The organism is Streptomyces sp. RGM 3693, from assembly GCF_050471125.1.
Lineage (GTDB): Bacteria > Actinomycetota > Actinomycetes > Streptomycetales > Streptomycetaceae > Streptomyces.
This window is the reverse complement of record NZ_JBMPPQ010000001.1, coordinates 852,293-908,614: the sequence shown is the minus strand read 5'-3', so window position 1 is coordinate 908,614 and position 56,322 is coordinate 852,293. Positions and strand designations below refer to the sequence as shown.

The following is a 56,322-nucleotide window of genomic DNA, read 5'->3' as shown; positions in this document are numbered from 1 at the left end:
GCCGCCCATCGCGGCAGCCGCGGTGATGAAGATGACATGGCCGAGGTGGTCCGGATGGGCCTTGCGGCCTTCCGGGACCGTCGGCTGCGCGGTGCTGGTCAACGTGAACTCCAGTGGCCCGGCTGCGCTGCCGGGCGTAGGGGGCTGGCCCTACAAGTGGTGCACACGTTGGGGGTACCCACCACTTGAAGGTAAAAGCAACGTTGCAGAGACTATGCCTTTAAGTTTCGAAGTCAATACCCCAAAGCTGACGTCTTCCTCACCCGACCGCGGCAGACTTCATTCAAGTTCTGAATTGATCTTCAGGGAGTGAAGAGGAGCGATCACGAGCCTCCGGCGCGACGGGCCCGCTCGCCCGGCTCAGCGCAGCCGCTGGCTGATCACCTTCGAGACGCCGTCCCCTTGCATCGACACGCCGTAGAGCGCGTCGGCGACCTCCATCGTCCGCTTCTGGTGCGTGATCACGATCAGCTGCGAACTCTCCTGGAGCTCCTCCATGATCCGGATCAGCCGTTGCAGATTGGTGTCGTCCAGCGCCGCCTCGACCTCGTCCATCACGTAGAACGGACTGGGCCGCGCCTTGAAGATCGACACCAGCAGCGCCACCGCCGTCAGCGACCGCTCGCCGCCCGACAACAGCGAGAGCCGCTTGACCTTCTTCCCCGGCGGGCGCGCCTCCACGTCCACCCCGGTCGCCAGCATGTCGTCCGGGTTCGTCAGCACCAGCCGCCCCTCGCCGCCCGGGAAGAGGCGCGCGAAGACGCCCTCGAACTCCCGCGCGGTGTCGTGGTACGCCTCGGTGAAGACCTGCTCGACGCGCTCGTCGACCTCCTTGACCACCCGCAGCAGATCCGCCCGGGTCTTCTTCAAGTCTTCAAGTTGTTCGCTGAGGAACTGGTGCCGCTCCTCCAGCGCCGCGAACTCCTCCAGCGCGAGCGGGTTCACCTTGCCGAGCTGCTGATACGCCCGCTCAGCGGCCTTCAACCGCTTCTCCTGCTCGGCCCGGACATAGCGCACCGGCTGGTTCCGCGGGTGCTCGCCCGCGGCGGAGCCGCTGTCGGACGCGGTGTCGGGCAGCGCCTCGCCCTCGGCCGGCGGGGACGGCGGGACCAGCTGGTCGGGGCCGTACTCCGCGACCAGCGCGGCCGGCTCCACCCCCAGCTCCTCCAGCGCCCGCCCCTCCAACTGCTCGATCCGCAGCCGCTTCTCCGCGCCCAGCACCTCACCGCGGTGCACCGAATCGGTCAGCTTGTCCAGCTCGGTCGCCAGCTCCCGGCCCTGCTCGCGCTCGGTGGCCAGCGCCCGTTCCCGCTCGTCCTTGCCCCGTTCCGCCGCGGCCCGCTCCTCCTCGGCCCGGACCACCGACACCTCGATGTGCGCCAACAGCTGCCGCGCGCCCGAGGCCACCGCCCCGGCCACCGCCGCCTCGTGCCGCAGCCGGGCCCGCCGCCGCTCGGCCCGCGCCCGCGCCTCGCGCTCGGCCCGCGCCGCCCGGTCCAGCCCGTCCGCCCGCCCGGCGAGCGCCTTGACCCGCTCCTCGTGCGTCCGCGCCTGGAGCCGGGCCTCCATCTCCGTCTGCCGGGCGTTGGCCCCGTCGGCCGCCAGCCGGTCGCGGACCGAGGTGTCGGGCTCCTCGTCGTCCGCGCCCGGGTCCTCCTCCGCCGCCGCCAGCCGCGCGGCCAGTTCCTCCGCCTCCTCAGTGGCCCGCGCCAGCGCCTCCTCGGCCCGGGCGGCGGCCGCGGCGGACCGTTCCGCTTCCCCCGCGGCGGCCCGCGCCTGCCCGGCGAGCCGCCCCAGGTCCCCGGCGACCTTCGACTTCTCCCGATCGGCCGCGCGCCGCCGGGCGTCCAGTTCCTCGACCAGCGCGGCGCACTCGGTACGTCGCAACTCCGCGGCCCGCCGCGCCTCGGCCAGTTCGGCACAGCGGGCCGCCAGCTCCGTGAGCTCCGCCGCCGCCTCGTCGACGGACGCCTGCACCTCCAGCAGGCTGGGCGCCCCCGCCGAACCGCCCTGGGCGAAATGCGCCCCGAGCAGATCGCCCTCCGCGGTGACGGCGGTCAGCTCCGGCCGCGCCACCACCAGTTCCTCGGCCTCCTCCAACGTCCCGACCACCACCACGTCACGCAGCAGCCGGGCCACCGAGGCGGTCAACTCCCGCGGCCCGTGGACCAGTTCATGCGCGGGTACCGGCCCGCCCGCGGCCCCCGGCACTCCGGCCGCACTGCTCCCACCAGCCCCACCAGCCCCGCCGGACAACTCCCCGCCGGCCCGCTCGGCGACCTCCACCGCCGCCACGACCTCCCTCGCCCGGGCCGGCGCCGGCACCCGGGCCGGCCGGGTGCCGCCCAGCACCATCGCCGCCCGCCCGGCGTCCTCCTTGCGCAGCAGCCGCAGCGCCTCCGCGGCGGCGGCCGGGTCGGTGACCGCGACCGCGTCCGCCGCGGCGCCCAGCGCGGCCGCCACCGGGACCTCGAAGCCGGGCGCGACGGTGAGCAGTTCGGCCGCCGGTCCGAGCAGTCCGCCGATCCGGTCCGCGGCGGCCAACAGCGCACCGGTGCCGTCCTTACGACGCAGCCCGAGGGCGAGCGCATCGTGCCGGGCGGCGGTCGCGGCCCGCTCCCGCTCGGCCGCGGTCAGCGCCTCCCGCGCGGCGGTCAGCGCGGACTCGGCCTCCACCAGCTCCCGCCGCGCCGCCTCGTACCGCCCACCGACCTCCGCGTCGTCCGCGTCCAGCCCGTCGACCTCCGCCTTGAGCTGCTCGTACTCCTCCTGGGCCGCGACCGCCCGGGTCCGGGCGGCGTCCCGGGCCTCGACCAGCCGGCCGATCTCCGCCTGCGCCGAGGCGGCCCGGCCGCGGGCGGCGGTGACCTGCCCGCTGAGCCGGGCCAGACCCTCGCGCCGGTCGGCCAGGGCCCGCGCGACGTCCCGCAGCCGCCGCTCCTCGTCCGCCAACTGCCGCTCCAGCGCGGCCCGGTGCTCGACGGTGTCCTCCAATGCCCGGCTCGCCGCCTCCAGCGCGGCCGTCAACTGCGCCTCCTGCTCGCGGATCCGGGCGGCCTCCCGCTCCAGGTCCTCGGGGTCCCGGCCGCCCCGCTCCTCCGGCGGGGCCACCGCGGCGCTCCGGACCCGGGCCTCGGCCAACGAGACCGTGCCGCGCACCCGCTCGGCGAGCTGGGACAGCGCGTACCAGGTCTGTTGGGCCCGCTGCACCCGCGGCGTGAGGGCACGCACCTCCGCCTCCAGGGCCGCCTCCCGCTGTTGGGCGGTGCGCAGCCGCGCCTCCACCGCCTCCTTACGCTCCTTCAGCGCCGCCTCGTCGGCGATCTCCGCGGCCAGCGCCCGGCGCAGCGCGACGAGGTCGTCGGCGAGCAGCCGCAGTCGGGCGTCGCGCAGATCGGCCTGGATGACGGTGGCCCGCCGGGCCACCGCGGCCTGCCGTCCCAGTGGTTTGAGCTGCCGCCGCAGCTCGTCGTTCAGGTCCTGGACGCGGGCGAGATTGGCCTTCATCGCCTCCAGCTTCCGCAGCGCCTTCTCCTTGCGCTTGCGGTGCTTGAGCACGCCGGCCGCCTCCTCGATGAACGCCCGACGGCCCATCGGATCGGCATGCAGGACGGAATCGAGCTGCCCCTGGCCGACGATCACATGCATTTCGCGACCGATACCGGAATCGGAGAGGAGTTCCTGGATATCCAACAACCGACAGGTGTCACCGTTGATCTGGTACTCGCTGCCGCCGTTCCGGAACATGATCCGGGTCAGCGTGACTTCGGCGTATTCGATGGGCAGCGCACCGTCGGAATTGTCGATCGTCAACGAGACCTCGGCGCGGCCGAGCGGCGGCCGCCCGGTCGTCCCGGCGAAGATGACGTCCTCCATCTTGCCGCCGCGCAGCGACTTGGCGCCCTGCTCCCCCATGACCCACGACAGCGCGTCCACGACGTTGGACTTGCCGGAACCGTTGGGGCCCACGACACAGGTGATACCCGGTTCGAACCGCAGTGTGGTGGCGGAGGCGAAGGACTTGAAGCCTCGCAGGGTCAGACTCTTCAGATGCACGCCTTTGAACTCTACCCGCCGCTCCCCGGCACCCCTCCGCAACATTCCGTCTGCCGCCACGACCCCGTATGGCCCCCGGGTATCCACCGGCGTTGCCCGCCTGGTTCCACCGGGGAAAAGGCGGGGCCGGTTTCACCGGGTAAAGGGAAGGGCACATCATGCGGTAAGGAAGACACCGAGGGGCTGGGGAAACACCACGGGACGGAAGTGACCGGAGGACACCCAGGTGTCCGGACGGCGCGAAAAAGCACAGCGCACGGCCGGGGGAATTGCAGAAGACGGAACGGGTAAACGACGAAGGGACGCCGAAGCGTCCCTTGCAGATCTTGAAGAGCGGTGCCTCAAGCGGCTGGCGTGCAGTCCGTCCGACCTTGATCGGAATGAGGTGATCGGGGTCAGGTGAGCGCGGGCTCCGCCTGGGGTACGTCGATGTCGAGTACCGAGTCGTCGCGACGCGCGGCAGCGCAGAGCATGTCATTCTCGGCCTGCATCCGAATAAGTTCGGATTCAAGGTCCTGGACGCGCTGCTGAAGCCGTCGCATCTCGGAGAGGACTCGGGGGTCGGAGCCGCCGACGTAACCGAGAAGCGCCTTTGCCATGATGGATGGTCCTCCACAATGAGTGACCGACCGAAGCGGTGTGGGTCGTGAGGGATTCGCACCCGCGGTGCTTGTCATTCTCCAGGTGTACTCAATGCCAAACAGCTAAGGTGCGCGGGGATTCCAGAGTCTCACCAAACGGATGGGGGGTCAACACGATCACGCCCCGTATCCTCGGGCACCTGAGAGTGCGCAGCCGCCATGACATGGCGCCGACTCTCCAGAAAGGACCCGCGGGGCGTAGAGATCATCCGTACAGCGGCAGCCTTGCACGGGTCGGCCGAGTTGGCAACCACCAGGGCTTATCTCCCGCGAGCAGCTCGCGACGGCGCACCCGCGGGCGCCCTTGGCGCAGCCGTCCGGGCGGCTCTTCCGGGCCCGGTCAGCGGATCTCGAAGCCGTCGTAGCCGCCCCGCGGCGTGGCCCAAATCTCAGTGACGCCGTCGACGGCCCCGGGCGTGTCTCCGGTGCGTAGCCACTCCAGCAACTGCTCGCAGTGTTCCTTCGGCCCCTCGGCGACGATCTGGACGCGTCCGTCGCCGAGATTGACCGCGAAACCGGCGAGCCCGCCGATCCGCAAGGCGTTCGCTCGGGTGAACCAGCGGAACCCAACTTCCTGGACCAGCCCGCGTACCCACGCGGTCATCCGCACCTCGTCTTCCATGTGTGCACGTTAACCGGCCAATTGCTCAGCAAGCACATCCGCCCCTGACGTCATTCGGTACAGTCCCCCGACAGCGAGGACTCACCCTTTCGAGTGAGGCTTTCTTGACGCTGGACGGAAGGAAGTTCTGCGGATGGGCCGCCATCGACGCTCTGCTCCCCACGCCCCGGAACGCCCGCATGCGGGGCCCGTTGACGGTGCGACAGGTGCGGCCGCGCCCACCGGTCACCGCGGCCACCGGGCGGCCCGCCGGACGGCGCCGGTGCGCACGGGACTGCTCGGTGCCTCCGCCGCGGTGGCGATGGGCGCGGTGGCGGTGGCGTCCGGGCTCATCCCCGGCGGCGGCCGGTTCGAGGTGAGCGGCGTCGGCCCCACCGACCGGGTACGCGCCGATGCGCTGCCGGACGCCCAGCCGCAGGAGAGCTCCGCCGCTCCGGTGCCCGCGGCCACGGACGCGGCGGACCGCGGCGGCGGGGACACCGCGTCCCGGGGCGCCGGACGGGCTGCCACCCCGGGGTCTCCGGGGTCTCCGGGGTCTCCGGGGTCTCCGGGGTCTCCGGGGTCCCCGGGGTCCCCGGGGTCTCCGGGGTCCCCGGGCTCCGTGGTCTCGTCCACCTCCCCCAGCGCCTCCCCGTCGGCGACCCGGCCGACCGCGTCCCCGTCCCGGGAGACCGATGACCGGCCCTCCGCACGGCCCACCGACCGGCCGACCACCACGGCGCCTCAGCAGTCGGCGTCCCCGACCGCCGGGCCGACCACCGGCCCGACCGCCGGCGGCAGCACCGAGTCCGCGGCCGAGGCCGAGGTGCTCTCGTTGGTCAACCAGGAGCGCGCCCGGGTGGGCTGCTCGCCGGTCACCGCCAACAGTGACCTGGCCGGTCTGGCCCAGCGGTTCAGCGACGACATGGCGCGGCGCGGGTTCTTCGGTCACACCGATCCGGACGGCCACACGCCCTGGGACCGGGCCCGCGTCCAGGGCGTGGCGGACGTGGGTGGGGAGAACATCGCCCGGGGCCAGGCCGACGCCCGGTCCGTGATGGATTCGTGGATGAACGACCCGGGGCACCGCGCCAACATCCTCAACTGCGAGTACAAGTCCCTCGGTGTCGGCGCCCACTTCGGTCCGGGCGGCCCGTGGTGGACCCAGGACTTCGGCTTCTGAGGCGGACCCCGGCGGCCGGCCCGGTCCCGGTCAGCTCGGCCGCGGCGGACGCTGGCAGCGGGGGCAGAAGTAGCTGGACCGGTTCATCCAGGGGCGGCGGCGGATGGGCGTGCCGCAGCGGCGGCAGGGTTCGTCCTCGCGGCCGTAGGCGTCCAGCGAGCGCTCGAAGTAGCCGGACTCGCCGTTGACGTTGACGTAGAGGCTGTCGAAGCTGGTGCCGCCGACGGCCAGTGCGGCGTTCATCACGTCCCGGACGTGCCCGAGCAGCTCGGCGGTGCGGGGGCGGGTGAAGGTGGCGGTCGGCCGGTCGTAGTGCAGCCGGGAGCGCCAGAGCGCCTCGTCGGCGTAGATGTTGCCGACGCCGCTGATCAGGGTCTGGTCGAGGAGCGCACGCTTGATCGTGGTCCGGCGGCGGCGCAGCGCGTCGTGGAAGGCGGCGTCGTCGAAGGCCGGGTCGAGCGGGTCCCGGGCGATGTGCGCGATCACGTCGGGGAGCAGGTCGGGGTCGCCGGGCACGGTGTCGTGCAGCGAGAGGCCCCCGAAGGTGCGCTGGTCGACGAAGCGCAGCTCGGTGCCGGTGGCCTCGCCGCCGGCCGGGGTGTCGGTGTCGGTGAAGCGGATCCGGATCCGCAGGTGCTTCTCGTCGGGGGCGTCCTGCGGCTGGACCAGCAACTGCCCGCTCATACCGAGGTGGGCGAGGATCGCCAGGCCGTGGGTGACGGACGGGGTGAGGACCGGGGCGATGCCCTCGGCGGCGCTCTGGGTGGCCGGGCCGCCGCCGGTCACCGGGAGCCAGAGGTACTTGCCGCGGCGGCGGGCCGAGCCGACGCGCAGCCCCTTGAGCCGGGCGGCGAAATCGTCCGCACCGGCGATGTGCCGGCGGATGGCGCGCGGATGGCGCACCTCGACGGTGTCGATGGTGCGGCCGCTGACCCAGCGCGTAAGGCCACGGCGGACGACCTCGACCTCGGGCAGCTCGGGCACGGGCGCTCCTCACGCGTCTCAAGGAGAGTCACAGGACTCCGGAAAAGACTTCTGACCCCGCCCGGAGCGGCAGTGGAGCCGCCCGGGAGGGGTCAGAAGCAGGGTTTTCAGTGTGCCGGCGACGAGGTGTCGCCGGAAGCCTGAGCTGGGTCGTCGCCGTCCGGCGTCTTCCCGGCCGCCTCGTCCGCCGCGGCGCGGATCGCGCGCCATGCGGACTCGGCCGCCTGTTGCTCGGCTTCCTTCTTGCTGCGGCCGGTGCCGGTGCCGTACGAGACACCACCGACGCGGGCAGCAGCAGTAAAGGTCTTCTCGTGGTCCGGGCCGGTCTCGGTGACCAGATATTCCGGGACACCGAGTCCCTCGGTCGCGGTGAGCTCCTGGAGACTCGTCTTCCAGTCGAGGCCGGCGCCCAGGCTGGAGGACTTCTCGATGAGCGGATCGAAGAGCCGGTGCACCAGCTCGCCGGCCGCGTCGAGGCCCTGGTCGAGATAGACCGCGCCGATCACCGCTTCCAGGGTGTCGGCGAGGATGGATGCCTTGTCCCGACCGCCCGTGCCCTCTTCGCCCCGTCCGAGGCGGATGAAAGCGCCGAGGTCGAGGCCGCGGCCCACCTCGGCGAGCGCCCGCGAGTTGACCACCGCGGCCCGCAGCTTGGCCAGTTGGCCTTCCGGCAGGTCGGGGTGGATGCGGTACAGCGTGTCCGTGACCACCAGGCCGAGGACCGAATCCCCAAGGAATTCGAGCCGCTCGTTGGTGGGCAGACCGCCGTTCTCGTAGGCGTACGAGCGATGCGTCAGCGCACGCACCAGAAGGGCGGACTCAAGTGTGTACCCGAGCCGCCCTTCCAGAAGCGAGAGGGACGAGGCCGTGTCCGCCGGTTCCGTTTCGACTCCACGCTTGCGGGGTGCCGAAGGACCGTCCTCTGCCTTCTTCGGGCTAGACACAGTGCCTGTCACCAGCCGCTCAGACCGCGATGACCTGGCGCTTGTTGTAGGTGCCGCAGCTCGGGCACGCGATGTGCTGCTGCTTCGGCTCCTGGCAGCGCTCGCACGCAACCAGGGTGGGGACCGCAGCCTTCCACTGCGACCGGCGGTGGCGCGTGTTGCTGCGCGACATCTTCCGCTTCGGAACAGCCACGGCTACTTCTCCTGAGGTTCATCCCCGCCGTCGCGGGGTTCATTGTCCGTCTCTCGGTCCTGGTTGGACTCGACGAGTTCCTGCAGTGCCGCCCAGCGCATGTCGACGGCGTCGTGATGGTGGTCCGGGTCGTCCGCCAGCCGCGCCCCACAGTCGGAGCACAGGCCCGGGCAGTCCTCCCGGCACACCGGCTGCAGCGGCAGTGCCAGCACCACCGCGTCCCGCAGCACGGGTTCGAGGTCGAACAAGTCGTCCTCGATGTAGAAGGGGTCCTCCTCGTCCTCGGCGTCGTCGCCGGACTCGGTGGTCCGGACATCGGCGTCGGGGTAGGAGAACATCTCCTGGAAGTCCGCTTCGAGCACTCGCTCCAGCGGCTCCAGACACCTTACGCACTCCCCCGTCACGGTCGCACGGGCGGTGCCTGTGACAAGCACCCCGTCCATGACCGCCTCCAGGCGGAGTTCGAGCTCAACCGGACTGCCCTCGGGCGCTCCGATGACCTCGTTGCCGAGGTCCACGGGGGCCTCGACGGAGCGGGAGAGCCGCTTGAGCGTGCCGGGACGACGACCCAGCTCGCGTGTGTCGAACACGAGCGGGGCACGGTGGTCGAGGCGGGCGTTGATGGCTTTCCTGCTTTCTGTACTGCGGTATCAGCCGTCCACCGCCGGGAGTCCGGCGTGCGGGCAGCAGTGATCGCGGGCATACACACGACCGAAGAGCCAGGATACTGGACGGTCCCCGATAGGCCCAATCCGCATCCGTCGTCCACCCGGCGCGGGACCGGACGGGGCCTAGTGCCGGCCTTCTTCGTACTGCCGTAGCTGGTCGAGGTTGATCAGGCTGGTGTCGAAGAGGCTGGTCTCGTCCAGGGCGCCGGGGCGGTCGCCGTGGGTCTGGGGAACGTGCTGGGGCTGCGGGGGGACTTGGGGCGCGTGGTAGTCGACGCCCGGGTCGTAGCCGTGCTGGGGGGCCTGGGCGACCGGCTGCTGGGTCTGCTGCCAGTCGTAGCCGTAGGGGTCCTGGTGCGGGGTGTAGGTGACCTGGTCGGGCTGCTGGTAGGAGTAGCCGTCCGGCTGCTGGTAGGCGGCGACCTGGCCGTCGTAGTAGCCGGGCTGCGGGGTGTGGGGCGCCTCCTGGGGCGCCGGCTGCTCGGTGCCCTGGATCGCGGTGACGCCCGCCAGGCCGGCGAGGTAGTCCGCGTCGGCCTGTAGTGGGGCGGCGGTCTGCGGGTCGCTCTGGGCGGCGAGGTGGTCGCCGAGCTCGTCGATCGGGCGGGCGCCCTGGAGCTTGTCGCGGCCGCGGCCGACCGCCTCCAGGGTCTTGGTCAGGACGGCCTGGAAGGCGCCGAACTTGGTGTCCACGTAGGCGTCGGCGCGCTGCCTGAGGGTCTCCGGGTCGGCGCTGCGCTCGGGGGCCTCGACGTCCTCGTAGCCCTGCTCGTCCAGGCCCGGGCCGCGGCCCAACAGCTTCTCGCGGCCGCGGTCGACGGCGCCGATGGTCTTGGTGAGCACGACCTCGAAGTTGGCGAGTTTGCTATCGACGTAGTCGTCGGCCTGGACGCGGATCTCGTCGGCCTCCTGGCGGGCCTCGGCCAGGATCCGGTCGGCCTCGTCCTGGGCCTGCCGGACCACCTCGGTGTCCGAGAGCAGCGAGCCGCGCTGGCTGTGCGCGGACTCGATGATCCGCTCGGCCTCGACGCGCGCCTGCTCCACCACCTGCTCGCGCCCGCCGAGGAGTTCCTGGGCCTGCGCGAGGGAGCCGGGCAGCGCGCTGCGCACTTCCTCCAGCAGGGCGAGCAGATCGGCGCGGTTGACCACGCACGAGGCCGACATGGGCACGGACCGGGCGCTGCCGACGGCTGCGACGATGTCGTCGAGCTTCTTCTGGACGTCCACCTTGGACTCGCCACTCTCTGCAGGATCGGAAGGACGGAACGGGACGACTGTACGGCCAGGAGCCCCCGCCCCGACACCTGCTGACGACCCGTCAGCTCGGCGCCGGTCCTACCGCACCGGGCGCCGGATCACGGCTTGTTGCGGAGCCGCTCGGTCAGCGCGTCCAGGACGAACGGCGGGACCAGGTGGGAGACGTCGCCGCCCCAGGCCGCGACCTCCTTGACCAGGCTGGAGGAGAGGAAGCTGTAGGTGGGGTTGGTCGGCACGAAGAGCGTCTCCACCCCGGAGAGGCCGTTGTTCATCTGGGCCATCTGGAGTTCGTAGTCGAAGTCGCTGACCGCGCGCAGGCCCTTGACGATGGCGGGGATGTCGCGCTGCTTGCAGAAGTCGACGAGCAGGCCGTGGAAGGACTCGACCTCGACGTTGCCGTACTCGGCGGTGGCCCGCCGGATCAGGTCGATCCGCTCCTCGACCGTGAACAGGCCCTGCTTGGACTGGTTGATCATCACAGCGACGTGGACGACGTCGTACAGCTTGGAGGCCCGGGCGATGATGTCCAAGTGCCCGTTGGTGATGGGGTCGAAGGACCCCGGACAGACGGCGCGGCGCAACTTCGTCTCCTCGCTCTCCGGTCCGTTCATGACAGGGTTGCTGACGTCGGTTCGGCGGACGCCGAAGCGGCGCGACCGTACCAAAGCGTCCCCTCGCCGTAGCGACGGGCCTTGATCGCTTCGAATCCGTCCGGCCAACCGAACGCGCCACCCCGGGTGCTCCGCTCCACGGTGACGAGTGCCTCGGCGCCAAGCCACCCCTGACCACGGAGTGTGAGCAGAATCTCCCGGAGGTCGTCGTCGTCGACCGCGTACGGCGGGTCCAGGAAGACGATGTCGTACGGCGCTCCGGAGGCCGGGGTCGCGGCGATCTGCTCGGCCTTGCCGGCCCGGACCTCCACACCGGGCAGGCCGACCACCTTGACGTTCTCCCGGATGGTGCGGACCGCGCGGGAGTCGGCCTCGACCAGCAGGACGTGTGCGGCGCCGCGGGAGAGCGCTTCCAGGCCGACCGCGCCGGAGCCGCCGTAGAGGTCGAGCACCCGGGCGCCGGTCAGCGGGCCGTCGAGCGCCTCCCAGGTGGAGAACATGCCCTCGCGCGCCCGGTCGGAGGTCGGGCGGGTGCCGTTGCCCGGTGGTACGGCGAGGCGGCGGCCGCCGGCCGTACCGGCGATCACGCGGGTCATGGGCCCGTCCTTACGTTGAGCGTGGTCGAAGAGGGCGGGCGCCCCGGCGGGCTCCGCTCTCCCACGATATGTCCGTCCCCTGCGGGGCGGGTCCGCCCTCGGCACCACCCGGCCGTGATCGTTCTCACGGCTCGGGTCGCGGTCGGTCCGTGTCCGCGGCTCAGCCCTTGTCCAGATATTGCTCCCGTTCGTCGTCCAACAGGGCGGACAGCGCGGTCCGCAATTCGGGGCAGCCGGTCAGCTCGGGGTCGGCGGCGACCAGGGCGGTGGCCTCCTCGCGGGCCGCCGTGATCACTTCCTCGTCTTCGATGACCGCGAGCATCCGGAGCGAGGAGCGGGCGCCGGACTGGGCCTGGCCGAGGACGTCGCCCTCGCGCCGCTGTTCGAGGTCGATGCGGGAGAGCTCGAAGCCGTCGAGGGTGGCGGCGACCGCGGCGAGCCGGGCGCGGGCCGGGCTGGCCTCGGGCATCTCGCTGACCAGCAGACACAGGCCGGGCGCCGAGCCGCGGCCCACCCGGCCGCGGAGCTGGTGGAGCTGGGAGACGCCGAAGCGGTCCGCGTCCATGATCACCATGGCGGTGGCGTTGGGGACGTTGACCCCGACCTCGATGACGGTGGTGGCGACCAGCACGTCCAGCTCGCCGGCGGCGAACCGGCGCATCACGTCGTCCTTGTCGTCCGGGGCCATCCGGCCGTGCAACACCGCCACCCGGAGTCCGGCGAGCGGGCCCTTCCGCAACTGCTCGGCGATGTCGAGGACCGCCAACGGGGGGCGCTTCTCGGCCAGGTCCTCCGGTGAACTCGGCTCCGCCGGGGCGGCTTTGGCCTTCTTCCCCTTGGGCGCGGCCTCCTCGTCGTCGCCGATCCGCGGACAGACCACGTACGCCTGGTGGCCGGCGACCACCTCCTCCCGGACCCGCTCCCACGCGCGGGCGAGGAAGTGCGGCTTGTCCTTGGCGGGCACCACGTGGCTGGCGATCGGCGAACGACCGGCGGGGAGCTGGTCCAGGACCGAGGTCTCCAGGTCGCCGAAGACGGTCATGGCGACCGTCCGCGGGATCGGCGTCGCGGTCATCACCAGCAGGTGCGGGGGTTGTTTGCCCTTGGAGCGCAGGGCGTCGCGCTGCTCCACGCCGAAGCGGTGCTGCTCGTCGACGACGACCAGGCCCAGGTCGTGGAACTGCACCACGTCCTCGATCAGGGCGTGCGTCCCGATGACGATGCCGGCCTCGCCGGTGACCAGGTCCAGCAGCGCCTGGCGACGGGCCGCGGCCCCCATCGAACCGGTCAGCAGCACCACCTTCGTGCCCCGCTCCGCGCCGCCCAGCATCCCTGCCTCGGCGAGATCGCCCATCATCTCCGTGACGGAGCGGTGGTGCTGTTGGGCCAGCACCTCGGTCGGCGCGAGCATCGCCGCCTGGCCGCCGCTGTCGACGACGCCGAGCATGGCGCGCAGCGCGACCATGGTGTTGTGGGTGACCGTGAAGTGGTCGGTCACGTAGGCGTGGGAGGGGTGCCCGACGCTGATGCACTGGACGGGCTTGCGGCCGACGTGCTCGACGGCGCGCACGGTGCGCCGGAACGCACCGCCGCCCGCGCCGCCCTCCTCGGGGAGCGCCACCGTGACATCGTGCCCGCCGTCGCCCACCGGGGCGGTGTGGGCCGTGCCACCGAGGGAGCGCGCCAGCCAGGCGACGTCGGCGGCCAGCGGGGCCGGGGCGGCGCGGAAGACGCCGTCGGTGCCGGGGTGTTCGCCACCGGCGGCCAGCAGGCCCGCCAGCAGCGCCCGGCGGTCCTTGACGGGGGCGTTGCGGTAGGCGTCGGGGACGCTGCGGCCGGCCGGGCCGGTGCCGCCCGCGCCCAGCGTCCGCCCCAGTGCGTACGGGTCGAGCGGCCGCTCCCCGCCGTCGTCGAGGTCCACCGGGGTGGCCGGGGCGATCGACCAGCGGGGCCGGCCGTCGGCGTCCAGGAGTTCGGCCCGCAGCTCGCGGGTGGTCAGCACCTGCTCCCCGGTCGTGCGGGCGGAGACGATCCACAGGTGTTCGTCGTCGCACTCGACGGTGCTGCCGTCGGACAGCACCAGCCGCCACACCTCCCGCTCGCCCTGCGGGAACACCCCGTCCACCGGGGCGATCTCGCCGCTGGGCACCACCACTTCGGTGCCCACCGTCAGCTCTCCCATCGGGCGGAAGCCGCGCGGGGTGAGCACCAGGGCGTCCAGCGGCTGGGCCTTGCCGGAGCCGACCTCGCCCTGGAGGAGGCGGTGCATCGGGTGCTCCGTCGCCAGGTCGTCGAAGATCTCCCGGCTGACCTTCGTCTGGCCCTCGGTGAGGGTGAAGGGCAGTCGGGCGTCGAACGCGTCGAGGATGCCACCCGGCGTCAACCTCCGGGGTACGGCGGGGAGTTGGGCGTCGGTGAAGCGACGGCGGGCGAGCGCGACCTGGAGGACGAACGCCTCGTCCCACTTCAGCCGGGCCCGCGCATCGGCGACGTCGGCCTTGCTGCGGGGGCGGTGGACCTTCAGCAGCGCCTCGGTGAGCGGGACCAGCCCGCGGCCCTCGCGCAGCCCCGGGGGCAGTGGGTCGAGGGCGTCCTGGGCGCTGGGCAGGACCGCGTCGACCGCCTTGGTGATCTTCCAGGACGCCATTTGCTGGCACGCCGGGTAGATCGGCATGAGCTGATGGGCGAAGGCGTCGACGGCCTCGCTGTCGGCGTCCTGGTCGAGGAGTTCGTATTCCGGATGGGCCAGCTGGAGTTTGCGGTTGAAGACCGAGACCTTGCCGGCGAACATCGCGCGCTTCCCGGGCAGCAGGTCCTTGTGCGGTTTGTGGATGCCCTTGCCGAAGAACACCAGCTGGAGCCGGCCGCTGCCGTCCGTGAGGGTCACTTCCAGCCGCTGTCCCCGGCCGTGGTTGAACGTGAGGACGCGGGCGTCGGCGACCCGGGCGACGACCGTGACGTGTTCGTCCAACGGCAGGTCGGCCAGCCGGGTCAGCTCACCGCGCTCGGCGTAGCGCCGCGGATAGTGGTGCAGCAGGTCGCCGACCGTTTCCAGGCCGAGATGCTCGGCCAGGACCTTCGCGGTGGTGCCGCCGAGGATTTTCTTCAGGGGTTCGTCGAGCGCTGCCACGCGTTCCATTGCACACCACGGCACTGACAACGGGCCACCACCGCCGCTTTCCGCGGCCGGGAATTCCGACAGCGGACGGTATTCCGGCGGCCGGCGCGATACCCGCGGTGCGGTGCGCTATTCCACGCCGATCAGCAGCGGCGCCGCGTATTCGCCGCCTTCGTAGACGACCGTGTCCACCGCGAGATGGCGTTCCCGGACGTGCCGCTCCAGCCGTTCGGCGAGGGAATCGGGGACGTCCGCGCCGAGGACCAGGGTGACCAGTTCGCCGCCCGCGGAGAGCATCCGGTCGAGCACCGTCATCGCGGTCCGGGCGAGGTCGGGCCCGATCACCACGACATCGCCGTCGATCAGGCCGAGCACGTCCCCGGCCTGGCAGATCCCGGCCATCGTCCAGGACTGGTGCTCGGCGACGGCCAACTCGGCGTAGCGGGTGGCGCCGGCCGCCGCGGTCATCGCGACCATGTCCTGGTCGAAGCTGCGGCCCGGCTCGTGCACGGCCAGCGCCGCGAGACCCTGGACGGCGGAGCGGGTGGGGATCAGGGCGACCCGTACGCCCTCGGCCCGGGCCTGCTCGGCGGCGGCCGCCGCGGTGTGCCGCAGCTCCGGGTCGTTGGGCAGCAGCATCACCTCACGGGCGCGGGCCTGCCGGATCGCCTGGACCAGTTCGCCGCTGGCCGGCGGCTCCCCGGGGCGGACGGTCACCGGGGTCGCGCCGGCCTCCGCGCACAGTGCCGCGAGCCCGGCGCCCGGCACCACCGCGACCACGGCCCGGGCCGCCAGCGCCGGCTCCTGGGCCCGCGGGCCCGCGCCGAAGTGGGTGATCCGGATCCGGTACGGCCGGCCGGCCTCGATCCCGGCTTCCACCGCGGCCCCGGCGTCGTCGACGTGGACGTGCACGTTCCACAGGCCGTCCCCGCCGACCACCACCAGCGAGTCGCCGAGCCGGTCGAGCCGGGTCCGCAACCGGGCCACCTCGGCGTCGCCGGCCTCCAGCAGGTAGATCACCTCGAAGGCGGGCCCGCCGGCGTGCGGATCGCCGCAGCCGTCCGCCTCCTGTGCCACCGCCGCACAGCCGGCCGCCTCCGGGACCGGTCCACCGGCCCGTACGGCGACGGGGACGGCGGTGACCTCCCCGGACAGGGCGTCGGCGAGCGCGCCCAACAGGGCCACCAGCCCGCAGCCGCCGGCGTCCACCACCCCGGCCTTCCCCAGCACCGCGAGCTGTCCCGGAGTGGCCCGCAGCGCTTCCACAGCGCCCCGGTGGGCGGCCCGGGCGACCTCGGCGACCCCGCCGGTGGTCTGCTCGGCGGCACCGGCGGCGGCCGTCGCCACGGTCAGCACGGTGCCCTCCACGGGATGCGCGACCGCCTCGTAAGCGGCCGTCGCGGCCCGCCGCAGCGCCTGGCGCAGGGCGTCCGCGGCGCCCGTCCCCTCCGCCGGGGCGGCCGCCAGCACCTGCGCCATACCGCGCAGCAGCTGCGCCAGGATGGTGCCGGAGTTGCCGCGGGCCCCGATGAGGGCGCCGTGCGCCATGGCGCCGACGGCGTCGGCGAGGTCGGGTGCGGTGCCAGCGGAGCCGTGGCCGTCGAAGGCGGCCTCGACCGCGCGGGCGGCCGATTCCAACGTCAGGTAGCAGTTGGTGCCGGTGTCGCCGTCGGCGACCGGATAGACGTTGATCGCGTCGATCCGCTCGCGTTCCCGTCCGAGCGCCTCCAGGGCCAGTCCGCACCAGGTACGGACGGCAGCGGCGTCGAGCGGGTGGGGCACGTCGTCCTCCTGGGGTCGCGGGATGCACCCGCACAGTAGTCGCGGTCCGGCAGGGTGGCCGGGTCGGGTGCCGGAGGCTCCGTGGTAGTTTCGTCCTGAAGGAGCGGCCGTTGTATGCTGCTCCGGTTGCCCGATGAAAATCGGGCCATTCCTCTCCTGTCGGCGTCGGCACGGCTATGCACTCGACCCGACCGGTTTTCCGTAAGTGCATCTGAAGTCTTTGGAGTGACCCGTGGCTGCCAACTGCGACGTCTGCGGCAAGGGGCCGGGCTTCGGCAAGAGTGTCTCGCACTCGCATCGCCGCACCAACCGTCGTTGGAACCCCAACATCCAGACGGTTCGTGCAGTGATCGGGCGCACGCCGAAGAAGCTGAACGCCTGCACCTCGTGCATCAAGGCCGGCAAGGTCTCGCGCTGACGCCTTAGCCGTAGCGCAGCCCCGCCGGTTGCTAGGAAGCCGGTCCACCGTCAAGGTGGGCCGGCTTTCTGCCGTTCCTCCGGGGCCGCGCCCGCCGTGGTCGGTGCACGGGCCCCCAGTGGTCAGTGCGCGGCGCGCAGCCGCCAACCGTGGTCGACCGGTCCGATGCCCGCGCCCAGCCGGAAGCCGGCCGCGATCGCGCCGGTGACGTACTCCTTCGCCGCCGCGGCCGCCTGCGGGACGGTGTCGCCCTGGGCGAGCCTGGCGGCGAGGGCACTGGCGAGGGTGCAGCCGGTGCCGTGGGTGTGCCGGTTGTCGTGCCGGGGGGCGCGCAGCCAGTGCTCCGCCCTGCCGTCGGTGAGCAGGTCGACCGCGTCGCCGGCCGCGTCCGCCGCGTCGGACGGGAGGTGGCCGCCCTTGATGAGCACCCAGCGCGGCCCGAAGGCCAGGACGGCGTCGGCGGCCCGCCGCATCTCGTCCACGGTGTGCACCACTACGCCGGTGAGCTGCGCCACCTCGTCGAGGTTGGGGGTGGCGACCGTCGCGGTCGGCAGCAACTTGTTGCGGACCGCGTCCAGCGCGGAGGCGGCCAGCAGCGCGTCGCCGTGTTTGGAGACGCCCACGGGGTCGATGACGACCGGGACGGTGAGGCCGGCGAGCAGCTCCGCGACGGTTTCGACGAGTTCGGCCGAGGAGAGCATGCCGGTCTTGACGGCCTGGACGCCGATGTCGTCGACGACGCTGCGGAACTGGGCGCGCACCGCCTCTGCGGGCAGGTCCCAGGCGCCCTGGACGCCCAGGGAGTTCTGCGCGGTGACGGCGGTGAGCACGCTCATGCCGTGGGTACCCAGCGCGAGCATCGTCTTCAGGTCGGCCTGGATACCGGCACCGCCGCCGGAGTCGGAGCCGGCGACGGTGAGCACGCGGGGAGGTGTCTGCATGCCGCGAATCTACTCGGGGTCCCCGTTGTCGCCGAAGTGGTCCCAGCCGGCCTTGGCCCAGGGGGCGCCGTCCACCGTCACCTGGGGCAGCGCCGAGGGGTTGAGGACCTCGCCGATCACCTTCCAGCGGGCCGGCAGCTTCACGTCGGGCGGGAAGGTGGCCACGATGGCGTGGTCCTCGCCCCCGTTGAGCACCCACTGCATCGGGTCCACACCGACCGCCGTACCGATATCGGACATCTGTGAAGGGATGTCGATGTTGGCGGAGCGCAGGTCGATGCGGACCTTGCTGGCCTCGGCGATGTGCCCGAGGTCGGCGACGAGTCCGTCACTGACGTCGGTCATGGCGGTGGCGCCGAGCCCCGCGGCGGCCGGGCCGGCGTGGTAGGGCGGTTCGGGGCGGCGGTGCGCCTCCACGAAGGCGCGCGGGGAGCGGAAGCCCCGGGAGAGCACCGCGTGGCCGGCGGCCGACCAGCCGAGCCAGCCGGTCACCGCGACCACGTCGCCGGGCTGGGCGCCGGCCCGCGTCACCGGCTCCTGGTTGCGCAGGTCACCGAGGGCGGTGATGGCGACGGTGATGGTGTCGCCGCGGACCACGTCCCCGCCGACCACCGCGGCGCCGGCCACCTGGCACTCGTCGCGCAGCCCGTCCATCAGCTCGGTCGCCCAGGTCGCGGGGAGTTCCGCGGGGACCACCAGGCCGAGCAGGATCGCGGTGGGCACCGCGCCCATCGCCGCGATGTCGGCGAGATTCTGCGCGGCGGCCTTGCGGCCGACGTCGTAGGCGGTGGACCAGTCGCGGCGGAAGTGCCGTCCTTCGAGGAGAATGTCGGTACTGGCGACGACCCTGCGGTCCGGCGCGGTGACCACCGCGGCGTCGTCCCCCGGCCCGATCCGTACGGCGGGAGTGGAGGTGAGCCGGGAAGTGAGCTCTCTGATAAGCCCGAATTCCCCCAGCTCGCCCACGGTGCCCTTCATGCTGTTGCCCTTCCCATGTGTACGGACGGTCCGTACGTGGCTGACGACTGCGCCGCACCGGCCGTGTTCACCGCGCGGGTCTCCCCGCTCCGCTCGGTGACGCGGTACCGTGGCGTCCCTTCTTCCCACATGATCCTCGTAGCCGCCCTGGAGGTTCCGTGGTACAGGCTTACATCCTGATCCAGACCGAGGTCGGCAGAGCCTCGGCGGTGGCCGAGGTGATCGCGAAGATCCCCGGCGTGCTGACGGCCGAGGACGTGACCGGCCCCTATGACGTCATCGTGCGCGCCCAGGCGGACACCGTCGATGAGCTGGGCCGCATGGTGGTCGCGAAGGTCCAGCAAGTGGAAGGCATCACGCGGACGCTCACCTGCCCGGTGGTCCATCTCTAGCTCCCCCGTATGCTCGGCCGGGTGATACGCGCGAGACGCCGGTACCTGGCCGCCCTTCCCCTGCTCGCCGCGGTGTCCGCGGTGGCGGGCTGTTCGTCCGCCACGGAGGTGGCGGCGCCCTCCCCCACGGGTGAGGCCGCGCGCCACTGCCGGGCGCTCCACCGGGACCTGCCGCAGACCGTGAACGGGCTGCAACGGGGTACCGCCGAGCCGGTCTCGGACTTCACTGCCATATGGGGCGATCCTGCCGTGGAGCTGCGCTGCGGGGTACCCAAGCCGGAGGTGCTCAGGCACGGGAGTGAACATTACAACCCCAACCCCGACTCGGCGGAAGTCAACGGCGTGCAGTGGCTCTTCGAGCAGCAGGACGACGGCTACCGCTTCACGACGGTCCTGCGGAAGGTCTACGTCGAGGTGACCGTGCCGGGGAAGTACGCCCAGGAGGTCAATGTGCTGCCCGATCTCGCGGGCGCGGTGCAGAAGGCCATTCCGGCCGGGGTTTAGGGCCTGTCCGCCCCTGAGCCACCGGACCGGCCCCGGGCCCGGTCGTCGCGCTCCCGTCGTCCGCCCGGAAGGCGGGCCGCAAGGCGCGCCGGGCACCGGCCGGCAGTCGGAGCGTGACGACGGCCCCTAGGGCGGCGCCCACCGGAATACCGCCCGGCCCGGCCACGTTGGGGCCCGCAAGGGGCGCGCGCACCCCCTAGGGGATCCGTTCGCCCACCCCCGAGGCCCCCGCGCCCCGCTCGGCAAGGCCCGTCCGCTCAGCGCAGCCCGGTGGAGCGGCTCAGGGCCGCCTGCAGGAGCCGGTCGATGAGTTCCGGGTAGCTGACGCCGCTCTCCCGCCACATCCGCGGGTACATCGAGATGGGCGTGAAGCCGGGCAGCGTGTTGATCTCGTTGATCACGAACTCGCCGTTGTCCTGGAGGAAGAAGTCCGCGCGGACCAGGCCCTCGCAGGACGCCGCCTCGAAGGCCGCGATCGCCAGCTCCTGGACCCGGGCGGTCTGCTCCTCGGTCATCGGCGCCGGCACGATCCCGTCGGCCGAGTCGATGTACTTGGCCTCGAAGTCGTAGAAGTCGTGGGCGGTGACCGGCGGGATCTCGGCCGGCACGCTGGCCCGCGGGCCGTCCTCGAACTCCAGCACCCCGCACTCGATCTCGCGGCCGCGCAGCAGCGACTCCACGATGATCTTGGGGTCGTGGCGCCGCGCCTCCTCGATGGCCTCGTCCAGCCCGGTCAGGTCGTCGACCTTGGTGATGCCCATGGACGAGCCGGCGCGCGCGGGCTTCACGAACAGCGGCCAGCCGTGCTCACCGGCGAAGTCCACGATCTTCTTGCGGGCGGCCGTGGGATCCGTCTCCCACTCGCGCGGGCGGATGACCTCGTAGGGGCCGACCGGCAGCCCGAAGGAGGCGAACACCCGCTTCATGTAGTCCTTGTCCTGGCCGACGGCCGAGGCGAGCACGCCGGAGCCGACGTAAGGCACCCCGGACAGCTCCAGCAGGCCCTGGAGGGTGCCGTCCTCGCCGTACGGGCCGTGCAGCACGGGGAAGACGACGTCGACCTCGCCGAGGGCCTTGGGGACCGAGCCCGGCTCGCTGTAGACGACCTCACGGGTGGTGGGGTCCGCGGAGAGCACCACGACGCCGTCACCGCCCTCGGCGAGCTCGGCCACGCTGGGCAGCTTCCGGTCCGTGATCGCCATCCGCCCGGGGTCGTCGGCGGTCAGCGCCCAGCGGCCGTCGGTCGTGATGCCGATGGGCAGCACGTCGTACTTGTCGCGGTCGATGGCGGCCAGCACGGCTCCGGCGGTGACCACGGAGATCGCGTGCTCGGAGCTGCGGCCACCGAACACGACGGCGACGCGGGGCTTGTGGGAGGAGGTCTCGCTGCTCATATCGGCTTGAGGGTACCTGCTGGTAGGGGATGCGTCAGTGCCGCGGCGGCCATCGGTGGCGTGGCGGCACGGAAGAGGGGCCGCCGCCCAGCGGCGCCGTTGGGGGCGGTGGGCGGGTGACGGGCGGGCGGTCAGTGCCGTTCGGGCTTGGCGCTGCGGGACATCAGCTGCTTGAGGGCCACCAGGGGCGGCTTGCCCTCGTGGACGATCTCCACCACGGTCTCGGTGAGCGGCATGTCGACGCCGTGCCGGCGGGCCAGATCCAGTACGGACTCGCAGGACTTGACGCCCTCGGCGGTCTGCTTGGTGACCGCGATGGTCTCCGCCAGCGACATGCCCCGGCCGAGGTTGGTGCCGAAGGTGTTGTTGCGGGAGAGCGGCGAGGAGCAGGTGGCGACGAGGTCGCCCATGCCGGCCAGGCCCGCGAAGGTGTGCGCGTCGGCGCCCATGGCCAGGCCGAGCCGGGTGGTCTCGGCGAGTCCGCGGGTGATCAGGGACGCCTTGGCGTTGTCGCCCAGGCCCATGCCGGTGGCGATGCCGACGGCGAGCGCGATGACGTTCTTGACCGCGCCGCCCAGTTCGCAGCCCACCACGTCGGTGTTGGTGTACGGGCGGAAGTACGCGGTGTGGCAGGCGGCCTGGAGGCGCCGGGCGACGTCCTCGTCGACGCAGGCCACGACGGCCGCGGCGGGCTGTCGGGCGGCGACCTCCTTGGCGAGGTTGGGGCCGGTCAGCACCGCGACGCGTTCCGCGGGGACCTTGGCGACCTCTTCGATGACCTCGCTCATGCGCTTGGCGGTGCCCAGTTCAACGCCCTTCATCAGGGAGACCAGGACCGTGTCGGAGGGCAGGAGGGGCGCCCACTCGGCGAGGTTGGCGCGCAGTGTCTGGGAGGGCACGGTGAGCACGGTGAAGTCCGCGCCGCGGGCGGCCTCGGCCGGGTCGGTGGTGGCCCGTACGCCTTCGGGCAGTTCAACGCCCGGCAGGTAGTCCGGGTTGGTGCGGCCGGTGTTGATGGCGTCGACGAGGGCCGCTCTGCGCGCCCACAGGGTCACCTCGCAGCCCGCGTCGGCGAGCACCATCGCGAATGCGGTGCCCCAGGACCCCGTGCCGAAGACGGCGCAGCGCGTCACTTGCCTTCATCCTCCTGTGCCTGTCGGTTGCTTCGGGCCGGCTGCGTGGGGGCGGCCGGTGCGGTGGACTCGGCCGGTTCCAGGACGGCGTCGCCGGTGCCGGCCGCCGCGGCGATCCGGGCGGCCTCGCGGGCGGCCCGCCGCTCCCGGGCGATCTGCTTGCGGTAGTCGAACGGTTCGGCCGGTGCGGTCTCGCCGCGGATGCCGGCCAGCTCGGCGGTGATGGCGGCCATGATCTTGTCGGTGACGGCGCGCAGCACCTCGGCGGTGGGCTCCTGGCCGTAGAACTCGCTGAGGTCGACCGGCGGTCCGGCCTGGACCCGCAGCGTCTTGCGCGGCAGGAGCTGGAGCTTCTTCTCCTTGGCGTACGGCGGCATCGCCTCGTTGGCGCCCCACTGGGCGACGGGAATGACCGGCGCCTTCGTCAGTAGTGCGACCCGGGCGGCGCCGGTCTTGCCCTGCATGGGCCACATCTTCGGGTCGCGGGTGAGGGTGCCCTCGGGGTAGAAGGCGACGCATTCGCCCTTCTCGATGGCGTTCACGGCGGCCCGGAAGGCGGTGGCGGCGTCGGTGGTTTCCCGGTAGACGGGGATCTGCCCGGTTCCGCGCATCATCAGGCCGACAAAGCCGCTCTTGAAGAGTCCGGCCTTGGCGAGGAATCGGGGGACCCGCCCGGTGTTGTACTGATAGTGCGCATAGGAGAGCGGATCAAGATACGAGTTGTGGTTGACCGCGGTAATAAAACCGCCGTCGGTCGGAATGTGCTCCATTCCTCGCCAGTCCCGCTTGAACAGAACCAAGAGCGGCGGTTTGCAGATGACCGCGGCCAAGCGGTACCAGAAGCCGATTCTGCGGCGGGACACTGGGACACCCTCCTTGTGGGACCTGCGAAGCTGCTGCGAGCCGGCAGCCGCACAAGTGTCGCCCCGAGTACCCGCTATGTCGAGAACACCGTAACCCCGCCACTCCAGGAAAGGCTCCGGCGGCGGGTGAGAATGATCCCGATGCGAAGAGACGGAGCGGATGTGGGCTGGAGCCTCGTAGTGCCGCTGAAACCGCTGGTGCGGGCCAAGAGCAGGCTCTCGGGGGCCGCCGGTGAGGAGTTCCGGCCGAAGTTGGCGCTGGCATTTGCGCTGGACACCGTGTCGGCGGCGCTGGCCTGCGCGGACGTGCGGGATGTGGCGGTTGTCACGGACGATCCGGTGGCCGGGGAGCACTTGGCGGCGCTGGGGGCGCGCATCGTGCCGGACGCTCCGGCCAACGGGTTGAATGCCGCACTGGCCCATGGCGCGTCGGTCGTACGGGCCCGGCGGCCCGGTGCGCCGGTCGCCGCGCTGAACGCCGATCTGCCGGCGCTGCGTCCGGCCGAGCTGACGCGGGTGCTCCATTCCGCCGCGCTATTTCCGCGGGCATTTCTCGCGGATGCGGCGGATATCGGGACAACACTTCTGTCCGCGACTTCCGGTACGGAATTGGAACCGGCTTTCGGGGGCGCCTCACGGGCCCGGCACCGGGCGTCCGGGGCGCACGAGATCACCGCGCCGGACGTGCCGTCGGTGCGCCGGGACGTGGACACCGGGGACGACCTACGGGCCGCACTGGCGCTGGGCGTGGGGCCGCACACCGCGCGGCAGGCCCCGCGGGTGCCGGGTTGGGCGGAGTGGGCAGGTGCGTTGAGCCCGGCCGGACGCTCGGGGGGCTTCGGTGCCGCGGACCGGCCGGGCGCTCCGGGCCGTATGGTGCCGCCGCAGGTCAGAGCGTCTGGAGCGTGACGAGGACGATCCGGCGGGCGTCGCTCTCGCCGGTGACCTCGATCCGCACCCGCTGACCGGGCCGGAGCAGGAGCAGGCCGCCGGCGTCGAAGGCCGCCGCGTCGAAGGGCAGCGGGGTCCCGTCGTCCAGCAGCACGCTGCCGGAGCGGGTCGTCTCGTCGTAGGTGTACGCCGTGGCCTGCATGGGGCCAGCGTAGACGGCGCCCCGGGCCGGTACGCACCGCGGGCCGGGCTCCCCGGAGGGAGACCGGCCCGGCGCCTGGCGTTGCGTCGCCGCCGCGGAATTACCGCTTGCGGGCGGTGGTCTTCTTGGCGGTGGTCTTGCGCGCCGTGGCCTTCTTGGCGGGAGCCTTCTTCGCCGTGGTCTTCTTGGCGGGCGCGGTCTTCTTCGCCGTGGTCTTCTTCGCGGTGGTCTTCTTCGCCGCGGTGACCTTCTTCGCCGCCGCCTTCTTCGCGGGCGCCGCCTTCTTCGCGGTGGTCTTCTTGGCGGTGACCTTCTTCGCGGTGACCTTCTTCACCGCCACCTTCTTCGCGGGCGCCGCCTTCTTGGCAGCGGCCTTCTTGGCGACAGCCTTCTTCGCTGCGGCCTTCTTGATGGCGGCACCGCCGGTCAGGCTGCCCTTGGGCGCCTTCTTGACGGCGACCTCGCCACCCTTGGGGAGCTTCTTCGAGCCGCTCACCAGGTCCTTGAAGCCCTGACCGGCGCGGAAACGGGGCACCGAGGTCTTCTTGACCCGGACCCGCTCACCCGTCTGCGGGTTGCGCGCGTAGCGGGCCGGACGGTCGACCTTCTCGAACGAGCCGAATCCGGTGACCGAAACGCGGTCGCCGGCGACAACTGCACGGACGACTGCGTCCAGTACGGCGTCCACCGCTTCCGCGGCGTTCTGGCGGCCACCGAGCTTGTCGGCAATGGCTTCTACGAGCTGCGCCTTGTTCACGTCTTCCCCTTCGGAGACATTGCTGGAACGAAAGATTCCAAGCTTTTTCGCACGTTAGGCAGATATATACCGCAAATCAAACACGAAACGGGCTAATCACCCTTGTGCCGCAACGGACTCGACCTTCACGGACTTCCATCGGCATGCACATCTTCGGGATAACGACCTTCGTCAAGGTCGTGCATGAACCACTCCAGACGCCTTGCCGCGTCCGCAAGATCGTGTTTAGCCGCGGCCGTGATGACGAGCAGCTTCCGGGTCAGCGCCATCCGTACGCCCTCCGGGACTTGCAGTGTCCGCACCCTTGCGTGTGCGTCCTTGAGTCGGTCGGCGACGAAACCGTAGAGCTTGAGTTGGTCGTCGCGTTCCATGCGCTAATTGTGCCATCTGCGGCGAGTTGTCGCTTCACGGGGCCTCAACACCGGCCTCGACAAGCCGAAGCGCCCCCCGCCAACTGCACAGGGGGCGCATCGTACGCAATAAGTCTTTGAGCCATAAAACCCGAGGTCAGACCTCGATGGTACGCGGTTTGAATGACGGCCTGTTCGCCTCGTAGGCAGCGATGTCGGACTCCTCCCGAAGGGTGAGGCTGATGTCGTCCAGACCCTCCAGGAGCCGCCAACGAGCGTTCTCGTCCAGCTCGAAGCCGGCTGCCACCTCCGTTCCGTCGAGTCCCTCGGCGCGGACCTCGCGGTCCACCAGGTCGACGGTGATCTCGGCGGTGGGGTCGGACTCCACCAGCTTCTGCAGCCGGTCCACGGTCTCCTGCGGCAGGACCACCGTCAGCAGGCCGTTCTTGAGGGAGTTGCCCCGGAAGATGTCCGCGAACCGCGAGGAGATGACGGCCTTGAAGCCGTAGTTCTGCAGCGCCCAGACGGCGTGCTCACGCGAGGAGCCGGTGCCGAAGTCGGGCCCGGCAACCAGGACGGTGGCGCCCTTGTACGCCTCCTGGTTGAGGACGAACTCCGGGTCCTTGCGCCACGCCTCGAAGAGCCCGTCCTCGAAGCCGTCCCGGGTGACCTTCTTCAGCCAGTGGGCCGGGATGATCTGGTCGGTGTCGACGTTGCTGCGGCGCAGCGGAACGGCCCGGCCGGTGTGGGTGGTGAAAGCTTCCATGGTTCTCAGACTCCCGCGGGCGTAGCGACGTCGGCGTCGGACAGGTCGGCCGGTGAGGCCAGGTGGCCGAGAACCGCCGTTGCGGCGGCGACCTGCGGCGAGACCAGGTGGGTGCGACCGCCCTTGCCCTGCCGACCCTCGAAGTTGCGGTTGGAGGTGGACGCGGAGCGCTCACCGGGCGCCAGCTGGTCGGGGTTCATGCCCAGGCACATCGAGCAACCCGCGTGCCGCCATTCGGCGCCGGCCGCGGTGAAGACCTTGTCCAGCCCCTCCGCGACGGCCTCCAGGGAGACCCGGACGGAGCCGGGAACGATCAGCATGCGCACGCCCTCGGCGACCGAACGGCCTTCCAGGACCGCCGCCGCGGAGCGCAGGTCCTCGATCCGGCCGTTGGTGCACGAACCTACGAAGACGGTGTCCACGGAGATCTCGCGAAGCGGCTGACCCGCCGTCAACCCCATGTATTCCAGGGCCTTTTCGGCGGCGAACCGCTCCGAGGGGTCCTCGTACGAAGCCGGGTCGGGGACGTTCGCCGAAAGCGGCGCGCCCTGGCCGGGGTTGGTGCCCCAGGTGACGAACGGCGACAGCGTCGCGGCGTCGATGACGACCTCGGCGTCGAAGACCGCGTCGTCGTCGGTGCGCAGCGTCTTCCAGTACGCCACGGCGGCGTCCCAGTCCTCGCCCTGGGGGGCGTGGTCGCGGCCCTGGAGGTAGTCGAAGGTGGTCTGGTCGGGGGCGATCATGCCGGCCCGGGCGCCCGCCTCGATCGACATGTTGCAGATGGTCATCCGGGCTTCCATCGACAGCTTCTCGATGGCCGGGCCGCGGTACTCCAGCACGTATCCCTGGCCACCACCGGTGCCGATCTTGGCGATGATCGCCAGGATCAGGTCCTTGGCGGTGACGCCCTCGGGCAGTTCACCCTCGACGGTGATCGCCATGGTCTTGAACGGCGCCATCGGCAGCGTCTGGGTCGCCAGGACGTGCTCGACCTGGCTGGTGCCGATGCCGAACGCCAGCGCACCGAAGGCGCCGTGGGTGGAGGTGTGACTGTCACCGCAGACCACGGTGGTACCGGGCTGGGTCAGCCCCAACTGCGGTCCCACGACGTGGACGACGCCCTGCTCGACGTCACCCAGCGGGTGCAGCCGGACACCGAACTCCGCACAGTTCTTGCGCAGGGTCTCCAGCTGGGTGCGCGAGACCGGGTCGGCGATCGGCTTGTCGATGTCGAGGGTCGGGGTGTTGTGATCCTCGGTGGCGATGGTCAGGTCGGTGCGGCGCACTCCGCGGCCGGCCTTGCGCAGGCCATCGAACGCCTGCGGGCTGGTGACCTCGTGCAGCAGGTGCAGATCGATGAAGAGGAGGTCGGGCTCGCCTTCCGCGCGCCGGACGACGTGGTCGTCCCAGACCTTCTCCGCAAGTGTCCGTCCCATCGCATTCCCTCCGGCCGGCTGCTTTGCCGGCCTTGCTCGTCTGTGCGCGGTGACCCGCGAATATCCCCTGGCGGGCGTGACGCCGGGCCCTGGTCGAGGGCCGCAACTACAGAGTGACGACTTCGCTGGAAAATTGAACTTGCGTTTCACACTGTGAGACGCGAGTATCGTTGCATGGACAACTCTAGCGGCGTCGGCGTTCTCGACAAGGCAGCTCTGGTTTTGAGCGCTCTGGAGTCCGGTCCGGCCACCCTCGCCGGGCTGGTCGCGGCGACCGGGCTTGCACGACCCACGGCCCACCGGCTGGCCGTGGCTCTGGAACACCACCGGATGGTGGCGAGGGACATGCAGGGCCGGTTCATCCTCGGCCCGCGGCTCTCCGAGCTGGCCGCGGCGGCCGGCGAGGACCGCCTCCTGGCCACGGCCGGACCGGTGCTCACGCACTTGCGCGACGTGACGGGCGAGAGCGCCCAGCTCTATCGCCGGCAGGGCGACATGCGGATCTGCGTCGCGGCGGCGGAACGACTGTCCGGACTGCGGGACACCGTCCCCGTCGGCTCCACGCTGACCATGAAGGCCGGCTCGTCGGCCCAGATCCTGATGGCCTGGGAGGAGCCGGAGCGACTGCACCGCGGCCTCCAGGGCGCCCGCTTCACCGCCACCGCCCTCTCCGGCGTACGGCGCCGTGGCTGGGCCCAGTCGATCGGCGAGCGGGAGCCCGGCGTGGCCTCCGTCTCCGCACCCGTCCGCGGCCCCTCCAACCGCGTGGTGGCGGCCGTCTCGGTCTCCGGCCCCATCGAGCGCCTGACCCGCCACCCGGGCCGCATGCACGCCCAGGCGGTCATCGACGCCGCCGCCCGCCTCTCCGAGGGCCTGCGCCGCAACGGCTCCTGAGACGCCCACCGGCCGGCCCCGCTCCCCCGCGGCGGCCGGCCGGCTCACTTCTCGACCTTCTCGATGCCCCGACCCCGGCCGCCCCAACTACCCGCCCATCACGGGCCGCTGCCGCCGCACCGGGACCAACTCCCCGGCCACGCAGAGCCGTTGAACGTCCACCGGAGTTTCCCGGAACAGCAGAAAGGCCCTCCGCATGATGCGGAGGGCCTTCCCTCGATGTACCCCCGACCGGATTCGAACCGGCGCTACCGCCTTGAGAGGGCGGCGTGCTAGGCCGCTACACAACGGGGGCCTTGCAGATGAGCTCTGCGAGCTGGCCTACCTGGACTCGAACCAAGACTAACTGAACCAGAATCAGTCGTGCTGCCAATTACACCATAGGCCATGGTGGTGTAGACCAGTACCCCCGACCGGATTCGAACCGGCGCTACCGCCTTGAGAGGGCGGCGTGCTAGGCCGCTACACAACGGGGGCCCTAGCGATCCTGCGTGAGTGGCAGCGGGTGCGACCCGTACTGCCTCCCCGGGAAGGATCTGTACCCCCGACCGGATTCGAACCGGCGCTACCGCCTTGAGAGGGCGGCGTGCTAGGCCGCTACACAACGGGGGCTTTGCAGATGAGCTCTGCGAGCTGGCCTACCTGGACTCGAACCAAGACTAACTGAACCAGAATCAGTCGTGCTGCCAATTACACCATAGGCCATCAAAGTGCAACCCCCGGTTGGGGGCTTTGCCTTGATCTGCGCCTTCCGGTCCGGGCCTTTCGGCCCTCTCGGGCGGCGCAGGAAGAACATTACCTGATCGTGGAGGGTGCTCCAAAACCGATAACCCCGCGCACCAGCTCGGGAAGCTCGGCCAGCCCGCGGATGCGGTGCACCCCGGCTGGCGGCTGCTCGTCGGTGCCCGTGCGATCCAGCCACACGGCCGCCAGGCCGGCGTCCCTGGCGCCCAGGCCGTCGATGTCGAGTCGGTCGCCGACGTAGAGCACCTCGGACGGCGGCAGTCCGAGGGCCGCGCAGGCTCCTTGGAAGGCTTCCGGGGCGGGCTTGGCGTGGCCCAGGTCGTCGGCGCAGAGCACCGCCTCGAAGCGCTCGCGGATGCCCAGGGTGGTCAGCTTGCGCTCCTGGTTGGCGGTGGAGGCGTTCGAGAGCACCGCCTGGCGGACCAGGGGGGCCAGCGCGTCCAGGGTCGGCACGGAGTCCGGGAAGAGTTCCCAGGACGCCTCGTAGTGGGCGAGGTAGCGGCCGAACCAGGCGTCCGCCTCGGCGTCGGTCAGCGGGGTGCCCAGGAACGTACGGGCGCGGGCCCTGCGCTGTTCCAGGAACCCCAGCTCGCCCGCGAGGAAACGGGCGAACTCGGTTTCCATCGCCTGCTGCCAGCGGGTGAGTGCCACCGCCTCGCCGCCGTACGCGGCCAGCAGCCCCTCGGTCCGTAGGTGGCGCAGTACGCCGGTGCGGTCGGAGCCGATGTAGTCGAAGAGGGTGTCGTCGATGTCCCAGAGGACGGCGTGGAGGGGCATATCGGGAATCTAGCGGCAGGGGACGGTCGGGAAAAAGGAGTGGGCCCGAAAGCGCGTGGCTTTCGGGCCCGTGGGTCCCGTGGGGTGCGGTCGGGTCAGGCGGTGAGCCGGGCCAGGGCCGCGTCGATGCGCTGGAGGGTGCGGTCCTTGCCGAGGACCTCCAGGGACTCGAAGAGCGGGAGGCCGACGGTGCCGCCGGTGACGGCGACCCGGACCGGGGCCTGGGCCTTGCCGAGCTTGAGGCCGTGCTCCTCACCGGCGGCGAGGACGGCCTGCTTGAGGGGCTCGGGGCCGGCGGTCCAGTCGGCGGACTCCAGGTTGGCGCGGGCGGTGGTGAGCAGGGCCACCGGGTCGCCCTTCATGGCCTTCGTCCAGGACGCCTCGTCGTCGACCGGCTCCTTGCGGAAGAGGAAGTCGACGTTGGCGGTGATGTCGGAGAGGACGGTGAGGCGGGTCTGGGCGTGCGGGGCGATGGCCTCCCAGGCGGCCCGGTCGAAGTCCTCGGGCTCCCAGTTGGCGAACGGGGCCGTCAGCCAGGGCGCACAGGCCGCGATGAAGTCCTTGGGGTCCAGGCGGCGGATGTGCTCGGCGTTGATCGCCTCGGCCTTCTTGAGGTCGAAGCGGGCCGGGTTGGCGTTGACGTCCGCGATGTCGAACTTCTCGATCATCTCGGGGATGGTGAAGATGTCCTCGTCCGCGGAGAACGACCAGCCCAGCAGGGACAGGTAGTTCAGCAGGCCCTCGGGGAGGAAGCCGCGCTCCCGGTAGAGGTTGAGGTTGGCCTGGGGGTCGCGCTTGGAGAGCTTCTTGTTGCCCTCGCCCATGACGTAGGGCAGGTGGCCGAAGGCGGGGACGGCCGAGGCCAGGCCCAGCTCGATCAGGGCCCCGTAGAGGGCGATCTGGCGGGGGGTGGAGGAGAGCAGGTCCTCGCCGCGCAGGACGTGGGTGATGCCCATCAGGGCGTCGTCGATCGGGTTGACGAGGGTGTAGAGCGGCGCTCCGTTGGCGCGGACGATGCCGTAGTCCGGGACGTTCTCCGGGGTGAAGGTCAGTTCGCCGCGGACCAGGTCGGTGAAGGTGATCGGCGCGTCGGGCATCCGGAAGCGGACGATCGAGGAGCGGCCCTCGGCCTCGTGGGCGGCCTTCTGCTCGGCGGTCAGGTCGCGGCAGGCGCCGTCGTAGCCGGAGGGCTTGCCGGCCTTGCGGGCGGCCTCGCGGCGGGCGTCGAGCTCTTCGGTGGTGCAGTAGCAGTGGTAGGCGTGGCCGGCGGCGAGCAGCTTCTCGGCGACGTCCTTGTAGAGGTCCATCCGCTGCGACTGGCGGTAGGGCTCGTGGGGGCCGCCGACCTCGGGGCCCTCGTCCCAGTCGAAGCCGAGCCAGTGGAACGAGTCCAGCAGCTGGTTGTAGGACTCCTCGGAGTCGCGGGCCGCGTCGGTGTCCTCGATGCGGAAGACCAGCTGGCCGCCGGTGTGCCGGGCGTAGGCCCAGTTGAACAGGGCGGTACGGACCAGCCCGACGTGCGGGTTGCCGGTCGGGGAGGGACAGAAACGGACGCGGACGGGGGTCGCGTTAGCCACGCTTGATCACCTTGTTGGTGAGAGTGCCGATGCCTTCGATGGTGACGGCGACCGTGTCGCCGACGTTGAGCGGGCCGACTCCGGCCGGGGTGCCCGTGAGGACGACGTCGCCGGGGAGCAGCGTCATCGCCTCGGTGATGTGGACGATCAGGTCCTCGATGGAGCGGACCATGTCGCTGGTGCGGCCGAGCTGGCGTTGTTCGCCGTTGACCGTGCACTGGATGGTGAGGTCGCTCGGGTCCAGGTCCGTTTCGATCCAGGGGCCCAGGGGGCAGGAGCTGTCGAAGCCCTTGGCCCGGGCCCACTGCTTCTCCCGGCGTTGGACGTCCCGCGCGGTGATGTCGTTGGCGCAGGTGTAGCCGAGGATGACGTCCTTGACCCGCTCGCGGGGCACCTCGCGGCACATCCGGCCGATGACGACGGCCAGCTCCGCTTCGTGGTGCACCTCCTGGGAGAAGGAGGGGTAGGCGATGGGGTCGCCGTGGCCGATCACCGACGTGGACGGCTTGAAGAAGGTGATCGGCGTCTCCGGGACCTCGTTGCCCAGTTCGGCGGCGTGTTCGGCGTAGTTGCGGCCGATCGCCACGACCTTGTTGGGAAGGACCGGCGGCAGCAGCCGCACTTTTTCGAGGGGGACCTTCTGGCCCGAGCGCTCGAATTCCGCGAACGGATGCCCCTTGATGACGTCGAGTTCGTCTCCTTCGAGGACGCCGAAGCCGACGTTGCCGTCGATGGAGAATCTGGCGATGCGCACGGGTTGCCGCTGCCCCTCATGATCATTGGCCGGAGTTGACACTCCAGGCTATCGCGGGGGGATGGGCGCACCGCCGTCCATTTAGGCCGTGACGTCCTGCTTCGGCAGGTCGTTCAGGACGGTGCGGCGGGGGTTGGCGGTCTGGCGGGGCAGGTCGACGGTGTGCTCCTGGACCTCGGGGGTGCCGAGGTCTTCGGCGTCCTTCAGGTGGGCCAGGGTGGTGCGCCGCGGGTTGGCTATGTTGCGGAACATCATCGTCGTCTTCACTGCGGTATGCCTCGCGTCTGGTCGGGAAGAGTTGCCGAACGTTGCGTTTTTGCGCGTTGTCGTTTTACGCAACTGTGTAAAGCGTCAGGCTAAGCGCGCTATTCCCTGCGGATCAGCGGGAAAGTCGGCGATCTCCCTGTGAGTTTCCTCACGAAGGGTGTGACATATGCCGCATTTCCCGTGATCAACATCCATGGCAGAAACGGACATTGGCGGATCGAACCGCACGTTCCGCTCCTGATCACCGCACGTGGGGCAGGGGGTGAGGGCGGGCGACTCGCGGGCAAAAGTCCGAAATCAGGGGTAGCGTCTTCTACCGGTCGTAACGCATTCCATACATTGCGTCACCCATGTCACAGCGGCTGGCTCCGCTCTTGTTGGAGATCCTGCACTGTGCTGGAATTCCACGGACCGCCGCACGTTTCCACCGGCGCGCAGGGTGCGAAGGAGCGCCGCGCGGTGGTGCCGCTCTCTCGGCCAGAGGGGACGGCCCGCCGGTCACTCACGACCGCCACGGGGGATTTCGCGGTCCCCCTTTCGACTCGACACCGTCCCGCCGTTTGACGCGGTGGGACGCCTGGTCCAGAGGTTGCGACGCTAGTGCAGGGACGTTTCAAGAGGGATGGCAACGCTGCGGCGGACCCGGAGCTGCGCGGCGGGAAAGACCGCGGCCAGACTCCGGGCGAAGACGCCGCGGACGGCGGCAAGCCCAAGAACGGCCCCAGTGGGCCCGGCAGTCGAATAGCGCTGCGCAACTGGCGCATCAGCACCCGGCTGGTCTCCCTGCTCGCGCTCCCCGTGGTCGCGGCGACGACCCTGGGCGCGCTGCGCGTCAACACCGAGCTGGACAACATCGACCAGCTCGACAAGATGCAGCTGCTCACGGAGATGACCCGGCAGGCCACCGAGCTGGCCGACGCCCTCCAGGTCGAGCGTGACAAGTCGGCCGGCCCGCTGGCCGGCACCGGCAACGTCAAGGACGACGCCAGCGTGGTCGCCCCGCGCGAGGCCACCGACCGGGCCAAGGTCTCCTTCAACCAGGCCACCGGCGACATCAAGCCGGACGACGCCACCATGGCCGGCGTCCGGGCGACCATCCTGGAGATCGGCCGCCAGCTCAACACGCTCAACGAGATCCGTGGCAGCGCCTACAAGGACGACAACAACGTCGCGCGGACCGTCACCGCCTACAACCAGCTCATCGCCTCCCTGCTAGACCTCTCGCAGGACATGGCGCAGGCCACCAGCAACCCGGAGATGATCCGCAGCACCCGTGCCCTGGCGGCGTTCTCGTCCGCCAAGGAGTACGCGTCGATGCAGCGCGCCCTGGTCAGCGCCGGTCTGGCGCACTCCGGCGGCCCGCAGCTCTCCGCCAACGACCGGCTGGCCGGCCGTACCGCCGAGGACAACGAGAAGGCGGCCCGGGACCGCTTCTCGCAGATCTACAACGGCAACGCCGGGGCGCTCACCCGCGGCCTGGACGGCAACAACGACGAGATCAAGGCCGCGTACGCCTTCGCGCACCGCGCCTTCGCCAGCACGAGCGGCATCCGCAGCCAGGAGTACAAGTACCTCGACTGGTACGACTCCGACACCGTCAAGATCGACGAGATGTCGCGGATCGAGACCTCGCTGCTCTCCGAGATGGACCAGAAGTCCCGCGAGCTGCGCAACGCCGCGACCCAGGACGCGATCATCAACGGTGCGGTGATCCTGCTCGTCCTCGGCGTCTCGCTGATCGGCGCGTTCGTCGTGGCCCGGTCCATGGTCCGCTCGCTGCGCCGGCTCCAGGACACCGCGCAGCGGGTCTCCCAGGACCGGCTGCCCGAGCTGGTCAAGCAGCTGTCCGAGTCCGACCCGCAGGACGTCGACACCTCCGTCGAGTCGGTCGGTGTGCACAGCCGGGACGAAATCGGCCGGGTGGCCGCGGCGTTCGACGAGGTCCACCGCGAGGCGGTCCGGCTGGCGTCCGAACAGGCGCTGCTGCGGGGCAACGTCAACGCGATGTTCACCAACCTCTCGCGCCGCTCCCAGGGTCTGATCCAGCGTCAGCTCTCGCTGATCTCCGAACTGGAGTCCCGCGAGGCCGACCCGGACCAGCTCTCCTCGCTCTTCAAGCTCGACCACCTCGCCACCCGCATGCGCCGTAACGGCGAGAACCTCCTGGTCCTCGCGGGTGAGGAGCCGGGCCGCCGGTGGACCCGTCCGGTCCCGCTGGTCGACGTGCTCCGGGCCGCCGCGTCCGAGGTGGAGCAGTACGAGCGGATCGAACTGAACGCGGTCCCGCAGACCGAGGTCGCCGGCCGGGTCGTCAACGACCTCGTGCACCTGCTCGCCGAGCTGCTGGAGAACGCCACGTCGTTCTCCTCGCCGCAGACCAAGGTCAAGGTGACCGGTCACGCGCTGCCCGACGGCCGCGTCCTGGTCGAGATCCACGACACCGGTATCGGCCTCTCCCCCGAGGACCTGTCGGCGATCAACGAGCGGCTGGCCAGCCCGCCGACCGTGGACGTCTCGGTGTCCCGGCGCATGGGCCTGTTCGTGGTCGGCCGGCTGTCGCTGCGACACGGCATCCGCATCCAGCTGCGGCCGTCCGACTCCGGCGGCACCACCGCCCTCGTCATGCTGCCGGTCGATCTCGCCCAGGGCGGCAAGAAGCCGACGCCGACCACCGCCAAGAGCACCGGTGACGGCGGTGGCGCGCCCACCAGCCGACTCGCCGGGCTCCAGCCGCGCGGCCAGGTCGGCTCCGGCCCCGGCGGGCGGCCCGCGCTGCCCGGCCGCGGTGGCCAGGGCGGCGCCCCGAACGCCTTCGGCTCGCCGGCGCCCGGCGGCCGTACCGCACCGGCCGCACCGGCCCGCGGCGGCGACGCCGACGGTGCCCGGCCCGCGCTGCCGGTCCGCGGTACGGACGCGGGCCGCGAAGCCGACGACGGCCGCGCCCCGACCGTGGCACCGCCCACCGGCCTGCCCCCGCGCGAGGAGCGCCCGCAGCTGCCGCCGCGGAACTCTCGGCCGGCGGCCGAACTGCCGGGCGGCGCGGCCGCACCGGCCCCCACGAACACCGAGCAGCCGGGTGGCGCGCCGCTGGGCGTACGCCGGGACCGCGGCGCCCGGGACGACTGGCCGCTGGCGCCCCGCGAGGCGCAGGACCGGCCGCGGGGCCACGAGGAGCCGGAAACCACCGGCACCTTCGAGCGGCCCGCGCCGGCCGCCGGCCCCGGCGACACCGCCGCGTTCCCCCGGCCCGACTTCGGCGGGCCGCGGCCCGGCGCAGGCCGGAACGACGCCCCCGGCGCCGGCCGCGAGCCGGTCCGGGCGGCCGGCGGGCCCGCCGACATCGGGCAGTTCCCGCGGCCGAACGCCGACACCGGGCAGTTCCCGCGACCCGATGCCGACACCGGGCAGTTCGAGACCGGACAGTTCGACCTCGGGCAGCGGGAGACCACCGGGCAGTTCCCGCGACCGGACACCGACACCGGGCAGTTCGACACTGGACAGTTCGAGACCACCGGGCAGTTCCCGCGTCCCGCGGGCGAGCGGGCGGAGCCGGCCGGGCAGGGCCGGCAGCCGGCCGCCGGTCGTACCCCGGCGGGCCGGGACGCGCTGGATGCCGATCCGCTCGGCGACCCGCTCGGCAACGGTCCGCTCGGCGCCACGGACACCGGCGCCAGTGACGGCCGTACGCCGATCTTCGACACCATCGAGTCCAACTGGTTCAACACCCCGGCCTCGGCGGCCGCCGGTGTGCCGCCGATGCCGCGCCGCGACGCCGGCCGGGACGGTGCCGCGCCCGGTGACACGCCGGCCGGTGGTGTGCCGACGGGCCGCGTACCGACGGGTGGTGCGCCAGCAGGCGGTACGCCGACGGGCGGGCGCCGCGACAGCGCCCCGGCCGACGCCTCCGCGCAGTGGCGCACCTCGCCCAACGACGACGCGTGGCGACAGGCGGAGCAGATCCGCCAGCCGGCCTCGGGTGGGATCACCACTTCCGGGCTGCCCCGTCGGGTGCCGCGCGCCAACCTGGTCGCCGGTACCGCGCAGCAGCAGGCCCCGCAGGGCGGTCCGCAGGTCTCCCGCGCGCCCAGCGACGTGCGCGGCCGGCTGACCAATCTCCGCCGGGGCATCCAGCAGGGCCGGCAGGCCGGGACGTCGTCCACCGGCAACCACGGCATTGTCGATCCCACTCACCAGCAGGAGCGTTAGTTGAGTCCGATGAGCCAGGCGGCGCAGAATCTGAACTGGTTGATCACCAACTTCGTGGACAACACCCCCGGGGTGTCCCACACGGTCGTGGTCTCCGCGGACGGACTGCTCCTCGCGATGTCCGAGGGCTTCCCTCGCGACCGCGCCGATCAGCTGGCGGCGGTGGCCTCCGGTCTGACGTCGCTGACGTCCGGCGCGTCCCGCATCTTCGAAGGCGGGACCGTCAACCAGACCGTGGTGGAGATGGAGCGCGGCTTCCTCTTCCTCATGTCCGTCTCCGACGGATCGTCGCTGGCCGTACTGGCGCACCCCGAGTGCGACATCGGCCTCGTCGGTTACGAGATGGCCCTGCTGGTCGACCGCGCGGGCACCGTCCTGACACCCGATCTCCGCGCAGAACTCCAGGGAAGTCTGCTGAACTGAGTGCCCGCGGCGCCCGCAGCGCCGCACCGCACCCGGTAACCCCTCATCCATCCACGCCGTACCCCCCACCGGCCCAACCCGACGACACGTCAGTTGTCCCGCCCGGAGGATCCATGACCCCGCCACCCGCCACTTCCGGCCCGTACGGCGCCTACAGCTCAGCGCCGTACGGGAGCGAAGGTGACCAACCGCTGGTGCGCCCCTATGCCATGACCGGAGGCCGGACCCGGCCGCGCTACCAGCTCGCCATCGAGGCACTGGTCAGCACCACGGCCGACCCCTCCCAGCTGCCCGGCCTGCTGCCCGAGCACCAGCGCATCTGCCACCTGTGCCGCGAGGTGAAGTCGGTGGCGGAGGTTTCCGCGCTGCTGCACATCCCGCTCGGCGTGGCGCGGATCCTGGTCGCGGACCTGGCCGAAGCCGGGATGGTGGCCATCCACCAGCCTGGCGGCAGCGGTGAGGCGGGCGGCACGCCGGACGTGACCCTGCTGGAGAGGGTGCTCAGTGGACTTCGCAAGCTCTGACGGCGGCCACGGCCAGAGCCCGGCCCGTTCCACCACGTCCGCGAAGATCGTGGTGGCGGGCGGCTTCGGCGTGGGCAAAACCACGTTCGTGGGCGCGGTCTCGGAGATCAACCCGCTGCGCACGGAGGCCGTGATGACCTCCGCGTCGGCGGGCATCGACGACCTCAGCCACGTCCAGGACAAGACGACCACGACCGTGGCGATGGACTTCGGCCGGATCACCCTGGACGAGGACCTGATCCTGTACCTGTTCGGTACGCCGGGCCAGGACCGCTTCTGGTTCATGTGGGACGACCTGGTCCGCGGCGCCATCGGCGCCGTGGTCCTGGTCGACACCCGTCGCCTGGCCGACTGCTTCCCGGCCGTCGACTACTTCGAGAACAGCGGCCTGCCCTTCGTCATCGCCCTCAACGGCTTCGACGGCCAGCAGGCGCACACCCCGGACGAGGTCCGGGAGGCCCTGCAGATCGGCCCGGCGACCCCGATCATCACCACGGACGCACGGCATCGCGGGGAGGCCAAGAGCGCGCTCATCACGCTCGTGGAGCACGCGCTGATGGCCCGGCTGCGGTAGGAGCGGCCGGGCGGCCCGCCCGTTGTCCGGCGCGGGCCGTACGGGGGTTGTCACGGGGGGTTCCTGACGCCTGCCCTGGACCGGTTCCGCTCGTCGGGGACGGTGATCTGTGTCCTTCGACACGCCTGCCCGGGCCTTCATAACGTTTCGACAGTGAATCGGCTCGCCTTCGACACCGCACGCGCATGCCCGGCTTCGCTGCGCTCACATTTCTCCCGCCTTTTGCCGCGCCTCGCCCTTAACGCCCCTTTTATCTGGCGCTCTTGATCAGCAGTTCCGGCTCTGCGCAGTGTTTGGAACGCACTGCCCTGACGTGCTGAAATTCGCTGAACTCCGGAGTAGTAACGCCCAGAAGAAACGGCACTGCAAGACCGTGCCGTCGCCGAGAGGTTGTTGGTCGAGTGAGGCGAAGCACCACGAGCCCCGAGCCGCAGGAACCGCGGCGGGGCAACTTCACGCCGCCACCCCGCGATGGTGGCGCTCCTGCTTCCGACGCGCCCGAGGACTCGGCCGCGAAGCCTCCGGCGGGTGGCAGTAAGTACTCCCCGCGCAACTGGCGGGTGGCCACCCGCCTGAACGCCATCCTGCTGATCCCGGTCCTCGTCGCTCTGGCCTTCGGCGGGCTGCGGGTCAACAACTCCTTCGCCACCTGGCAGGAGGCGAAGGACGCGGAGAACACCGCGAAGCTCGTTCGCGCCGCGCTTTCCTACAGCAACGCCCTCATCGACGAGCGGGACCGCACCGCGGCCCCGCTGCTGAAGGGTCACAAGGACGACCCGGTCGTCCAGGAGGCGCGGGACGCCACCGACGCGGCCGGCCAGGCGTTCCACGACGCCGCCAAGAACATGCCGGACAAGCCGGGCCTGAATCGCCGGCTCGCGCTGTTCCAGAAGACCGAGCCCAAGCTGGCGCAGCTGCGGCAGGTCGCCTTCACCTCCAAGCTCCACGGTGTGCAGACCGAAGAGGGCTACGTCGAGATCCAGCACCCGCTGATGGAGTTCGCCAACGAACTCGGGCTGGGCACCGGCAACATCACCTCCTACGGGCGCACCGTCTACGCCGTCGCACTGGCGAAGGCCGCCGGGTCGTTGGAGCGCTCGATCGGCACCCACCTCCTGGTCGACCCGGCGTCCCCGCAGGGCGGCAAGGAGCACAAGCTCCAGCTGACCGCGTTCGCGTCGTACCGCTACCTGGAGGGCATCGCCATCGGCGAGTACACCTCCGGCGGTACGCCCGACGACGTGGCGCGGCTGAAGGGGGACGCCGCCAAGCTCCAGCAGGCGGCACAGCAGCAGATCGCCCGGGCGAAGTCGCAGGCGGAGGCGGCCGGCCAGCCGTTCCACGCCCCGCCGTCGGTGGACCAGATGTCCACCCTGATCGCCTCCGGCGCGGCACCGGACGAGCTGGCCCTCAAGGGCATCACTCCGGACGCGTACTTCCAGGCCGCCACCGGCAAGTTCGACATGTACCGGTCGATCGAGAAGGACCTGGCGGACAAGGCGGTGAACGAGGCCGCGCAGATCTCCTCGGACGCCAAGCAGTCCACCTTCGTCGACTCCGGCATCGTGCTGGCCGCGCTGGCCATCGCCTTTGTGGTGGCCGGGCTGATGGCCCGCCGGATGAGCCGCAACATGCGGGAGCTGCGCAACGCGGCGTTCGGCGTCGCCGAGCAGCGGCTGCCGCTGTTGGTCGACCAGCTCTCCCGCACCGACCCGGGCCGGGTCGACACCCGCGTGACGCCGATCCCGATCTCCACCACCGACGAGATCGGCGAGGTCGCCCGCGCCTTCGACCAGGTCCACCGTGAGGCGGTCCGGCTGGCCGCCGAGCAGGCGCTGCTGCGGGGCAACGTCAACGCGATCTTCACCAACCTCTCCAGCCGTAACCAGGGTCTGATCGAGCGCCAGTTGGAGCTGATCACCCACCTGGAGAACAACGAGGCCGACCCGGACCAGCTGGAGAACCTCTTCCGGCTCGACCACCTCGCCACCCGCATGCGCCGTAACGGCGAGAACCTCCTGATCCTCGCCGGCGAGGAGCCGGGCCGCCGCTGGAACCAGCCGGTCCCGCTGATCGACGTGCTGCGGGCGGCCACGTCCGAGGTGGAGTCGTACGAGCGAATAGAGCTCAGCGGCGTCCCCGAGAACGAGATCCACGGCACCGCCGTGACCGACCTCATCCACCTGCTGTCCGAGCTGCTGGAGAACGCCACCACGTTCTCCTCCCCGCAGACCAAGGTGAAGGTGGCCTCGACCCGACTGCCGGACGGCCGGGTCATGATCGAGATCCACGACAAGGGCATCGGGCTGACCCCCGAGGACTTCGCGGACATCAACCACAAGCTGGCCAACCCGCCGAGCGTGGACGCCGCGATCTCCCAGCGGATGGGCCTGTTCGTGGTCGGCCGGCTGGCCGACCGGCACGGGATCCGGGTCCAGCTGCGCCCCTCGGGCGAGCAGGCCGGCACCACGTCGCTGGTCATGCTGCCGGAGGCGATCACCCACGGCGGTGGCGGCGACGAAGAGCAGTTCGACGACACCTTCACCGTCTCCCGGATCGTCCCCGAGCACCCGCAGTCGGCCTACGAGAGCAACCACCGCACCGCCGCCGAGCTGGGCTTCGACGACGGGTTCCACGGGCAGCCTGGGGCCCCGACCGAGCTGGACCCGGTGGGTCGCTCGCTGCTGCGCGAGGAGCGCCGGGCAGCCCTGGAGGCCCAGACGACCGGCGGCCAGATGGGCCCCGAACCGGAGGACCATCGGCCGCTGTTCCGCGACGAGGTGCCGTTCGACGGCCACCAGGAGCACCACGCGCCGTATCAGGAGCACCCCGCGCCCTTCGCGGAGCACCAGGCGCCCTTCGCGGAGCACCAGGCTCCCTATGTGGAGCACCAGGCGCCCTATGCGGAGCCCGGTCAGCCGCTCTACGACGACCGCTCCTTCGGCGGCGAGGCGTTCGGCGAGCCGACCACCTCCGAGACCACCGGCCAGTACCCCTACACCCCGCAGGACACCGGCCAGCTGAACGGCTGGGCCGAACCCCCCGCGTACGAGGGCCACTTCGGAACCGAAGCGGAATCTGACCGGAATACAACTGCCGCTCCCACTGATGCGTCTGAGCGCGTAACATTCGAGGGTCCCGGCCCCGCCGCGAGCGTGATCCATTCGCTGACCGAGGCTGGTCTTCCGCGCCGCGGAGCCGGCTCGCCGCACGGTCAGCAGGAACCCGCTCCGGAGACCGGTCAGGACAACGACTCCACCTGGCGCAGCGAGAACGACGATCGCTGGCAGCGGGCGGGGCGACTGCGCCAGCCGTCGGCGGGCGGGGTCACCGCTTCCGGTCTCCCTCGGCGGGTGCCCAAGGCCAACCTGGTCGAAGGCACCGCGGAGCAGAGTGCGCAGGGCGGCCCCCAGGTCTCCCGCGCCCCGGAGGACGTCCGCGGCAGGTTGAGCAATCTGCGCCGCGGTGTCCAGCAGGGGCGCAACGCCGGCACCGGCACGGATCCCTCCTCGGGGGTCCCCCAGAATGACCAACAGGGCTTCGGCCCCGGCAGCACCTACGATCAGGAGCGTTAGTGTGAGCCCGATGAGCCAGGCGGCGCAGAATCTGAACTGGTTGATCACCAACTTCGTGGACAACACCCCCGGGGTGTCCCACACGGTTGTGGTCTCCGCGGACGGTCTCCTCCTCGCGATGTCCGAGGGTTTCCCCCGTGACAGAGCCGATCAGCTGGCGGCGGTGGCCTCCGGTCTGACGTCGCTGACGTCCGGCGCGTCCCGCATCTTCGAGGGCGGGACCGTCAACCAGACCGTGGTGGAGATGGAGCGCGGCTTCCTCTTCATCATGTCCGTCTCCGACGGATCGTCGCTGGCCGTACTGGCGCACCCCGAGTGCGACATCGGCCTCGTCGGTTACGAGATGGCCCTGCTGGTCGACCGCGCGGGCACCGTCCTGACGCCCGATCTCCGTGCAGAACTGCAGGGAAGCCTTCTCAACTAGCAGACAGGCAGTGCGTTTCCCGCCACCGCACCATAGGGTTCGGTGGCGCGACCGGCGTCAGACAGGCAAGTTGGAGGAGGAGACGTGGCAACGCCCCCGAGCGGCTACCCGTATGGATCCGGACAGCAGTCCGGCCCCCAGGGCGAGACCCATCACAACCGCTTCAACTTCCCGTCTGCGCCGAGCCGCAGGCCGCAGCGGCCCCAGCCGCCGCAGTCGCCGCAGTCGCCGCAGTCGCCGCAGCGTCCCGCTCAGCAGCAGGGCCCGTACCGTTCCCAGCCTTACGGGCCTTCCGAACCCTCGCCGTACGACCAGCCGCAGGCGCCGCGCATCCAGCCGGTGCAGCCGCCGCGGCCGGCGCCCGAGCCCGCCCCCACCGGCGGAATGAACAACCCGCTCGTGCGCCCGTACGCGATGACCGGAGGCCGGACCCGGCCGCGCTACCAGCTCGCCATCGAGGCACTGGTCAGCACGACCGCCGATCCCGCGAAGCTGCAGGGCCAGCTGCCGGAGCACCAGCGCATCTGCCACCTGTGCCGCGAGATCAAATCAGTGGCCGAGATCTCGGCCCTCCTCTCCATCCCCCTCGGCGTCGCCCGGATCCTCGTCGCCGACCTGGCGGAGGCCGGACTCGTCGCCATCCATCAGCCCGGCGGGGACGAGACCGCCGGCGGACAGCCAGATGTGACACTGCTCGAAAGGGTGCTCAGTGGACTTCGCAAGCTCTAGCGGTGCAGCCCGCTCCACCACCTCGGCGAAGATCGTGGTGGCGGGCGGCTTCGGCGTGGGCAAGACCACGTTCGTCGGGGCCGTCTCAGAGATCAACCCGCTGCGCACCGAAGCCGTGATGACCTCCGCGTCGGCGGGCATCGACGACCTCACGCACGCACCGGACAAGACGACCACGACCGTGGCGATGGACTTCGGCCGGATCACCCTGGACCAGGACCTGATCCTGTACCTGTTCGGTACGCCGGGCCAGGACCGCTTCTGGTTCATGTGGGACGACCTGGTCCGCGGCGCCATCGGCGCCGTCGTCCTGGTCGACACCCGCCGCCTCGCCGACTGCTTCCCGGCCGTCGACTACTTCGAGAACAGCGGCCTGCCCTTCGTCATCGCCCTCAACGGCTTCGACGGCCACCAGCCGTACACGCCCGACGAGGTCCGTGAGGCGCTGCAGATCGGCCCGGACGCGCCGATCATCATCACCGACGCACGGCACCGCAGCGAGGCCAAGAGCGCGCTCATCACGCTCGTGGAGCACGCGCTGATGGCCCGGCTCCGGTAACACCTGACGGCGCGTTTCTCCGACGCCCGGCCGGTATGCCGAAGGCCCCCGCACCTCTGTCGGTGCGGGGGCCTTCGGCGTACCGGCCGGGTGGTGCTCGTCAGCCGCCTCAGTCGTCCACGAAGTGATCGAACTCCCCCGCCTTGACGCCCAGGATGAACGCCTTCAGCTTGGCGGGGGTGGTGGTGAGGATGACATCCGGGTCGTCGCTCTCGCGCAGCTTGATTGTGTCGCGGTCGGGGGCGGCTACGTAGAGGCACTGGGCCGCGTTGTTGCTGAATGAAGACTTTTGCCAGTCGATCGGGTGCACGGTGCTTCCTCTCAAATTTCCCGCGCGATCCGGCGGATCAGATCACGCGACTCGCCCGGTTTGAGGGCACGGGATTCCAAGCGGTCCAGCACTGTCCGATACTTCTCCAACTGGGCCTCAGCGTGCATGAAATCACACCCGTACTCGGTGTCGAGCTCTACCGTGTCGAGCTGCGGTACGGAGCCAGAGGCATAGTTGATGGGCTGGCCTGATGCCGGAAACGAGGCTTCACCGAACGGAATGACCAGCACCGAGACATGGTCACGTTCGCTCATCTCGACCAGGTAGTCGAGTTGTGCGCGAGCCGTCTCCGGACCCCCGAAACCCATCCGCAGCGCAGCCTCATGGACGATGGCGGTGAACGGCGTCGGCCGATCACCGAACAAAACCGTCTGTCGCTTGATCCGAAACGACACACGGTGCTCCACCTCGTGCGCCGGCGGGCTCGGAACATCCTCACGGGCAGTGGCGCGAACGTACTCTGCGGTCTGCAACAGGCCAGGCATGTGGATCATCACTGAAGCGCGCAATGCCGTTGCCGAATGTTCCAGTTCCGCCACATCGATCAGCCCGGCGGGCAGGATCTCGCGGTACTCCTCCCACCAGCCACGCGTCCGTGGTCCGGTCATGCCGGCGAGGGCATCGATGTAAGCCTGGTCGGCACAGCTGTAGTTGGCCGCCAGTGTGCGCACCCGCTCAGCACTCACCGCGTATCGGCCCGCTTCGATGTTGCTGATCTGAGCCGGTGTGCCGCCGAGGCGCTTCGCTGACTCGGTCGAGGAGAGGCCGGCCCGCTCCCGAAGTCTGCGTAGCTCAACACCGAGTCGCTGCTGGCGCATGGTGGATGCCTTACTGGACGACATCTGACCCTCTCTTCCCCCGCCGTCACTCACACGAGGGGTTTGACAATTTCTCGCGCGATCGATGACAAACTTTACATCGACTTCGCTACGGTGTGACGTGAGCCACTCCACCGGCTCCCCCAACTCCCTGAGCAGGAGGACTAGATGCAAACGGTAGCGTCACAGGCCAACAGCCCCGAGCGCACCAGCAACCCGCACCCGGTCGGCAGCCTTAACCCCGAACTTGTCGACATGGCGAACGAGTTGGCCCCGAGGCTGTTTGCCGTTGCGCGGCAGTACCCCGTCGGGGGCGGGGAGTTCGACGGGCATATCGCCGCATGGGGACTGGCGTACGAGGACGGCCGGGCGCAGGTGATCAGCGCCGGCGGCCGGGCACATCTCAGCCTCAGCTCGCCGGAGAGCGCGGTGCGTTGGTTCGGGGGGCCGGCGGATACGCAGGCGTGGCTGATCTGGCCGGGGGTGGGGAGCGGCCTCGGGAAGCGCTCCGCCTGACGCTCGGCGTACATGGAGCGTCAGGCGGTCAGCGGTCAGCTCAGCGTGGTGCCGATTGCCGTGAGGAGCAGGGCGAGGGAGACCGCGCCGGCGTCGGGGTGGCCGTAGCCGAGCGCGCCCATGCGGGCGGCGCGGCCGCGGGCCGGGGTCAGGTGGGCGGTGTCCGCGGCGGCCCGGGTGGCGGCCTCCGCGGCGGCCTGCCACGCCTTGGGCAGGCCCTCCGCCGCGCGGGCGCGCAGTTCCCGGCGGAACGGGTCCAGGGCGTCCAGCATGGTCTTCTCCCCCACCTCGGCGCCGCCCAGTTCGGCAACAGCCCGTTGGGCGGCGTCCACCGCGTCGGCGAGCAGTTCGGCGCCGCGGGCGCCATCCGAGGCCCGGGTGAGGACGGCGCCGGTCTCGGCGAGCAGGGCGCCGTAGAGCGCGCCGGACGCGCCGCCGGAGGCGTCGGCGAGCGCCAGGCCGGCGGCGAGGAGCGCGGCCCCGGCGGAGCGTGGGTCGTCGGCCGGCCCCGGCTCGGCCGCCCGGGCCGCCGCGGCGGCCGCCCGCAGCCCCCGGACGATGCCGATGCCGTGGTCGCCGTCGCCGGCCACCGCGTCCAGCCGGCCCAACTCGTCCTCGTTGGCGGCGACCAGCTCCAGGGCGGCATGCAGCGCCGCCGCGACGGGCATGCCCCCGGTGGGGGAAAAGTCGTCCCGTAGGGGCTGCGCGGCAACGTCCCGTACGGGAGCGGCGAGGACGCCCCGCTCGCCACCCCCGACCGCCCGCCCGTCGCCCCCGACCGCCCGCTCGTCACCCCCGACCGCCCGCCCGTCGCCCCCGACCGCCCGCTGGACGCCCTCGTCCGCCCGCTCGTCGTCCCCACCCGCCCGCTCGTCGTCCGCGTCCCCGTACGCGCCCGGCAGGCGGCGGAACGCCGGGGTGTCGCACGGGGCGTCGTAGAGCGCGGCCAGTTCGTCGTCGAGGAGCATCAGCGACAGGGAGACCCCAGCCATGTCGAAGGAGGTCACGAACTCGCCGACCTCGGGCCGGAACGGGCGCAGACCGGCCTCCCGAAGGCGGTGGTTGACCTGCCGGTAGACGACGAACAGTTCCTCGTACTTGGTGCGGCCCAGGCCGTTGAGGAGGACCGCGACCCGGCCGTGGCCGCCGGGCGGGGGCTCGGGGAGCTCCGGCAGGAGGTTGCCGACGAGTTCGTCGGCCAGTTCGGCGGCGGTGAGGTGGCGGGTGGTGCGCAGGCCCGGTTCGCCGTGGATGCCCATGCCCAGTTCGGTGGTGCCGGCGTTGACGGTGAACAGTGGCTCGGCCGCGCCCGGGAGCGTGCAGCCGGCGAAGGCGGCGCCGAAGGTGCGGGTGAGGGCGTTGGCGCGGGTCGCGATCCGGGTGACGGCGTCCAGGTCGTCGCCGCGCTCGGCGGCCGCGCCCGCGACCTTGAAGACGAAGAAGTCGCCGGCCACGCCGCGGCGGTCCCGGGACGGGTCGATCGGCTGCCCCTCGACCGGCGGCGGCCCGCTGGCCACGTCGTCGGTGACGAGCACGGTGCGGGTCGCGACGCCCTCGGCGGCGAGCCGGCGGGCGGCCAGGCCGAAGTGCATGACGTCGCCCGCGTAGTTGCCGTAGCAGAGCAGGACGCCGGCGCCGCCGTCCGCGGCCCGGGCGGTGCGGTAGACCTGCTCGGCGCTGGGGCTGGCGAACACGTCGCCGACCGCGGCGGCGTCGGCCAGGCCGGAGCCGACCAGTCCGGCGAAGGCGGGGTAGTGACCGGAGCCGCCGCCGATGACGAGTGCGACCTTGCCGGGACGGGGCGCGTGCCGGCCGACCACGCCGTAGGCGCCCGGGACGCGGCGGACCGTGCGGGCGTAGGCGTCGGCCAGTCCTTCCAGCCAGTCCTCACGGAAGGTCTCGGGGTGGTGTCCGAGGCCGGCGTGTTCGGTGGTCATCAGGCACACTCCTTTGTTTCTGTCCCTGTTGGATTTAACACCCAGATCACAGATGAGTCACCCCTGGCGGCTAAAAACACCGGCAATCCCGTGAAGAGCACCGTCGAGAATTCCCGGCATCACACCTTGCATGTGAAGTTCACAGGAATCATGCTGCTCCCATCACACCCGCCCCACCCGCACCCGCCGGAGGCGCGCCATGGCACCCCCCACTCTCCTCGACCGGATCGGCATCCCCAAGGCACTGGTCTTCGGCTATCTCGGCGTGTTGCTGTTCATGGTCGGCGACGGGGTGGAGTCCGGCTTCATCGCGCCGTTCATGACCGACCACGGCGCCGGCACCGAGGTCCGCGCCTCCTACGTCATCACCGCCTACGGCGTCACGGTGATGCTCGCCTCCTGGCTCTCCGGCGCGCTCTCCGACCTGTGGGGCCCGCGCCGGGTGATGCAACTGGGCCTGGCCGTCTGGATCGTCTTCGACGTCCTCTACCTCACCCTCGCCCTCGGCCCCCAGAACTACCCGCTGATGCTGGTCTTCTACGGCCTGCGCGGCTTCGGCTACCCGCTCTTCGCGTTCGGCTTCCTGGTCTGGATCACCGCCACCGCGCCCGCGTCCCGGATGGGCACCGCGGTCGGCTGGTTCTACGTCGCCTTCACCGGCGGGCTGCCCACCCTCGGCTCGCTCGTCGCCGGCGCCACCAACCCCTGGTTCGGCCCCTTCGGCACCCTCTGGATCGCCCTCGGCGTCATCGCCCTGGGCGGTGCCTGCTGCCTGCTCGGCGTCCGCGAACGCACCGGCTTCGCCCGGCTCGCCCCGCCGGACGTCCGCCCCGTCCCGTCGCTGGTCTCCAGCCTCTCCATCGCCTGGACGCACCCCAAGGTCGCCGTCGGCTGCGTCGTCCGCATCATCAACACCGCCCCGGAGTTCGGCTTCCTGGTCTTCCTGCCGACCTTCTTCGGCAAGGAACTGGGCTTCGGTGAAGGCCGCTGGCTGACCCTGCTCGCCGTCATCTACGGCACCAACGTCTTCTGCAACCTGCTCTTCGGCGTCATCGGCGACAAGATCGGCTGGCGCCGCACGATCGCCACCTTCGGCGGCCTGGGCTGCGCGGTGACCACCCTCGCCCTGTACTTCGTCCCTCTGGCGGTCGGCCCGCACTACGGGGTCGCCCTGGCCGTCGGCATGCTCTACGGCGTCACCCTCGCCGGCTTCGTCCCCATCTCCGCACTGGTGCCGGCGCTCGCCCCGGACCACAAGGGCGGCGCGATGGCCCTGCTCAACCTCGGCGCGGGCGGCGCGGCGTTCGTCGGCCCCGCCCTCGTCAGCGTCTTCCTCGACCCGCTGGGCCCCGCCGGGGTCGTCCTCATCTTCGCCGGGCTGTACGTCGTCGCGGCGGTGCTGACGCTGTATCTGCGGGCGCCGGAGGCACCCGGGGTGCCCGAGGGGGCCTCCCCCGTTGTGGTGGCGCGGAGTTGAGGATTCCGCCGGACCGCCACCACGCACGACGGCCCCCACACTCCCGTGTGGGGGCCGTCGTCGGGTGCTAGCGGCAGCGCAGGGTCACCGCTGCCAGCTGGTCGCGCCGTGGAAGCCCAGCTGGCGCTCCAGGCGGCGCCAGCGGGCGGCCGTGGGGCGCGGGCCGGTCGAGGCCGACGGCCGGTGCGCGGCGCGGGCCAGGAGGACGGCGGTCAGGGCGGCGAGCTCCTCCTCGCTGGCCTGGCCCTTCTCGACGCGGATGGGAGCGGCGGTGACGGCACTGGCATGAGCAGGGTTCACGGCGGTCTCGATTCTCCGTGGCGGGATGTGGGGAAGAACGTGCGCGGCGGGGGCTACTGCGGCGGGTTGCCGTGCTTGCGGGCCGGCAGGTCCGCGTGCTTGGTGCGCAGCATCTCCAGGGCGCGGACGAGCGTGTGACGGGTGTCGGTCGGGTCGATGACGTCGTCGACCAGGCCGCGCTCGGCCGCGTAGTACGGGTGCATGAGCTCGGACTTGTACTCCTTGACCATGCGGGTGCGCATGGCCTCGGAGTCGTCCGCCTCGGCGATCTGCTTGCGGAAGATGACGTTGGCCGCGCCCTCGGCGCCCATCACGGCGATCTCGTTGGTGGGCCAGGCGTAGGTGAGGTCGGCGCCGATGGACTGGGAGTCCATGACGATGTAGGCGCCGCCGTACGCCTTGCGCAGGACGATGGAGATCCGCGGGACGGTGGCGTTGCAGTACGCGTAGAGCAGCTTGGCGCCGTGCCGGATGATGCCGCCGTGTTCCTGGTCGACGCCGGGCAGGAAGCCGGGGACGTCCAGGAGCGTGACGATCGGGATGTTGAACGCGTCGCACATCTGGACGAAGCGGGCGGCCTTCTCGGACGCCTCGATGTCCAGGACGCCGGCCAGCGACTGCGGCTGGTTGGCGATGATGCCGACCACCCGGCCGTCGAAACGGGTCAGCGCGCAGATGATGTTGGTGGCCCAGCGCTCGTGGACCTCCAGGTACTCGCCGTCGTCGACGATCTCCTCGATGACCTTGCGCATGTCGTACGGGCGGTTGCCGTCCGCCGGGACCAGGTCGAGCAGCGCCTCGCAGCTGCGGTCGGCGGGGTCCTCGCAGGCCACCGCCGGCGGGTTCTCCCGGTTGTTGGCGGGGAGCAGCGCCAGCAGGTAGCGGACCTCTTCGAGGCAGGTGACCTCGTCGTCGTAGGCGAAGTGCGCGACGCCGGAGGTCTCGGCGTGTACGTCGGCGCCGCCCAGGCCGTTCTGGGTGATCTCCTCGCCGGTGACGGCGCGGACCACGTCGGGGCCGGTGATGAACATCTGCGAGGTCTCACGGACCATGAACACGAAGTCCGTGAGGGCCGGCGAGTAGGCCGCGCCGCCGGCGCACGGGCCGAGCATGACGCTTATCTGCGGGATGACACCGGACGCCTTGGTGTTGCGCTGGAAGATGCCGCCGTAGCCGGCGAGCGCGGAGACGCCTTCCTGGATGCGGGCGCCGGCGCCGTCGTTGAGCGACACCAGGGGCGCACCGGCCTGGATGGCCATGTCCATGATCTTGTGGATCTTGGTGGCGTGGGCCTCGCCCAGCGCGCCGCCGAAGATCCTGAAGTCGTGCGCGTAGACGAAGACGGTCCGGCCGTGGACCGTGCCCCAGCCCGTGATCACACCGTCCGTGTACGGCTTCTTGGCCTCCAGGCCGAAGCCGGTGGCACGGTGCCGGCGCAGCGGCTCGACCTCGTTGAAGGAACCCTCGTCCAGCAGCAGGTCGATCCGCTCGCGGGCCGTCAGCTTGCCCTTGGCACGCTGCGCTTCGGTGGCTCGCTCGCTGGGGCCTCGCCGCACCTGCTCACGGATCGCGTGCAGTTCGGCGACGCGCCCGCGGGCATCGTTGGCGCCGGCGGGCACATCTTCGACAGTGGTCATGTATCGACGGTACGTGGGCGAGGGCCCCCACACCGATGTCGGTTTCGTACAACGTCGGGCGCGATTTCGTGGGCAAGCAGTACAGAACCGCGCTGCCCGTAGCCCTCCTACTGGGCTGTGGCGGGGTGGACGCGGTGTCCAGCGTCTGTGTGGTGCCGACAAACGCCAGCCGGGTGATGTTGTGTCGGTCAACGGTTGGCGGCGGGGCGCGGCGGTCAGCGCAGCAGCACGGTGCAGGTGTGGGTGGCGCAGGCGGTGCCGGGGGTCAGGCGGAGGCGGAGGGTGTCGCCGGTGGCCAGGACCTCGACGGTCGGGTCGTGGCGGAGGATCGCGCGGACCGGCCGGGACCAGGTGAGCTCCAGAGTGTCGCCGGTGCGGGTGGGGGCCGCGACGCACACCGTCGCGGTCCGGCCGTCCGGGCCGGGGTCGCGCCGTTCGTGGAGCAGCACGCTGGCGGGGCCGTCGGCGGCCAGTGGGCCCGCGGTGCCGGCCCGCCAGAAGTTGGCGGCGGTTACGCCGAGCGGGTCCACGGCGATCGCCTGCTGGTCGGTGTCGTTGGCGAGGACGGTCAGCCAGTGCCGGTCGGCGGCGCGGGCCGCGAGGGTGCGGCGGGTGGCGCCCGGCATCAGGAGGTAGGTGTAGTCGGCGTCGGTGGGGTCGGTGCCGTGGTCGTGCCAGAGGGTGAGGTAGCGGCGGGTGTAGGGGTCGGCGGTGGAGGTGGTGTTGATGTCGGACCAGCGGCCGGTCCGGTCCTCGCGGCGCACGTGGAGGGCGGCGCCGCCGGGGAAGACGTAGCCGCCGTGGCCGGCGAGGTGGGCCCAGTGGGCGCGGCGGTGGACGGATGTGTGGCCGAGGGCGGTGGGCCGGGGGGTGCCGTCGACGGTGAGGGTGGCGGTGCCGTTCTCCCCCAGGTTGCGGTTGTCGACGATGGTTTCGGCGGGGACGCCGTCGCGGGCGGTGATGCCGGCGCCGAGGCAGACCAGGCAGTCGGCGAGGGCGAACCAGGACTTGCGGGCGGTGAGGGTGGAGGCGAGGCCGCGCAGGTCCTGGCCGAGGGCGGCGTAGGTGCCGTCGGTGGTGCCGCCGACCCAGCGGGCGGCGGGTTTGGGTTCGCCCCAGCCGCCGCCTTCGTTGTCGGCGAGCCGCTGGGTGGAGACGGTGGTGCCGGGGAGGCGGTAGGGGTCGACGGTGGGCCAGAAGGCGTCGGTGTACTGGTCGCCGGCCCGGCCGGCGGGCCACCAGTAGAGCATTCCGGCGCCGGTGTGCCAGCCGTGCCGGTTCTCGCCGTTGCCGTTCTCGTAGTAGGTGATGCGGTCGGAGGCCATGGCGAGTGAGGCGGTGAAGCCGGGGCGGCGGTGGACGGCCCGGTCCATGGCGGGGAAGAGGCGGTGGCCGACGGGTTCGGGGGCGGCGGGTGCGGGGCCGGCGTCGACGGCGGCGAGGCGGGCGAGGTCGGCGACGGCGTACTGGCGGTCGGTGAGCACGGGCAGGGTGCGGTCGCGGGCGATCCAGCCCTTGATCATGGCGTGCCAGCGGTTCCGTTCGACGGTGCTCGCGCCCTCGGCGAGCAGGGCGATGGCGGCGATCAGGGCGTGGCCGTGGTAGTGGTCGCTGCGCAGGACGTGGCGTTCGTCGCCGCGGAGGTGACCGCGGCTGATGGCCCGGCCGTTGACGCTGTCCATCATCAGGCCGTCGTGGAGCAGTGGGGCGTAGGCGTGCTCGACGCTGTCGAGGATGATCTGCCGGTTGGGGTCGGTGATGTCCCAGGTGGAGCCGTGCAGCAGGGCGAAGAGGCGGCCGAGGCCGTCGAGCAGGACGGCTCCGTAGGTGCCGGAGTAGGCGACCCAGGTGTGCTGGACGAAGGAGCCGTCGGCGTAGAGGCCGTCGCCTCGGGTGACGTAGGGGAAGACCGGGGAGAGCGCGTCGCGGGCCAGTGCGATCTTGTCGGGGGCGCGGCCGAGGACGCCGCGGAGGGTGACGACGCGGCAGAGGTCGACGCGGTTGGCGCCGGTGCTGGTGCCGGTGTAGGGGCCGAGGGCGCGGTCGGGGACGAAGTGGTCGACGGCGGCGAGGCAGCGGGCGCGGAGGTCGTCGCCGGCGCCGCCGGGGAGGTGTTCGTCGAGGACGGCGAGGGTGTCGAGGAGGAGTTTGGGGCTGCCGATCTGCCATTCCCACCAGTTGCCGTAGGGGGTGGTGGCGGGGTGGTAGACGGTGCAGTCGAGGTGGTCGAGGCCGGTGCGGACTGCGGTGGCCAGGTCCGGGTCGCCGGTGTGGCCGGTGCCGGGTTGGGCGTGGGCGAGGGCCATGGTGGCGAGTCGGTCGTAGCTGCGGGTGATGCCGGAGGGCGGATCGTAGGGGCTGTCGGGCCAGAGGGAGCCGGCGGTGGGGCGCATGGTGCGGTGGTAGGTGGCGGCCAGGTCGCCGGTCTCCTTGAGGGCGGTGGCGTAGGGGGCGGCGCCGGGGTCGTAGGCGGTGCCGAGGGTGAGGTCGCACCAGCGGCGGCGGAGGGTGACGAAGGGGTCGGTGGAGGTGCTGCGGTCGGCGGGGGCGGCTCCGGTGGCGGCCGCGGCGGGCGTCCGGCCGGCTTCGGCGCTCAGCGCGAGAGCCAGTGCGCTCGCGCCGGAGGCGGTGAGGAAGCCTCGGCGCGACCAGGCGGGCGGGGTGGCGGCGGGCGACATGGTCGCTCCTCTCCGTGGCGTCAACTGGGGTGTGGCGCTGCGCACTTGGGAGTTCCCGATGGTCTAGCACGGGGGCGCGCGGGGCGGCAATGACCGTGCCGGCGGGCGGGTGCGGCACTCGTTCGGCGGAACCCCCGGAACCCAAAGGTTGAAAGTTGAACGAGATGCCGCTACGGTGAATCTCGTTGAACGTTAAACGATATGGATTCGACGACCTTCGTTCGACGACCCGCGGACGCCTCCCCGTCCGCACCCCGCTCCCTCCCCCTCCCCCCCCACTCCGTCCCCCGAGGAGAAGTCATGTCGCTGTTCCGCAAGCGCCCCGCCGCCCCCGCCACCACCCCCGCCGCTGCCGCCGTCCTGGACGTGGACCCCGCCCTGGCCGCCCTGACCGGCGACTACACCATCGACCCGGCCCACAGCAGCATCGGTTTCACCGTCCGGCACGCCATGGTCACCAACGTCCGCGGCTCCTTCGGTGAGCACGAGGGCGTGCTGAAGCTGGACGGCGGCAACCCGGCCGCGTCCACCGCGCGCATCGACGTCAAGATCGCCAGCATCGACACCGGCATCGCCGACCGCGACGGCCACCTCAAGAGCCCCGACTTCTTCGACGCCGAGCGGTTCCCGCTGATGACCTTCCGCTCCAGCGCGGTCGAGCAGCTCGACCGCGAGACGTACCGCCTCACCGGCGACCTGACCATCAAGGACGTCACCAAGCCGCTCACCATCGACCTGGAGTTCAACGGTTCGGCCACCGACGTCTACGGCGCCGAGCGGATCGGCTTCGAGGGCAGCGCCGAGATCCTGCGCTCCGAGTGGGGCCTGACCTGGAACGCGGCGCTGGAGACCGGCGGCGTGATGGTCAGCGACAAGGTCAAGCTGGCCTTCGACATCTCGGCGGTGAAGGCCGCCTGATCCGCGGCAGCACGCTCCGACCGACGCGAAGGGCCCCGACAGCACACGCTGCCGGGGCCCTCGCGCACCTGGCGCGCGGCGGCTACTCCTGGGGCGCGACCCCGGCGCGCAGCAGCCCGTACGCATAGGCGTCGTCCAGTGCCTGCCAGGACGCCGCGATGACGTTCTCGGCGACGCCGACCGTGGACCATTCCCCGCGGCCGTCGCTGGTGGAGACCAGGACCCGAGTGATCGAGCCGGTGCCGAGGGCGCCCTCCAGGATGCGGACCTTGTAGTCCACCAGCTCCATCGTGGCCAGTTGGGGGTAGATCCGCTCCAGGGCCACCCGCAGCGCCCGGTCCAGCGCGTTGACCGGGCCGTTGCCCTCGGCGGTGGCCACGATCCGCTCTCCCTTGGCCCAGAGCTTCACGGTCGCCTCGTTGGCGTGGGTGCCGTCGGGCCGGTCCTCGACGATGGCGCGCCAGGACTCGACGGTGAAGTAGCGCAGCGGCCGGCCGTTCGCCTCCTCCCGGAGCAGCAGCTCGAACGACGCGTCCGCGGCCTCGTAGGTGTAACCGGCCAGCTCCCGCTCCTTGACCCGCGCGACGACCCGGCCGACCAGCTCCCGGTCGTCGCCCAGGTCGATGCCGAGCTCCTTGCCCTTGAGCTCGATCGAGGCGCGGCCGGCCATGTCGGAGACCAGCATCCGCATGGTGTTGCCGACCAGGGCGGGGTCGATGTGCTGGTAGAGGTCCGGGTCCACCTTGATCGCGGAGGCGTGCAGCCCGGCCTTGTGGGCGAACGCGGAGACCCCGACGTAGGGCTGGTGGGTGGACGGGGTGAGGTTGACGACCTCGGCGATGGCGTGCGAGACCCGGGTGGTCTCGGCGAGCTTGCCGGACGGCAGGACCTGGCGCCCGTACTTCAGCTCCAGGGCGGCGACGACCGGGAAGAGGTTGGAGTTGCCGACCCGTTCGCCGTAGCCGTTGGCGGTGCACTGGACGTGGGTGGCGCCGGCGTCGACCGCGGCCAGGGTGTTGGCGACCGCGCAGCCGGTGTCGTCCTGGGCGTGGATGCCGAGTCGGGCGCCGGTGTCCGCGAGGACGGTCCGGACCACCGCGGTCACCTGCGCCGGGAGCATCCCGCCGTTGGTGTCGCAGAGCACCACGACATCGGCACCGGCCTCGCTGGCGGTCCGCACGACCTCCTTGGCGTAGGCCGCGTCCAGCGCGTAGCCGTCGAAGAAGTGCTCGCAGTCGAGGAAGACCCGGCGGTCGTGGGAACGCAGGTACGCGACGGTGTCGCGGACCATCGCGAGGTTCTCCTCGGGCGTGGTGCGCAGCGCCAGTTCGACGTGCCGGACGTGGGACTTGGCGACCAGCGTGATGACCGGGGCCTGCGAGGCCAGCAGTGCGGCGACCTGCGGGTCGTCCTCGACGCGGACGCCGGCCTTGCGGGTGGCGCCGAAGGCGACCAGCTGGGCGTGCCGGAAGTCGATCTCCTCGCGGGCGCGCTGGAAGAACTCGGTGTCCCGCGGGTTGGCACCCGGCCAGCCGCCCTCGATGAAGCCGACGCCGAAGTCGTCCAGGTGCCGGGCGATGGTCAGCTTGTCGGCGACGGTCAGGTTGATGCCCTCGCGCTGTGCACCGTCGCGCAGCGTGGTGTCGAATACGTGGAAGTCGTCAGGGACGGCAGCTTCGGGTACGTCCGTCATGCTGGTTAAGGCTCCTGTCGGGTCTCGGTCTACCGGAATGCCCGGTTCCACCGTCCCTCCATGATCCCTCGCGCTGCGTCTCCGGTGGCGGGTGGGCCGGGAAACGAAAAAACCCCTCGCGGGTGCGAGAGGTCTGCGCGCGGGTCTGGGACGACGATGGCCGCGCCGTACTCGGGTCGTACGGGCGGTCACTGCGGACCGGCGCGCCTGCTGCCAATAATCGTGGCGAACGAGAGCACGGGGGCAGTCTGGCACACGACCGCCCCCGCCACCCCGTCCGTCTCAGGATGCGAGCACGCGCTCGGCGGTGCCGTCGTCGGCGCCCTTGCCG

General features: G+C 71.3%; 52 protein-coding genes and 5 tRNA genes (2 of these 57 only partly in view). 17 read left to right on the top strand and 40 right to left on the bottom strand.

Annotation, left to right across the window (positions count from 1 at the left end):
• The 4 genes from ACO0M4_RS03870 to ACO0M4_RS03855 all read right to left on the bottom strand — a co-directional run.
• Nucleotides 1–102 carry the beginning of a sugar porter family MFS transporter gene (locus ACO0M4_RS03870; protein ID WP_430368189.1) on the bottom strand. 1,317 nt of this gene lie to the left of the window's left edge, so only the first 102 of its 1,419 coding nucleotides appear in the window; its start codon is at nt 100–102; the stop codon falls past the left edge of the window.
• A 258-nt stretch (nt 103–360) separates the two neighbouring features.
• Complete coding sequence (locus tag ACO0M4_RS03865; protein WP_430368188.1) at nt 361–4,056, bottom strand: chromosome segregation SMC family protein; 3,696 nt, start codon at nt 4,054–4,056, stop codon at nt 361–363.
• A gap of 395 nt (nt 4,057–4,451) precedes the next feature.
• Entirely contained in the window at nt 4,452–4,655 is a 204-nt protein-coding gene (locus tag ACO0M4_RS03860) for a hypothetical protein (RefSeq protein ID WP_390020879.1), read from the bottom strand.
• Nucleotides 4,656–5,037: 382 nt separating this feature from the next.
• Complete coding sequence (locus tag ACO0M4_RS03855; protein ID WP_430368187.1) at nt 5,038–5,319, bottom strand: acylphosphatase; 282 nt, start codon at nt 5,317–5,319, stop codon at nt 5,038–5,040.
• Nucleotides 5,320–5,452: 133 nt separating this feature from the next.
• Between ACO0M4_RS03855 and ACO0M4_RS03850 the strand changes: the two genes are divergently transcribed.
• The gene (locus ACO0M4_RS03850) at nt 5,453–6,481 is read left to right on the top strand and encodes a CAP domain-containing protein (RefSeq protein WP_430368186.1); all 1,029 of its coding nucleotides are present in this window, start codon (nt 5,453–5,455) and stop codon (nt 6,479–6,481) included.
• Nucleotides 6,482–6,511: 30 nt separating this feature from the next.
• On the opposite strand, the gene mutM is transcribed toward ACO0M4_RS03850, so the two are convergent.
• The 9 genes from mutM to ACO0M4_RS03805 all read right to left on the bottom strand — a co-directional run bounded on the left by mutM (nt 6,512) and on the right by ACO0M4_RS03805 (nt 16,634).
• Nucleotides 6,512–7,465: a bifunctional DNA-formamidopyrimidine glycosylase/DNA-(apurinic or apyrimidinic site) lyase gene (gene mutM, locus ACO0M4_RS03845; protein WP_430368185.1), complete on the bottom strand. Its 954-nt coding sequence runs from the start codon at nt 7,463–7,465 to the stop codon at nt 6,512–6,514.
• A gap of 107 nt (nt 7,466–7,572) precedes the next feature.
• Nucleotides 7,573–8,421 (bottom strand): ribonuclease III, encoded by an 849-nt coding sequence (gene rnc / locus ACO0M4_RS03840; protein WP_430368184.1) that lies wholly within the window; start codon nt 8,419–8,421, stop codon nt 7,573–7,575.
• A gap of 7 nt (nt 8,422–8,428) precedes the next feature.
• Complete coding sequence (rpmF, locus tag ACO0M4_RS03835) at nt 8,429–8,602, bottom strand: 50S ribosomal protein L32 (protein WP_016578620.1); 174 nt, start codon at nt 8,600–8,602, stop codon at nt 8,429–8,431.
• Nucleotides 8,603–8,604: 2 nt separating this feature from the next.
• Nucleotides 8,605–9,192, bottom strand: coding sequence for a YceD family protein (locus tag ACO0M4_RS03830; protein WP_430368183.1), 588 nt, complete (start codon nt 9,190–9,192; stop codon nt 8,605–8,607).
• A 201-nt stretch (nt 9,193–9,393) separates the two neighbouring features.
• The gene (locus tag ACO0M4_RS03825) at nt 9,394–10,497 is read right to left on the bottom strand and encodes a cell division initiation protein (RefSeq protein ID WP_430368182.1); all 1,104 of its coding nucleotides are present in this window, start codon (nt 10,495–10,497) and stop codon (nt 9,394–9,396) included.
• A gap of 128 nt (nt 10,498–10,625) precedes the next feature.
• Complete coding sequence (gene coaD / locus ACO0M4_RS03820) at nt 10,626–11,108, bottom strand: pantetheine-phosphate adenylyltransferase (protein ID WP_430371229.1); 483 nt, start codon at nt 11,106–11,108, stop codon at nt 10,626–10,628.
• A 26-nt stretch (nt 11,109–11,134) separates the two neighbouring features.
• A complete protein-coding gene (rsmD, locus tag ACO0M4_RS03815; protein ID WP_430368181.1) occupies nt 11,135–11,734 on the bottom strand; it encodes a 16S rRNA (guanine(966)-N(2))-methyltransferase RsmD in 600 nt (199 codons plus the stop codon).
• Nucleotides 11,735–11,894: 160 nt separating this feature from the next.
• Entirely contained in the window at nt 11,895–14,873 is a 2,979-nt protein-coding gene (locus ACO0M4_RS03810; protein ID WP_430368180.1) for a helicase-related protein, read from the bottom strand.
• Between the two features lie 108 nt (nt 14,874–14,981).
• On the bottom strand, nt 14,982–16,634 hold the full coding sequence (locus tag ACO0M4_RS03805) for a DAK2 domain-containing protein (RefSeq protein WP_430368179.1): 1,653 nt from the start codon (nt 16,632–16,634) through the stop codon (nt 14,982–14,984).
• 232 nt (nt 16,635–16,866) lie between these two features.
• On the opposite strand from ACO0M4_RS03805, the gene rpmB reads away from it, so the two are divergent.
• On the top strand, nt 16,867–17,052 hold the full coding sequence (gene rpmB / locus ACO0M4_RS03800; protein ID WP_006602870.1) for a 50S ribosomal protein L28: 186 nt from the start codon (nt 16,867–16,869) through the stop codon (nt 17,050–17,052).
• Between the two features lie 122 nt (nt 17,053–17,174).
• Here rpmB and thiD read toward each other — a convergent pair whose 3' ends face one another.
• Both thiD and ACO0M4_RS03790 read right to left on the bottom strand, forming a co-directional pair.
• Nucleotides 17,175–17,993 (bottom strand): bifunctional hydroxymethylpyrimidine kinase/phosphomethylpyrimidine kinase, encoded by an 819-nt coding sequence (gene thiD, locus ACO0M4_RS03795; protein ID WP_430368178.1) that lies wholly within the window; start codon nt 17,991–17,993, stop codon nt 17,175–17,177.
• Nucleotides 17,994–18,002: 9 nt separating this feature from the next.
• Nucleotides 18,003–18,971, bottom strand: a complete 969-nt coding sequence (locus tag ACO0M4_RS03790; protein ID WP_390020906.1) for a thiamine-phosphate kinase — start codon at nt 18,969–18,971, stop codon at nt 18,003–18,005.
• A 158-nt stretch (nt 18,972–19,129) separates the two neighbouring features.
• On the opposite strand from ACO0M4_RS03790, the gene ACO0M4_RS03785 reads away from it, so the two are divergent.
• Together ACO0M4_RS03785 and ACO0M4_RS03780 are read left to right on the top strand one after the other, a co-directional pair.
• Nucleotides 19,130–19,363: an Lrp/AsnC family transcriptional regulator gene (locus ACO0M4_RS03785; RefSeq protein WP_018541151.1), complete on the top strand. Its 234-nt coding sequence runs from the start codon at nt 19,130–19,132 to the stop codon at nt 19,361–19,363.
• Between the two features lie 9 nt (nt 19,364–19,372).
• Nucleotides 19,373–19,867 carry a DUF3515 domain-containing protein gene (locus ACO0M4_RS03780; RefSeq protein WP_430368177.1) on the top strand — a complete coding sequence of 165 codons (495 nt, stop codon included), beginning with the start codon at nt 19,373–19,375 and terminating at the stop codon, nt 19,865–19,867.
• A 257-nt stretch (nt 19,868–20,124) separates the two neighbouring features.
• Here the strand turns inward: ACO0M4_RS03780 and ACO0M4_RS03775 are convergent, their stop codons facing one another.
• The 3 genes from ACO0M4_RS03775 to ACO0M4_RS03765 all read right to left on the bottom strand — a co-directional run bounded on the left by ACO0M4_RS03775 (nt 20,125) and on the right by ACO0M4_RS03765 (nt 23,257).
• A complete protein-coding gene (locus tag ACO0M4_RS03775) occupies nt 20,125–21,261 on the bottom strand; it encodes a D-alanine--D-alanine ligase family protein (protein WP_430368176.1) in 1,137 nt (378 codons plus the stop codon).
• A gap of 131 nt (nt 21,262–21,392) precedes the next feature.
• Complete coding sequence (locus ACO0M4_RS03770) at nt 21,393–22,394, bottom strand: NAD(P)H-dependent glycerol-3-phosphate dehydrogenase (RefSeq protein ID WP_100599604.1); 1,002 nt, start codon at nt 22,392–22,394, stop codon at nt 21,393–21,395.
• Nucleotides 22,391–23,257 (bottom strand): lysophospholipid acyltransferase family protein, encoded by an 867-nt coding sequence (locus ACO0M4_RS03765; RefSeq protein ID WP_430368175.1) that lies wholly within the window; start codon nt 23,255–23,257, stop codon nt 22,391–22,393. The genes ACO0M4_RS03770 and ACO0M4_RS03765 overlap by 4 nt, the downstream gene beginning before the upstream one ends.
• A gap of 141 nt (nt 23,258–23,398) precedes the next feature.
• Between ACO0M4_RS03765 and cofC the strand changes: the two genes are divergently transcribed.
• The gene (gene cofC, locus ACO0M4_RS03760) at nt 23,399–24,166 is read left to right on the top strand and encodes a 2-phospho-L-lactate guanylyltransferase (protein ID WP_430368174.1); all 768 of its coding nucleotides are present in this window, start codon (nt 23,399–23,401) and stop codon (nt 24,164–24,166) included.
• Here cofC and ACO0M4_RS03755 read toward each other — a convergent pair.
• The 5 genes from ACO0M4_RS03755 to leuC form a co-directional block, all read right to left on the bottom strand.
• Nucleotides 24,147–24,350 (bottom strand): hypothetical protein, encoded by a 204-nt coding sequence (locus tag ACO0M4_RS03755; RefSeq protein WP_430368173.1) that lies wholly within the window; start codon nt 24,348–24,350, stop codon nt 24,147–24,149. The two genes, cofC and ACO0M4_RS03755, sit on opposite strands and share 20 nt — an antisense overlap.
• 100 nt (nt 24,351–24,450) lie before the next feature.
• Nucleotides 24,451–25,107: an HU family DNA-binding protein gene (locus tag ACO0M4_RS03750; RefSeq protein ID WP_430368172.1), complete on the bottom strand. Its 657-nt coding sequence runs from the start codon at nt 25,105–25,107 to the stop codon at nt 24,451–24,453.
• Between the two features lie 125 nt (nt 25,108–25,232).
• A complete protein-coding gene (locus ACO0M4_RS03745; protein ID WP_100599609.1) occupies nt 25,233–25,478 on the bottom strand; it encodes a hypothetical protein in 246 nt (81 codons plus the stop codon).
• A 136-nt stretch (nt 25,479–25,614) separates the two neighbouring features.
• The gene (gene leuD, locus ACO0M4_RS03740) at nt 25,615–26,223 is read right to left on the bottom strand and encodes a 3-isopropylmalate dehydratase small subunit (RefSeq protein WP_430368171.1); all 609 of its coding nucleotides are present in this window, start codon (nt 26,221–26,223) and stop codon (nt 25,615–25,617) included.
• A 5-nt stretch (nt 26,224–26,228) separates the two neighbouring features.
• On the bottom strand, nt 26,229–27,659 hold the full coding sequence (gene leuC / locus ACO0M4_RS03735; protein ID WP_430368170.1) for a 3-isopropylmalate dehydratase large subunit: 1,431 nt from the start codon (nt 27,657–27,659) through the stop codon (nt 26,229–26,231).
• Between the two features lie 174 nt (nt 27,660–27,833).
• Here leuC and ndgR point away from each other — a divergent pair, with 174 nt between their 5' ends.
• Nucleotides 27,834–28,553, top strand: a complete 720-nt coding sequence (gene ndgR / locus ACO0M4_RS03730) for an IclR family transcriptional regulator NdgR (RefSeq protein WP_100599612.1) — start codon at nt 27,834–27,836, stop codon at nt 28,551–28,553.
• Nucleotides 28,554–28,775: 222 nt separating this feature from the next.
• Here ndgR and ACO0M4_RS03725 read toward each other — a convergent pair.
• The 9 genes from ACO0M4_RS03725 to ACO0M4_RS03685 form a co-directional block, all read right to left on the bottom strand.
• Nucleotides 28,776–28,848, bottom strand: a tRNA-Glu gene (locus ACO0M4_RS03725).
• 21 nt (nt 28,849–28,869) lie between these two features.
• Nucleotides 28,870–28,941, bottom strand: a tRNA-Gln gene (locus ACO0M4_RS03720).
• A 16-nt stretch (nt 28,942–28,957) separates the two neighbouring features.
• A tRNA-Glu gene (locus ACO0M4_RS03715) sits at nt 28,958–29,030 on the bottom strand.
• A gap of 62 nt (nt 29,031–29,092) precedes the next feature.
• Nucleotides 29,093–29,165, bottom strand: a tRNA-Glu gene (locus tag ACO0M4_RS03710).
• A gap of 21 nt (nt 29,166–29,186) precedes the next feature.
• Nucleotides 29,187–29,258 (bottom strand) — tRNA-Gln (locus tag ACO0M4_RS03705).
• 90 nt (nt 29,259–29,348) lie between these two features.
• Nucleotides 29,349–30,074, bottom strand: a complete 726-nt coding sequence (locus ACO0M4_RS03700; protein WP_430368169.1) for an HAD family hydrolase — start codon at nt 30,072–30,074, stop codon at nt 29,349–29,351.
• 95 nt (nt 30,075–30,169) lie between these two features.
• On the bottom strand, nt 30,170–31,651 hold the full coding sequence (gene gltX / locus ACO0M4_RS03695; RefSeq protein WP_430368168.1) for a glutamate--tRNA ligase: 1,482 nt from the start codon (nt 31,649–31,651) through the stop codon (nt 30,170–30,172).
• Nucleotides 31,644–32,405: a fumarylacetoacetate hydrolase family protein gene (locus ACO0M4_RS03690; protein ID WP_430368167.1), complete on the bottom strand. Its 762-nt coding sequence runs from the start codon at nt 32,403–32,405 to the stop codon at nt 31,644–31,646. The genes gltX and ACO0M4_RS03690 overlap by 8 nt, the downstream gene beginning before the upstream one ends.
• 81 nt (nt 32,406–32,486) lie before the next feature.
• Complete coding sequence (locus ACO0M4_RS03685) at nt 32,487–32,672, bottom strand: hypothetical protein (RefSeq protein WP_430368166.1); 186 nt, start codon at nt 32,670–32,672, stop codon at nt 32,487–32,489.
• A 600-nt stretch (nt 32,673–33,272) separates the two neighbouring features.
• Between ACO0M4_RS03685 and ACO0M4_RS03680 the strand changes: the two genes are divergently transcribed.
• The 8 genes from ACO0M4_RS03680 to ACO0M4_RS03645 all read left to right on the top strand — a co-directional run bounded on the left by ACO0M4_RS03680 (nt 33,273) and on the right by ACO0M4_RS03645 (nt 43,686).
• The gene (locus ACO0M4_RS03680) at nt 33,273–36,878 is read left to right on the top strand and encodes a nitrate- and nitrite sensing domain-containing protein (RefSeq protein ID WP_430368165.1); all 3,606 of its coding nucleotides are present in this window, start codon (nt 33,273–33,275) and stop codon (nt 36,876–36,878) included.
• A gap of 9 nt (nt 36,879–36,887) precedes the next feature.
• Nucleotides 36,888–37,301 carry a roadblock/LC7 domain-containing protein gene (locus ACO0M4_RS03675; protein ID WP_362706796.1) on the top strand — a complete coding sequence of 138 codons (414 nt, stop codon included), beginning with the start codon at nt 36,888–36,890 and terminating at the stop codon, nt 37,299–37,301.
• Nucleotides 37,302–37,414: 113 nt separating this feature from the next.
• On the top strand, nt 37,415–37,825 hold the full coding sequence (locus ACO0M4_RS03670; RefSeq protein WP_016576235.1) for a DUF742 domain-containing protein: 411 nt from the start codon (nt 37,415–37,417) through the stop codon (nt 37,823–37,825).
• Nucleotides 37,806–38,399: a GTP-binding protein gene (locus ACO0M4_RS03665; RefSeq protein ID WP_430368164.1), complete on the top strand. Its 594-nt coding sequence runs from the start codon at nt 37,806–37,808 to the stop codon at nt 38,397–38,399. Before ACO0M4_RS03670 ends, ACO0M4_RS03665 begins: the two co-directional genes overlap by 20 nt.
• A 401-nt stretch (nt 38,400–38,800) precedes the next feature.
• Nucleotides 38,801–41,974, top strand: coding sequence for a nitrate- and nitrite sensing domain-containing protein (locus tag ACO0M4_RS03660; RefSeq protein ID WP_430368163.1), 3,174 nt, complete (start codon nt 38,801–38,803; stop codon nt 41,972–41,974).
• Between the two features lie 10 nt (nt 41,975–41,984).
• On the top strand, nt 41,985–42,398 hold the full coding sequence (locus tag ACO0M4_RS03655) for a roadblock/LC7 domain-containing protein (protein WP_039632486.1): 414 nt from the start codon (nt 41,985–41,987) through the stop codon (nt 42,396–42,398).
• A gap of 84 nt (nt 42,399–42,482) precedes the next feature.
• Nucleotides 42,483–43,127 carry a DUF742 domain-containing protein gene (locus tag ACO0M4_RS03650; RefSeq protein ID WP_430368162.1) on the top strand — a complete coding sequence of 215 codons (645 nt, stop codon included), beginning with the start codon at nt 42,483–42,485 and terminating at the stop codon, nt 43,125–43,127.
• On the top strand, nt 43,108–43,686 hold the full coding sequence (locus tag ACO0M4_RS03645) for a GTP-binding protein (RefSeq protein WP_073760799.1): 579 nt from the start codon (nt 43,108–43,110) through the stop codon (nt 43,684–43,686). Before ACO0M4_RS03650 ends, ACO0M4_RS03645 begins: the two co-directional genes overlap by 20 nt.
• A gap of 109 nt (nt 43,687–43,795) precedes the next feature.
• On the opposite strand, the gene ACO0M4_RS03640 is transcribed toward ACO0M4_RS03645, so the two are convergent.
• Nucleotides 43,796–43,996: a DUF397 domain-containing protein gene (locus ACO0M4_RS03640; RefSeq protein ID WP_430368161.1), complete on the bottom strand. Its 201-nt coding sequence runs from the start codon at nt 43,994–43,996 to the stop codon at nt 43,796–43,798.
• Nucleotides 43,997–44,007: 11 nt separating this feature from the next.
• Nucleotides 44,008–44,859, bottom strand: a complete 852-nt coding sequence (locus ACO0M4_RS03635; protein WP_430368160.1) for a helix-turn-helix domain-containing protein — start codon at nt 44,857–44,859, stop codon at nt 44,008–44,010.
• A 144-nt stretch (nt 44,860–45,003) separates the two neighbouring features.
• Between ACO0M4_RS03635 and ACO0M4_RS03630 the strand changes: the two genes are divergently transcribed.
• Nucleotides 45,004–45,351, top strand: a complete 348-nt coding sequence (locus tag ACO0M4_RS03630) for a hypothetical protein (protein WP_430368159.1) — start codon at nt 45,004–45,006, stop codon at nt 45,349–45,351.
• Nucleotides 45,352–45,386: 35 nt separating this feature from the next.
• Here ACO0M4_RS03630 and ACO0M4_RS03625 read toward each other — a convergent pair whose 3' ends face one another.
• A complete protein-coding gene (locus tag ACO0M4_RS03625) occupies nt 45,387–47,288 on the bottom strand; it encodes a dihydroxyacetone kinase family protein (RefSeq protein ID WP_430368158.1) in 1,902 nt (633 codons plus the stop codon).
• 199 nt (nt 47,289–47,487) lie between these two features.
• Here ACO0M4_RS03625 and ACO0M4_RS03620 point away from each other — a divergent pair, with 199 nt between their 5' ends.
• The gene (locus ACO0M4_RS03620) at nt 47,488–48,765 is read left to right on the top strand and encodes an MFS transporter (RefSeq protein ID WP_430368157.1); all 1,278 of its coding nucleotides are present in this window, start codon (nt 47,488–47,490) and stop codon (nt 48,763–48,765) included.
• Between the two features lie 84 nt (nt 48,766–48,849).
• On the opposite strand, the gene ACO0M4_RS03615 is transcribed toward ACO0M4_RS03620, so the two are convergent.
• From ACO0M4_RS03615 to ACO0M4_RS03605, 3 genes are all read right to left on the bottom strand, one after another.
• Complete coding sequence (locus ACO0M4_RS03615; protein ID WP_430368156.1) at nt 48,850–49,065, bottom strand: acyl-CoA carboxylase epsilon subunit; 216 nt, start codon at nt 49,063–49,065, stop codon at nt 48,850–48,852.
• A 53-nt stretch (nt 49,066–49,118) separates the two neighbouring features.
• Nucleotides 49,119–50,702 (bottom strand): acyl-CoA carboxylase subunit beta, encoded by a 1,584-nt coding sequence (locus ACO0M4_RS03610; protein WP_430368155.1) that lies wholly within the window; start codon nt 50,700–50,702, stop codon nt 49,119–49,121.
• A gap of 215 nt (nt 50,703–50,917) precedes the next feature.
• Complete coding sequence (locus tag ACO0M4_RS03605; protein ID WP_430368154.1) at nt 50,918–53,380, bottom strand: polysaccharide lyase 8 family protein; 2,463 nt, start codon at nt 53,378–53,380, stop codon at nt 50,918–50,920.
• Between the two features lie 300 nt (nt 53,381–53,680).
• Here ACO0M4_RS03605 and ACO0M4_RS03600 point away from each other — a divergent pair, with 300 nt between their 5' ends.
• A complete protein-coding gene (locus tag ACO0M4_RS03600) occupies nt 53,681–54,298 on the top strand; it encodes a YceI family protein (protein ID WP_430368153.1) in 618 nt (205 codons plus the stop codon).
• 82 nt (nt 54,299–54,380) lie between these two features.
• Here ACO0M4_RS03600 and cimA read toward each other — a convergent pair whose 3' ends face one another.
• The gene (gene cimA / locus ACO0M4_RS03595; protein WP_430368152.1) at nt 54,381–55,991 is read right to left on the bottom strand and encodes a citramalate synthase; all 1,611 of its coding nucleotides are present in this window, start codon (nt 55,989–55,991) and stop codon (nt 54,381–54,383) included.
• A gap of 282 nt (nt 55,992–56,273) precedes the next feature.
• Nucleotides 56,274–56,322, bottom strand: the 3' portion of a protein-coding gene (locus ACO0M4_RS03590; protein ID WP_430368151.1) for an MFS transporter. Its footprint extends 1,268 nt past the window's final position; the window shows 49 of its 1,317 coding nt (coding positions 1,269–1,317); its start codon lies off the right edge, out of view — the gene reads right to left on this strand; the stop codon is at nt 56,274–56,276.

Bases quoted from the DNA above. Each gene is read 5' to 3' on its own strand.
- ACO0M4_RS03860 (WP_390020879.1), bottom strand. From the start codon at position 4,655: ATGGCAAAGGCGCTTCTCGGTTACGTCGGCGGCTCCGACCCCCGAGTC.
- ACO0M4_RS03855 (WP_430368187.1), bottom strand. From the start codon at position 5,319: ATGGAAGACGAGGTGCGGATGACCGCGTGGGTACGCGGGCTGGTCCAG.
- ACO0M4_RS03850 (WP_430368186.1), top strand. From the start codon at position 5,453: ATGGGCCGCCATCGACGCTCTGCTCCCCACGCCCCGGAACGCCCGCAT.
- rsmD (WP_430368181.1), bottom strand. From the start codon at position 11,734: ATGACCCGCGTGATCGCCGGTACGGCCGGCGGCCGCCGCCTCGCCGTA.
- ACO0M4_RS03810 (WP_430368180.1), bottom strand. From the start codon at position 14,873: ATGGAACGCGTGGCAGCGCTCGACGAACCCCTGAAGAAAATCCTCGGC.
- thiD (WP_430368178.1), bottom strand. From the start codon at position 17,993: ATGCAGACACCTCCCCGCGTGCTCACCGTCGCCGGCTCCGACTCCGGC.
- ACO0M4_RS03790 (WP_390020906.1), bottom strand. From the start codon at position 18,971: ATGAAGGGCACCGTGGGCGAGCTGGGGGAATTCGGGCTTATCAGAGAG.
- ACO0M4_RS03780 (WP_430368177.1), top strand. From the start codon at position 19,373: ATGCTCGGCCGGGTGATACGCGCGAGACGCCGGTACCTGGCCGCCCTT.
- ACO0M4_RS03775 (WP_430368176.1), bottom strand. From the start codon at position 21,261: ATGAGCAGCGAGACCTCCTCCCACAAGCCCCGCGTCGCCGTCGTGTTC.
- cofC (WP_430368174.1), top strand. From the start codon at position 23,399: ATGCGAAGAGACGGAGCGGATGTGGGCTGGAGCCTCGTAGTGCCGCTG.
- ACO0M4_RS03755 (WP_430368173.1), bottom strand. From the start codon at position 24,350: ATGCAGGCCACGGCGTACACCTACGACGAGACGACCCGCTCCGGCAGC.
- ACO0M4_RS03745 (WP_100599609.1), bottom strand. From the start codon at position 25,478: ATGGAACGCGACGACCAACTCAAGCTCTACGGTTTCGTCGCCGACCGA.
- leuD (WP_430368171.1), bottom strand. From the start codon at position 26,223: ATGGAAGCTTTCACCACCCACACCGGCCGGGCCGTTCCGCTGCGCCGC.
- leuC (WP_430368170.1), bottom strand. From the start codon at position 27,659: ATGGGACGGACACTTGCGGAGAAGGTCTGGGACGACCACGTCGTCCGG.
- ndgR (WP_100599612.1), top strand. From the start codon at position 27,834: ATGGACAACTCTAGCGGCGTCGGCGTTCTCGACAAGGCAGCTCTGGTT.
- ACO0M4_RS03700 (WP_430368169.1), bottom strand. From the start codon at position 30,074: ATGCCCCTCCACGCCGTCCTCTGGGACATCGACGACACCCTCTTCGAC.
- ACO0M4_RS03675 (WP_362706796.1), top strand. From the start codon at position 36,888: ATGAGCCAGGCGGCGCAGAATCTGAACTGGTTGATCACCAACTTCGTG.
- ACO0M4_RS03670 (WP_016576235.1), top strand. From the start codon at position 37,415: ATGACCCCGCCACCCGCCACTTCCGGCCCGTACGGCGCCTACAGCTCA.
- ACO0M4_RS03655 (WP_039632486.1), top strand. From the start codon at position 41,985: ATGAGCCAGGCGGCGCAGAATCTGAACTGGTTGATCACCAACTTCGTG.
- ACO0M4_RS03635 (WP_430368160.1), bottom strand. From the start codon at position 44,859: ATGTCGTCCAGTAAGGCATCCACCATGCGCCAGCAGCGACTCGGTGTT.
- ACO0M4_RS03630 (WP_430368159.1), top strand. From the start codon at position 45,004: ATGCAAACGGTAGCGTCACAGGCCAACAGCCCCGAGCGCACCAGCAAC.
- ACO0M4_RS03625 (WP_430368158.1), bottom strand. From the start codon at position 47,288: ATGACCACCGAACACGCCGGCCTCGGACACCACCCCGAGACCTTCCGT.
- ACO0M4_RS03620 (WP_430368157.1), top strand. From the start codon at position 47,488: ATGGCACCCCCCACTCTCCTCGACCGGATCGGCATCCCCAAGGCACTG.
- ACO0M4_RS03610 (WP_430368155.1), bottom strand. From the start codon at position 50,702: ATGACCACTGTCGAAGATGTGCCCGCCGGCGCCAACGATGCCCGCGGG.
- ACO0M4_RS03605 (WP_430368154.1), bottom strand. From the start codon at position 53,380: ATGTCGCCCGCCGCCACCCCGCCCGCCTGGTCGCGCCGAGGCTTCCTC.
- ACO0M4_RS03600 (WP_430368153.1), top strand. From the start codon at position 53,681: ATGTCGCTGTTCCGCAAGCGCCCCGCCGCCCCCGCCACCACCCCCGCC.
- cimA (WP_430368152.1), bottom strand. From the start codon at position 55,991: ATGACGGACGTACCCGAAGCTGCCGTCCCTGACGACTTCCACGTATTC.